Raw genomic sequence first — 57,519 nt, 5'->3', positions numbered from 1 at the left:
CCGCTGGAGCCCTCGCCGCGGCCGGTGCCGCGTTTGGCGCTGAGCCAGACGCAGACCCGCCCGTCCCGCCAACGGGTCCGGTTGTAGGCGACGGCGAGCCGGGTGCCGGACTGCGGGACCTCCTCCTGGTTGACGAAGTACGACTGCGGCGGCGTCGCGTCCAGGCCCTCGCGCAGCAGCGAGGTCCGCGGTTGGACGGGCGGCAGCACGTCGACGACGTTCGGCATCGCCGCACGCTGGAGCTGGATGGTGCGGTTGTCCCCGGGGACGTGCACCGGGATGAACGGGATCCAGTGCTCCGGGACGGAGTTCATCGCCTCGTACGCGATCGGCGCGAGCGGGCCGCCCGGCGCGGTGGGCGGGTGCAGCCGCAGGTGCCGGGCCTGGATCCCGGCGGCGACCTCGCTGCCCCGGCGTCCCTCGCCGGTGGCCCGCGGGACGGTCAGTTCGATGCCCCACACCAGGTTCGCGTTCTCGTCGCGGATCAGCGACACCTCCTCCAGCGCCGGGCCGTCGGCGACCTTCGGCACGCTGGCGGGCAGGAACAGGCCGGTGTCGGCGGCCGCGCCGGGGGCGCTGTCGATCGTGTCGAGGGTGAACATCGACCAGCGCTGCCAGTCGTCGTCGAGCCCGGTGCCCGCCGGGGTGATCCACAGCCGCTCGCCGAACACGTCGGTGACGGCGAGGCCCTGGATCGTCGCCACGGTGCCGACCGGCAGCTCGCACGGGAGTTGGAACCAGTCGTTGCTGTAGACCAGCGCGAACTCCAGGAAGACCAGCCGGGCCAGGTCCGTGCTGTCCGGCGACACCGCGGCGAAGTTGGTGGCGCCGTCCTCCACCGCCCACCAGCGCGGCAGCGGCATGCCCGCGTACCGGAGCGGCGCCGGGAACACCGTGCGGTTGATCGGCGGCAGCGGCGGCTCGGTGCCGCCGACCGGGGCGGCCGGGTCGAGCGAGAAGGCGTGCCAGTCCAGTTCGCCGCCCGGGTACTCCTGCGCGGTGAGGACCTTCTCGCCGCCGCCCGGGGCGGAGCCGGCCACCGAGAAGCGGTGCTCCAGCCGGCGCGGGTCCCAGGCGCCGTCGGCGTCCGGCTGGTCGATCAGGTCGTCGAACCAGGCGACCAGGCGGTCACCGAGCGCGTCGAGCGCGGGGCGGTGCAGGTGCAGCAGGTCGCTGATGCCGTCCGATGCGTGACCGCCGTCCTTGAGGTGGCGGTAGAGCAGGTAGCCGTCCATCCGGCGCCCGGCGACGGCCTGCAGGGTCGACCAGACCTCCGGGTCGGCGACCCGGGGGGCGTCGGCGTCCGTGGCGGGGTCGGGCAGCGCGATCGGGTACAGCCGGACGTACTGGCCGCGGAAGTCGAAGGCCACGCTGCCCAGCACCGGGGAGCGGCCCAGCAGCTTGAGCCACCGCCGGCCGATCGCCAGCCGCAGGTCGAAGGCGATCCGGTCGGCGCCCGCCACGAACGGCACCGGACGCCGTTCGGCCAGCGCCTCCAACGGCCGGTCCGGCGGCAGCGGTTCGGGCGTCCCGCCGGCCGGGCGGAAGCGGCTGGGCCGGGCGACGGCGATCGAGTAGGTCGCGGTGACCGGCGAACCGCCGTCGCTGCCGCGGAACTCGCCGAGCTGCCACTGCCTGGTCAGCAGCCAGAGCGGGTCCCGCACTTCGGCGCGCAGCGCCCGCTCGAAGTCGGTGGTGCGCGGCCGGCCCTCCAGCCGGTTCCACACCCCGACGGCCGGACGGTCCCGGGCGGCGAGCGCCTCGGCCAGGTTGTCGATGCGGGGCTCAGGCATGGGCGGCCTTCCAGCGCTGGTTGGCGATCGCGAGGTCGGTGGAGATCGTGATCGGCTGCCGGGTGGCGGACATGACGGTGGCCGGGAGCAGTTGGGCGTAGGCCGTGCCGTCGAGGTGCTCGGGTTCGACGCCCCGGGACTTGGCCAGGTCGAGGGTCTCCCCGATCGCGGCGATCAGGTCGTCGGTGTTCCAGGTGCCGGTGCGCACCGGCGGCACGACCAGCAGCATCGCCTGCGGCGGTTCGGAGTCCGGTCCGTCGTAGTGCAGCGCGATCCCGGTGGTCTCGCGCTCGGCGGGGATGACCTCCGTCCACTCGTCGAGCAGCAGGCCGACCTGGGTGGGCGGGGGGATCAGCGGGTCCGACGCGTAGTGGGCGGTGAACAGCACCTTGTCCTCGGTGATGGCCGTGCCGGGCTTGAACTCCATGGCCAGCCAGTGGTCGTCCGGCCGGTACGGGAGCTGGATCGGCACCAGCTGCGGTTCGGCGGACTGCAGCAGGTCGCCGAGGATCCCGCCGGGCCCGCGCAGGGCGTCGCTCAGCACGACGGCCTTCTCCCACAGGCGGGGCTTCTCGCGGACCCGGGCGATGCCGTGCGCCCAGTCGTCGACGGGGAAGTCCCGGCCGAACGGCGGCTGGGTGAGGTGCTGGACGAGCTTGCCGCTGTCGGCGCGGGCCTTCGTCCAGTCCGCGGCGAGCTGCGGGTCGGGGGTGAACTCCGGTACGGCGAGGACGTCCTGGCCGAGGAGGGCCTTGAGTGCGTCGGTCGCCGCCCCAACCCGGTCCGGCCCGGTGACGGCCGCGTCGTGGGCGGCGAGGGCCGTGTCCGCGGCGGCGAGCCGGGCGAGGACCTCGGTGCGCAGCGCGGTCGCGCGGTCCAGCAGGTCACGCCCCAGCAGGACGACCCGGTCCTGGAAGGGCCGGAGGCTGAGGTCGGTCGGGTCGAAGTCGGTCAGCGGGAGCTTGGCGGCGACTTCGGCGAGCAGGCCGCTGAGGGTCGTCCGGATGGTCCTGGCCTCGGACCTGAGCGACTGCAGCTTGGCGTTGAAGGCCTGCCGCCGGTTGGCGACGACGGCGCGCATGGTGGCCGGCTGGGCGGGCAGCGGTGCGGTGGGCTTGGTGGCGACCAGGCGTTCCGCCTGTTGGAGCAGCCGGAACCGTTCGGCGGCGGAGGTGGCGGCCGGCAGCGCGTCGTAGCCGGCGAGCAGCGCGTCGGCCCTGGTCAGCGCCCCGGTCATGCGGTCCGCGGCCACGGCCACGGCGGCCAGGACGTCGGTGAAGACGCCGCGGCGCCACATCGCGAGTTCGCCCCAGCCGCTGCGGACCATGCCGAAGCCGGAGGCCGTGGTGACCAGTCCGGCGTATCCGGTGAGCAGGGTGTCGACGGCGGCGAGGATCCGGTCGCGCTGGGGCTGGGCGTCGGCCGGGTAGAGCGGTGCCAGCGTGGCGAGGTAGTTCTCGACGTTCTTGCGCAGGGCGTCCAGGGAGGCGCGGACCGCGGCGGGGCGCTCCCGGGGCAGCGAGACGGCCGTGTCGGCGGCCCGGCCGGCGGGGGCGGGGCCGGAGGCGGGCACCAGGTCGCTGGGGCGCAGCGGTCGGGCGGTGGTCAGCAGTGAGCGCAACGCGGCGATCAGCGGGGAGAGTTCGAAGAAGGTGATCCGGCCGGCGACCCGGTCGGTGTAGCGGATGGTGAGTTCGGCGTCGGGCCGGGGGTTGTCCGTGGCGAGGACGACGCCGACGATGCGGTCGTCGAGGTCGGTCATGGCGCCTTCGCCGACCGGGCGCAGCGCCCAGAGCAGGTCGATCGGCTGCAGGCCGGTGTCGGCCTGGGTCACGGCGCGGCTGCGGGGCTGTCCGGTGAGCGGGTCGGTCCAGGTGACCTGGGCGACGACGGTGACGGGGGCCGGGAGCAGGGCGGGCAGCCAGGCGTTGACGGCGGGTTCGGCCTGGGCGCGGGGGGTGTTGTGGGACAGCGGCGGTGCGCCGGCGTCCGGGGGGAGGCCGGGGGTCAGGCGCAGGCCGAGGCGGTGGGTGAGGGTGGTGCCGCTGCGGGGTGTGGCGACGACGGCGGGTTCGGGGGGCAGGCCTTCCTTGGCGTACGCGTCGAGCGTCGCGGAGGCGCGTTCGGGGTTGCCGAGCAGCGCCTGGTGGGTGCCTTCGGCGACGGCGAGGTCGGCGAGGGCGTCGTGGACGTCCAGCAGTCCCAGGACGGCCCGGTCGACGACGCCCTGCTGGGTGTCGTCGAGCCCGGGCAGGCCGTCCAGGCCGAAGGGGTAGGTGTTCGGGGCGTCGCCGCGGGTCACGCGGCGTACGAGGGCGAGGCCGTCGATGACGTTGTGGGCCTCGATCTGTTCGATCGCGAGGGGTTTCGTCGGGTCCGGCTGGTCGGCCTGGTGCGGGACGGTCTGGGCGATCCGGCCGGCCCGGAGGGGGAACTTCAGGCGCAGGGCGGAGATGACGAAGTCGACCTCGGCCCGTTCGTGGCTGTCGTGCAGGGCGCGCTCCAGCCGGTAGCCGAGCAGGGCGCCCAGGGACTGGCCCTGGCGCATGCCGTCGAGCAGGCCGAGCGCGATCCGGACCCGTTCGGAGCTGAGGTTGACCGCGAAGGACCCGGGGTTCTGCGGTGAGCCGTTGGCGAGGTAGCCGGCGCGCAGGACGGCCGCGGTGCGGGCCTGGGCGGGTGACGGGGCGTGCAGGTGGCCGCCGTTCTTCTCGTCGTGCATCAGCGGCCGGCTGCCGCGGAAGACGTCGGCGAGGGGGCCGGTCGGGGTGACTTCCGTGAGCTGCCGCTCGCGGGGGCGGACGTCCTCCAGCCAGCCGTACGCGCCCAGGTGGAGGCCGCGTGCGGCGGGGGCGGTGCCGTCGGGGCCGTACCGCAGTTCGGCGAGGCGTTCGTTGGCCAGGCCCAGGCGCCAGGCGTCGAGCCGGTAGGTGGCGCAGTCCAGGTGCTCGGCCAGGACGCGTTCCAGTCGGGCGGTGGGCAGGGTGGCCAGCAGGTCGAGGGCGTCGGCCTGTTCGGCGAGGCGGGCGGTGCCGGGGGCGGTGCCGAGGACCCGGGGGATGTGGTCGACGACCAGGCGGTCCGGGTTTCCGGTGATCTCCGGCGCGGGTGAGTAGAGCCGCCGGAACCGGCTCTCGCTCGGGATGCCCTGCCCGGGCTGCGGGATCCTGACGTGGATGAACGCCGGGTCGGCGGCGGCGATCTCGGCGGGGGTGGCGACGCCGGCGGCGATGGCCAGTTCGGTGGCGGCGTCCGCCCAGCCGAGCAGCGGCGCGTGCCGCAGCAGGAGGTGGAGCAGCGCGGAGGGCCGGTCGTCCTCGGGGAAGCCGGCCTCGGTGCGGACGGTCTCCAGGTCGGTGCGCGCGTGGGCGGCGAGCCACTGCAGGTAGTTGGCGCCGTCGGTGGTGTACGGCCGGACCGGGTCGGTCTCGGAGAGCGGGCGGTCGTCGACGGCCGGGGCGAGCAGCGGGTGCTGGGTGTCGAGGAACAGGCGGCGGATCAGGTCCGGGTCCTGGGCGGGGCCGGCGTCGGGGTGGCCGAGGCGGGTCAGCAGGGCGCGGATCGGGTCGGGCATGTGCAGTTGCCGTTCCAGGGCGGTCAGGACGGTCGGGCCGAGCGCGCCGAGGTTCTCCCGGTTGAAGATGTCCTCGACGCTCTGCGCGTACCGCTGGTAGTACTCGGCCGAGGTGGGGTGCAGCGCGAGGATGTCCAGCAGGTGCTGGTGCGCGTCGTCGGCCCGGCCGCCGAGGTGGGCGACCTTCGCGGCGGCGGTCTGCCAGTCGGCGGCGGCGGCCTGGAGCACGGTGTGCAGGCCTCGGCGGTGGGTCGCGGTGGCGGCGGTGTCCGGCCAGGCGAGCCGGGAGAAGGCGGTGGTGGGCAGGATTCCGTACGGCTGTCGGCCGATCCTGACCGCGGGGACGGGGCCGCGGCCGGAGACGTGGCGGAGGTAGAACTGCCGGGTCCGGTCGACAACGGCGCGGCTGAGGATCGGGTGGAGCGTGGTCTGCAGGTGGTAGCCCCAGGTCGCGGGCCACAGGGCGGTGTCGGCGGCACGGGCGTCGCGCTGGTCGGTGCCGTCGGCGTTGGGCATGCCGGCGAGGTCGGCCGGGTCGAGGCCGAGCAGTTCGGCGAACCACTGGCCGTCGGTGCGGGTCGTCCAGTCGGTGCCGGCCTCGGCAGCCCGCAGGCCGGTGGCGGAGCGCAGGCCCGCGTCGGCCTCCTGGGCGCGGTCGAGGCCGGCGGGTGCCTGGGCGGTGTTGTTGGTCGGGGTGCCCTGGGGCAGCAGGCTGAGCCCGGCGGGGCTGCGGAGTTGGCGGGTGAGCTGGGCGGTGAGGTCGGCGGCGGACTGGTCCGGGGTGGACCGCCGGCGCAGGCCGAGCACCACCAGCCGGTCGAGGCCGCCGCGGAGGTCGGCGGTGAGCTGGATGCGGAAGCCCATGCCGACGGTGACGGCCCGGCCGAACTCGGTCAGCCAGCGCAGTTCGTCGGGGACGGTCATCACGCCGGTGGTCTCGTCGACCGTCAGGTGGTCGTCGGAGCCGGGGTCGGGGCTCACCGACAGGCTCGCCGGGACGGGTTCGCCGTCGAGGTCGACGACCTTGCGGCCGCCGGCCCAGCCGAGGACGCGGAAGTGGTCGGGCAGCAGGCCTGCGCGGGCCGCGACCGTCCAGGACTGCGGGGCGATGCCGGAGGCGGGCGGGCGGGGCACGACCAGGAAGGCCACCAGGGCGGCGTCGCCGGTGGCGACCGCGGCCGCCTCGATGCCGGCGGGTCGGCGGGCGCGGATCGCCGCCGCCCTGGTCGGGCCGACGGCGGCGAGCAGCGCGGCGTCGGCCGTGCGCAGCGCGACCCGGTCGCCGTGGGCGCGCCAGACGGCCGTCCAGTAGTCGGCGGTGGGCCCGCGGTCGTCGGCGGGGAGGGCGGTGTCGCTGAGGACGACGAGCACGGTGGCGCCGGCGGGGACGGGCACCGGCCGGTCGGCCGGGTTGGCCGGCCGGTGGTCGCGCAGCAGCCAGCCGGCGCGGCCGGCGGCGATCCGGCCGACCAGTTCGTGCCAGGCGGCCCGGTCGCCGACGGCGGCGCCGCCGGTGCGCCACAGGGCGGTCCAGTAGGCGTCGAGTGCGCCGAGTTCGGCCTCGGTGGGCCGCGGTTCGAAGGAGTCGACCGACCACTCGTCGGGGAAGACGCGGACCAGCAGTTCGGTGGCGGTGAACCTGGTCTCGATCCGCACCGGGCCCAGCAGGACCGGGTAGTCGTCGCTCAGGTCGTTGTCGGCCATACCGGGAGCATCTCCTGTGCGTGGACGGCGACCATGACCGGCGCCTGGAAGAGGATGTAGGCGATGTCGGCGGAGCTCAGCCGGGAGTACCAGAGCGGCAGCGCGTCGTCCTCGGTGCGCTGCTGCTGCTTCTCCTGGTCGTCCTCGGAGCCGTCGAAGGGCGCGAGCGGGACGTGGGTGGCGTCGGTGAACTCGATGAAGCCGAGGTGGTCGGGATCGACGTGCTGCCAGGTGAGGTCGTTCCACACCTCGACCGGCGGCAGGGGGCCCTCGGGTTCGTCGACGCCGAAGCGGGGTTCGCCGGGGCGTTCCTTGAGGACGAAGAACCAGCCGAGGTCGCCGGGGGGCTTGCCGCGGGCCTCGGCCGCGTCGAGGTCGAAGCCGAGCAGGTAGATGTCGGGTTCGACCTTGGCCTCGTAGAGCGGCAGCCGGACCAGATCGGCGGTCGGGTGGTCCTCGTCGGGCAGCGGGGCGGGGACGCGTTCGCCGGTGGTGACCGGGTTGCCGTCGTCGTCGAGCGGCCAGACCGCCCTGTGCGCGTAGACCGCCGTGTTCGGGTACTTCTTCAGCAGCTCGCCGCGGATGACGAGCACCAGGTCCTCCTTCTGCGTGGTGCCCTGCTGTTGCCGGTTGTCGTTCTGGCCGAGCAGGGCGGCGGGGCCCCAGCGGTGGATCGGCCGGATGTCGTACAGCCGCTCGCGGCGCTGCTCGGGGGTCTCGCCGGGCGGTGAGAGGACGGCGCGCGGGTCCCAGAACTGGCGGAACGGGGTGCCGCGCTGGTCGGTCGGGTACTCGCGCCAGAGTATCTCCCGGGCCATCTCGTGGTTGAGGCCGACCAGGAAGGACTCGATGAAGCGGCGGTTGTTGGCGAGCAGGGTGATGGAGTTCGCCGGGATCAGGTTCAGGTTGGGCGCGAACACGTCCACCGAGAGGTCGATCAGCGACTGGTACATCGGCAGGTCGATCACCGGGTAGGCCATCGCCTCGATGAACTCCTCGGCGAACGGCCGCAGTCGGTCGGGCAGGTCGACCGCGCCGAGCAGGCTCCTCGGGACGGTGGTGTCCGAGCGAAGCCGGGACAGCACCGCATCGGTGGTCCCGGCGACGCCGAGCCGCTCCCGGACGGCCGGCTTCCCGACCGCGGCGGACGCGTCCCAGCCCGCGTAGAGCTCGTTCAGCGCGCCCTTGAACCGCTGGGCCTCGGGGCTGTCCCGGTCGCCGCCGGTGGTCGGCGGGACGGGGTCGCCGATCTCCTTGATGACGAAGTCCGGGCTCTTCGGGAGGGAGCCGACCGGGTCGGCGGGGGCCGCCGCCCGGACGCCGACCACGGGGTGCAGCACCTGGTCGAGCTGGCCCGGGGTCACCAGGGCGGCGGGTTTGACCTTGGGTGCGGCGGCGGTGACCGCTGCGGTGGCGGCGTCCATCCGCGGCACCAGTGCCTCGCGCGGCTGGTCCGGCGGGAAGGTGAGCGAGCGCATCAGCCGGGCGCCGGGGCGGGTGAGGCGCCGCATCGGGGCGGACAGCGGTGCCGCGGCGACCCGGCTGGTCGCCACCTGGAAGCCGACGGCCAGCTGCTCCGCCGCGTCGGTCCCGTCGGTCCCGTCCGACGCGTCCGCCCGGTCCGGCCCGGCGGGCCGGCCGGTCGGGGTGGTCGCCGGGGTGGTGACCCGGGGGTGTGCGGGCGCCGTCAGGGTCAGGTACTTGCCGGTGGGCGGCGGCGCCACCGCGCCGGCCGGTGCGGCGGGCGGTTCCAGGTGCCTGACCTGGAGCCGGTGCCCGACCTCGCGGGCGAGCTGGGCCTCGCGGATCCGCGCGTTGGCCTGCAGCACGTCGCCGATCTGGGCCCAGGCGGCGTCCATGAACTCGTCCTGCCGGGCCTGGACGACCCGGGTGCCGAAGTTCGCGGCGACCCGGTAGCGCGGGTCGAGGTTGAGCCGGTGCACCCAGGCGCGGTTGGCGGGCGAGGGCAGCGGGTGGCCGGCGTCGTCGACCAGCAGGCGGGAGGTGAGCGCGTGCCAGCGGCCGTACAACGGCGGGGTGATCACCGGGTCGACCCCGGCGGACAGCGCCTGCGCCTGGTCGCCGGGCAGCGCGGCGTGGGCGGCCGCCGGCGTGCGGTCCCGGTAGGCCTCGGCCAGGTTGACCAGGTTGGCGAGCGCCTGCTGGAAGGGGTGCGGGTAGGGCGCGGCGGGCGCCGGCTTGTCGTACCAGTTGTCCCAGTTCTCCCAGTCGTCGACCGGCTGCTCGGGCAGTTGGAGCGCGCCGCCGAGCCGCAGCACGCCGCCGATCGAGGCCGGGGTGGTGATCGGCGGCAGGCCGGGACCGGCCGGTCGGTGGACGTCCATGTCCCGGCGGCCGACCTCGGGGGCGGGGCGGCGCGGCTGCAGCAGCCGGACGAGGTACTCGAAGTCGCCGGTGGCGCCGGTGGTGAAGGACCACCGGTGGTAGTAGGGCAGTCGGCCCTCGCCCTTGCGGTCGGGGTAGGGCGGGCCCCAGGCGGAGTACAGCGCGCCGGGGGCGAGGGCCGGGTCGAAGCCGAGCCCGGCGAGACGGCCGGTCTCGAAGGCGGGCACCAGGAACGCCTCGTACGTCCGGTCCTGCTGGAGGTGGCGCGGGCAGACCAGCCGGGAGCAGGCGCGGTCCGGGTCGGTGCGCAGCACCTCGGCGAGCGTCTGCAGCACCTGGTCGCCGGGGCCGGAGAGCTCCCGGGCCACCTGGTCGTCCAGCGAGCCGTGGACGTGGACGTGTGCCCAGGCCCCGAGTTGGTCCGCCGGGGGCAGGGCGTTCGGGTCCTTGACGGTGACGAACGGCAGGGGTGCGCCGCCGCTTCCCTCGTCGAACTCCGCGGGGGCGCCGGACGGGTCGCTCTTCGCGGCCAGGACGACGAGCGCCAGCCAGGGGGCGAGGCGGTCGGTGGAGCCGTCGGGCCCGGCCGGGCTGTAGCGCCAGAGGAAGTCCTCGTCGTAGAACTCGATGTGCGCGAGGTAGTTCGGCTCGACGTTGGTGGTGCCGGGTTGCGGCTCCCGCCGGGAGATCGCGCGGGCCTCGACGCCGACGACGTCGCCGGGCCCGTAGAGCTGCACGGGGCGTTCGACGGGCCGGGACAGCGGGGAGCCGTCCAGGGCCTCGCCGCTCAGCAGGAGTTTGACCGGGATGGTGGCGCGCGACGAGCTGCCCGGGTCGCCGGTGATCCGGGTGGAGAGGCCGGAGCGCAGCCAGGGCAGGAAGGAGTAGCCGTTCGCGGTCATGCGCCGCTCCCGTCGAACAGCTCGGTGGCGGCGGTGAGTTCGGTGGCCGTCGGGTCGGCGGCGGCCAGGCCGGAGCGGGTGGCGCCGCCGGTGACGAGCACCTTGGTGTCGGGGAGCACCGCGGCGGCGAAGGCCCAGCGGCCGGTGAGCAGGCCGGCCCGGGTGGTCCAGGTGTCGGAGGCCGCGTCGTAGGCGACGACGCTGCGGTAGCCGGCCTCGTCGGGGTCGCTGCCGGTGCCGCCGATCACCAGGACCTTGCCGGGGCCGAGGGCGACGGCCCGGTGCTGGGCGCGCCCGGCGGGCATGTCCCGTGCGGCGGTCCAGGCGCCGGTGGCGAGGTCGTACGTCTCCGCCGTCCGTCGGCTGAGCGGGTCGAAGGTGCCGTCGTCGCCGGCGCCCGGTGCGCGGCCGCCGGTCACCAGCACGGTGGTGTCGGACAGCGCGGTGGCCTGGTGCAGGGCGCGCGGTCGCAGCAGGTTCCCGGTCGGGGTCCAGGTGGCGCGGTCCGGGTCGTAGAGCTCGCAGAAGGCGAGGGCGGGGTCCCGGTCGGTGCCGACGGCGGCGGTGCCGCCGACGACCAGCACCTTGCCGTCCTTGAGCGCCACGGCGGGGTGCCCGGAGCGGGCGTCGGTCATGTCGCCGACGGTCGTCCAGCGGGTGGCGTCGGTGGTGGCGGCCGGGTCGTACAGTTCGGCGGAGCGCAGCGCCCGGGTGGTCCGGCCGGCCCGGACCGCCGTGCCGCCGGCGACCAGGACCTTGCCGTTCGGCAGCAGGACGGCGCTGTGGCCCCAGCGGGCCTGGTTCATGGTGCCGGCCGGGCTCCAGGTGTCGGCCGTCGGGTCGTAGACCTCGGCCGAGGCCAGGCCCGGTGCGGTGGAGCCGCCGATGCCGCCGGTGACCAGGACCTTGCCGTCGGCCAGGGCGGTGACGGTGTGCAGCCGCCGGGGCGAGGGCTGGGTGGCGGTGGCCTTCCAGGTGTCGTCGGCCGGGTTGTAGACGGCGGCCCGGCCGAGTGCGGCCCCGCCGGCGTCCGCGCCGCCGACGACCAGGACCTTCGTGGTGCCCTTGAGCACGACCGGTCCGTCGTGCTGCCCGTACCAGGCGGTGGCCCCGGTGAGGTCGTGGGCGGTGGTCCACTTCGCCGCGGCCACCACGGTGGGACTGGTCATGGTGTCGAACCTTCCGTCGTCAGGGGACGTACAACTCGGCGGTGGCGGCGAGTTCGACCGGGTCGGGGCCGGGGGCGGCGGCGCCCGCCAGGGCGGTGCCGCCGGCCACCAGGACCCGGCCGTCCGTCAGCTCCACGGCGGCGAAGTCGGACCGGCCGGTGGCCAGGTGCCCGGTGGCCGTCCAGGTGCCGAGGGCGGGGTCGAGGACGGTCACGCTGCGGTGGCCCGCCTCGCCGGCCGGGCCGCCGGTGCCGCCGACGAGCAGGACCAGGCCGGAGCGCAGGGCCAGGCAGCGGTGTGCGCGGCGGCCGCCGGGCATCGGGCCGAGGGCCGTCCAGGTGCCGGTGGCCGGGTCGTAGACCTCGGCGGTGGCGAGGCTGCGCGGGTCGTGGCCGTCGGGGCCGGCCACCGCGTCGCCGCCGGTGACCAGGACGCGGCCGTCGGCCAGCAGGGTGGCCTGGTGGCCCTTGCGGGCGGTCAGCAGGCTGCCGGTCGGGGTCCAGGAGCCCGTCGCCGGGTCGTGGAGTTCGCAGTGGGCGAGGGCGGCGTCCGGGCCGCCGGTCGGCAGCGCGCCGCCGACGACCAGGACCTTGCCGGTCTTCAGCAGGACGGCCCGGTGCCCCGTCCTGGCGTCGGTCATCGACGGGCCGGTGGCGGACCAGGTGCGGGTCACCGGGTCGAGCAGTTCCACGGTGGCCAGCGCCCGGCCGGCGCCGTCGGTGCCGCCGGTGACCAGCAGCCTGCCGTCGGTCAGGGCGGTCGCCGCGTGACCGTGGCGGGCGGTGGCCAGCGCGTTCGCGGTGGGCGTCCAGGTGCCGGGGGCGGGGTCGAAGACCTCCGCCGTGCCGAGGACCCCGCCGTCGGCGGAGCGGCCGCCGGTGACGACCACCCGGCCGTCGCCGAGCCTGGTCGTGCCGTGCCCGCGGCGGGCGGTGGCCGGCGGCGGCGCGGCCGTCCAGGTGGCGGAGACCGGGTCGAACAGGGCGGCGGCGGCCAGTGCGCCGCCGGTGGCGTCCTCTCCCCCGGCCACCAGGACCTTGCCGCTGGTCAGCCGGACGGCCTCGACGCCGCGGGCGGCGGTCGGCGGGCTCCCGGCGGCGGACCAGCTCCCCGGGGTGGCCGGGGTGCCCACCGCCTCCTCCTCCGGGATGACGTGCAGCCGGTCGGCGAGGCTACCGTCGTGGCGGATCCAGTCGGCGAGGGCGTCCTCCGCCGTCGTCCGGCTGCGGAAGGTCGCCGCGGCGAGGCTGCCGGTCGGCGGATGGGCCTGGACGTTGTTGCGGAGGTTCGCGACGACGTAGCGCCGGTCGGTGAGCCGTACGGTCTCGTCGGCGGGGAAGGGCCGGCGCAGCCCGGCCTCCCGTTGGGAGACCGGTGAACGGCTGGTGGCGCTGCCCTGGAGCAGCTGGTTGAACACGGCGGGGCTGACGTCGTGGAAGCGCTTGGGTGCGGCGACGGCGGAGCGGGCCGCCATCGGGACGACCCGCCGGGCGTCGGCGGCGGTCGCGGGCACCCCGCTGTCGATGACGTGCAGTTCGTACCGGGCGCTGCGGCGGACGACGCGCGGTGAGAGCAGGGTGCCGGCGGCCGCGGTCAGCTCCAGGCCGGCGTCCTGGTTCTCGTAGGCCGGCCGGGAGAGCTTGGCCGCGTCGTCGAGGTCCTGGAACTGGGCCATCGCGAACTTGTCGCCGGTGACGGAGACCCGCGTCAGGCCGCTGTCCGGCGCGGGGGCGATGCTGAACCGCCGGCCGTCGCCCGGCCGCTGGGCCCCGATCCGGTCCAGCCGGACGTCCAGCGGGATCGCGCGCTGGCGGACGAAGAGCGTGCCGAGCGGGTGGAGGACCAGCTGGTCGGTGTCGGGCAGCTGCCGCAGGGTGACCAGGGCGTTGGCGCCGCCGGAGGGCAGTCTGGTCTGCCAGCCCTCGGTCTTGGCGAACTCGCCGGCCAGCAGCGGGAGCACGGCCACCGGGGGCAGGGTGGTGTTGTGCTCCTCGCCCCAGGAGATGTCGAAGTCGGCGGAGATCTCGAAGAACAGCAGGGAGATGGAGCCGCGGCCGTGCGCCCGCCAGGGCGAGGGGCCCTCCAGTTCGAAGTTCAGGTCGATGCCGAAGACGCCGACGCCGAAGGCCTTCAGGGTGACCCCGGCGGAGATCGCGATGGTGAACGCGAACGGCGAGAAGCGGAACAGTGCGTCGAAGGAGAGGTGGCCCTCGATGCCGAACCCGCCGAAGCCGAGCCGCAGTTCGGCCGCCGCGCCGAACTGGACGGTGTTGCTGGTGACGGCGAAGTAGCCGGAGACCCGGATCAGTTGGCCCGGCCGGTTGAGGATGTCCACCGAGAGCCGCTTGGGCACCGGGAAGGGCAGCGGCGGCGGCTTGAAGGAGGGGTGGAAGCCGCCGACCGTCAGGACGAATTCCGGTGAGTCGCCCCAGGCGACCAGCAGGCCCATGCCGCCGTCGATGGTCATCATGAGGACGTGCGAGTCGAAGAGTTCGGCGAAGAACCAGAGCCTCGACTTGTCGACCTCCAGCGCGCCCACGAAGTCGACCTGGAGTGCCAGCAGCGGCAGGTCCTCGCTGGGCAGGACGCACTTGAGCACGCCGAGGACGGCGATGTTCCCGGGCGGGATCTCGATGACGACCCCGAGTGAGACGCTGACCAGCGTGGGTGTCCCCCAGCCGATCTTCGCCATCGGCCCGATCAGGAACCGGCCTTCCTCGGGCGGGAAGAAGCGGCGCAGGTCGGAGAGGATCCGGGGGGCGTTGGCGATGACGTCCCGCGGGAACATCACCGACTCGACCGCGCCGGTGCGCACGCCCTCCGCCAGGGCCTGCAGGTTCATCGCGCGGTTGAGCCCGATCAGTCCGCCGACCGCGAGCAGGGTGAACCCGTAGCCCAGTTGGATGCCGGTGGCGCCGAAGTCGGTGGTGATCACGATCAGCAGCGAGAAGCCGTCGCTGCCGTCGGGCATCCGGGTGCTGATCAGACCGATCGCCTTGAGTTCGACCAGTCCGGCGAACTCCAGGTCCAGGGCGCCCGCGTACTCGCCGTGGTCCGGGTCGAAGTACAGGTACCCGCCGCCCTTGACCGGCCCGGCGTCCACCGAGAGGCCCACGCCCTTGGGCGGCTTGAAGCCGAAGGAGAGGTCGACCGGGCCGAGGTTGCCGTCCCCCTTGGGCCGCAGGGCCACGTCGGCGTTGAGCCCGATCTGCTCCACGACGGCCGTGACCGGGCCCAGTCGGGCGCGGAAGGACACGCCGAGGCCGATCGGCAGCCCGTCGGCGTTCGGCGAGGCGGAGATGGTCAGGCCCTGGATCTCCAGCGGGCCGAGCTCCAGGTGCGCCGGGAGCTGGATCTCCAGGTTGGACGTGCCGCGGAAGTAGAAGCCCTGCCGGTAGGAGACGCCGACGGTGAGGTCCGCGCCGAGGGTGAACCCGCCGCTGGGCAGGACGGCGCCGACGAAGCCGTCCGCGCCGGCCGGGGAGAAGACGAACTCCAGCCCTTCCAGGCCGAACTCGGCGAAGAAGTCGACGGCCTCGCCGACCAGCCGGACCCCGCCCGCGCCGGAGATCCGGCGCAGCTGGAGCCTGGTGCCGTCGGCCCTGCCGAACAGCACCCGCGGGGCGTCGGCCGGGCCCGACCGCTCCACCCGGACGTCGATCGCCCCCTTGGCGTGGACCGGCCCGGTGGACGACTCGAAGCCGAGGACCATCTCGATGCCGCGGCCGGGCCGCACCAGCAGCGCGACGCCGCCCTGGAGGTCGAGGTCGCCGCGGATGGTGACGGCGATGTCCGGGCCCAGGTCGAACCGGAAGCCCTGGCGGCCGGTGAAGGAGGGCATGAGCGCGAGCCCGGGCGGGGCGCCGGCGGCGGCGGGCAGCGGCAGCAGGCGGACGGCGGCGGTCATCTCGGCGGTGGGCTGGACGCGTTGGAAGAGGACGGCGGCGAGCGTCTTCGGATCCGGCGCGAGCGGGTCCGGAGCGGAGCCCTGGACGGCCAGCGCCGTCGAGGGCGGGACCGTCCCGGTCTCGACGTCGGCGCCGATGGTCCGCAGCAGGTTGTCGAGCTGGGAGAGCAGCGCCGGGTGGTCGAAGTCGGCGGTGCCCCAGCCGAAGGCGTCCTTCAGCACCTGCGCCGGGTCGGTGAGCGCCCGGGGCAGGTCGCCGAGGTCGAGGCCGAGGTGCATGTACGGCGGGCGGTTGCCGACGGCCGGGGCGTACCCGGCCTTGATCACGCCGAGGCTTCGCAGGGCGAAGCCGAGGTCGGGGTGGTAGCGCTGCAGGTAGCCGACGATCAGGAAGTCGAGGAGCTGGCCGGGGAAGAGGGTGAGGAAGCCGTCCGCGCGCAGGGCGTCGGGGATGGACGAGGGCGGTGCGTCGGTGATCGCGTGGATGCCCTTGATCAGCGCCTGGACGGCACCGAGCGCCCGCTTCACGTCGTCCGGCGAGAAGGAGGCCGACGCGGAGGCGCCGCCGTCGCCGACCGTCCCGTCGACGTTCAGCCCGCCGTCGCCCAGCAGGGTGTGCAGGCTGTCGTAGAGCGTCTCGACGGCGTTGCGCAGGTCGACGAAGGGCTGCGGGACGTCGGTCGCGATCCAGCCCAGGCGGCGCAGCAGCGCGGTGAAGGCGGCGGGGGTGGCCAGCCCGTCGCGCAGCGGCAGCAGCGCCTGCCCGACCTCCGCCAGGATCCGCTCGAAGGTGCCCGGCTCACTCATGCTTCTTCGCCTCCTTCTTGGACTCCGGGTAGAACTTCCTGTCGAGGAGCGCGTGGAAGGTGGGGTCGACCCGGTTGACGATCAGCCAGGCGCAGACGTGGCAGAAGTCCGTCGAGCCCCGGCGCATCTTGCAGCGGCCGGTCGGCCGGTAGTGGGCGCCGGCGAAGGTGGCGCCGCCCTCGAAGATCCCGATCGTCCGGGCGGACTTGCAGGGCGGGCTGAAGTCGGGGATGTCGACGGGGTTGTCGTCCTCCTTGTCGTTCTTCTGGACGTGGTCCGGGTTCTGGTTGAGCGGATCCCGGTGGTCCCGGAGGTACTTGAGCACGTCCGGCTCCACCACCAGGAGCGGCTGGTGCTGGTTGTCCTTCAGCGGGACGAAGGCGATCGAGCCCTTCACGAAGGTCGGGAAGGGCGCCGTCCCGGCCCGGGTGAGGATGATCGCGCCCTCCGCCGGGAGGACCCGGCCGACGATCAGGCCCTCCAGGTAGTGCGCGGCGCCGACGTCCAGCGGGAGTTGCCGGCCGAACGGCGCGATGCCGAAGTTGCGCAGCCGCACCTCGGTGAAGAGCTTCTGGGCCAGCTGCCACTCCGCGATGTTGCGCGAGCCGATGGTGATCTTGATGCCCTGGACCGGGCTGGTCACGTTCACCGAGTCGGTCAGCAGGACCGCGGCGGAGCGGATCCGGGGCAGCTGCAGCCATTTGACCTTGGCCGGGTCGATGTGCCGGTCCGGGTCGTCGCCCGCGCGCAGGAAGCCGAGCACCGACACGTTGTCGCCGAACAGGTCCGCCGACTGCTTCGCGTCCGTGCCGTCGCCGTCGAACTCCTCGTACTCGTCCGACAGGTTGAAGCTGTGGCCGAACTCGTGCGCCACGGTCTGGACGATGTCGTCGAAGTCCACCTCGATGTCGGGCGGTGGGTCCCGGCGCTGCTCGCGCTTGTCCGTCGCGTTGGCGTAGACGTAGGAGAGCTGCGGGAGTCTGTTCATCGTCTGGGCCGTCACCGTGCGGCCGTTGAGGTTCGTCCCGCCGATCAGGCCGTCGTTGACGATCAGGGCGATCAGGCCCCGACTGGGCTGGAAGCGCGAGCCGTCGGGCAGCCACTGGGCGCCGACCGGGGCCGTGGAGCCGGTGGGCTTCAGGCCGCCGACGAAGCGCAGCAGCGTGTTGGCGGGATTGACGTGCGACCCGTCCAGGTAGAGCTCGGGCGGGTGCCGGCGCGGGTCGAGGGTGAGGTTGCGGGTCGGCTCGTTCCGGTAGAACTCCTGCAGCCTGGCGACGAAGGCCGTCACCGCCGCGGAGTGCCTGGCGTCGTCGGGGGGTTTGGGCACCGGGTCCGTGCCCGAGGCCCGGTCGGCCAGCCGGTTGCCCAGGTGGAAGCCGAAGAAGGTGTCCCGGGCGTGCAGGATGCCGACCGACTGGTGCGCCTTCCAGGCCTTGACGAGGTCCTCGGTGATCTTGTGCGGATCGATGTCGAGGTCCTGGTCCTGCCACGTCGCCGGGAGGTTGCTCCGGCTGTCCCCGCGCATGGGCAGCCCGACCCGGCGGACCAGCTCCTCCAGCGTGTAGAGCGTGCCGCCACCGATCCGCTTGGTCGGGATCGGGTAGCCGGAGCCCGTCGCCCGGCCCGCCTCGACCGTCTCCTCGCCCGCCGAGACCCGGAACCCGCAGGTGACGGTGTGCTGTTGGGAGGGGGTGAAGGCCTTGAAGGCGTTGAAACTCGCGCGCAGCATGCCGTACGGCTCGTGCGCGGGCTTCTCGAACATCTCGTGGACGGTGCGGGTGACGATCTCGTCGAACTTCGCACGGTCCTGCTCGCGGAACCCCTCGGCGAGGAACAGCACGTTGTGCTTGTCGCCGAGGGCCGCCGGGTCACCCCCGCCCAGCTCCCACGTCAGCGCGTGCTGCGCGGTGTAGTCCGTCACCCACACGTCGAGCAGTTGCGCGCCGCCCAGGCCCGGGAACAGGCCGGAGAGCACCCACGGCGTGCCCGGCTGGGTGGGCAGCACGCCCCGGACCCGGCCGGTCGGCGACACGACGAGCTGCCGGGTGTCGGCCGGCACCAGCTGGACGTATCCGTGCCCGGTGATGTCGCCGATCAGGTCCGTCCCGGCGCCGGCGTCGTCGCTGAACTTCGCGTACAGCGACGGCTGGGTGTGCGCGACGGTGGCGTCGAGTGCGGTGGTGACCGAGTCGTTGCCGAACCACCAGCCGACGACGGACCGGTGGACCTGGAGCCGGCCGACGAGGTACTGGTTCCCGAAGTGGGCCTGGAAGAGGAAGACCCCGGGAGTCGTGGCCGTGACCCTCCCGGTCGCCTTGTCGAACGTCGGCAACCCCTCGAATCGGTGCTCCTTCGCGTTGAACGGCGCGAAGAAGTCGAACTCGCACTGACCGGAGGGCACCGCGGTGACCACGAAGCCGTTCGTCGCGGGCGTGGCCTCCTTGCGCGTGGCCAGGGTCAGGACGAGCGGCGGTGTGCCGCTCAGGGCCATGTGCAGGTCGCAGTGCGGAAACAGGAGGAGATCGAGGTCGGTCACGGAGGCTTCTCCTGTCTGCCGTCCACGAGTTGGGCCCACCGGAGCCGACACCGGCGCCGATGATCCGTAACCATACTGATGGCCACTGACAAATCCAGAGAATTATCGAGTCAATGCCCTGAACGGGTAATTTTCATTCGATCGATGATCGGACGATATTTTCTTGCGAATAAGGCTCCGGCGAATCGGAGCCGGGTGGATCGAGCTCCGGCGAATCGAGCTCCGGTGCCCCGGGTCCCGGGGTGAGCAGCCGGGTCAGGCGGTCGGCGGAGGCCTCCCAGGTCCACTCGCGGGCGACCCGACGACGACCCTCCCGCCCCATCGCGGCGCCCTCCGGGGTGGTCAGCAGCCGGATCACGGCCCCGGCGACGGCGTGGACGTCCCGGCCGTCGACGACGACGCCGGTACGGCCGTCGAGCACCGCGTCGGGCGCGCCGCCGGAGTCCCCCGCCACGACGGGCAGACCGGCGGCCGCGGCCTCCAGGTAGACGATGCCGAGCCCTTCGGCCTCCAGCCCGGCCCGGCGGGTGCGGCAGGGCATGGCGAACACGTCGGCGGCCGCGTAGTAGGCGGGCGTCTCGGTGTGGCTGCGGCCGCCGGCGAACACCACCGAGCCCTGCGGCAGCCTGGCGGCGAGCCTCCTCAGCCGCTGCTCGTCCCGGCCCTGACCGACGATCAGCAGCACCGCCCCCGGCACGGCACGGCGGATCAGCGGAAGGGCGCGGATCAGCACGTCCTGGCCCTTGCGGGGCACCAGCCGGGCCACGCTCAGCACCACCTCGCGGCCGTGCAGCCCGTACCGGTCACGGACCTCCCGGCCCTGCTCCGCGCGCGGTTCGGGCCCGAAGGCGGCCGGGTCGACCCCGGGCACCAGCCGGGCGAGCCGGGCCCGGGGCCCCAGCGCCGGAGCGATCCGGGCGCGGGTGTACTCGCCGAGGTAGGTGACCGCGTCGACGCCGTCGCCCACCCGCCGCAACAGCCGACGTGCCCCGGGCACCCGGGCCCACCAGATCTCGTGACCGTGGGTGGTGGCGACGATCCGCCGCACACCGGCCCGGCGCAGCGCGGGCGCCATCACGGCGAGCGGGGCCGCCGCGCCGAACCAGACGCGGTCGCAGCCGTGTTCGCGGACCAGCCGCACGGCGCGCTCGGTGACCCTGCGGGTGGGCAGCAGGGTACGGGCGGGGTCCCGGATCACGGGGAACGGCAGGCTCGCGTCGAACGCGGCGTCGCCGGGCTCGGAGGAGGTGTAGACGACCACGTCGTCCCCGGGCACCCGGGTGGCCATGGCGTGCACGAAGGTCTCTATGCCGCCCTGCCGGGGCGGGAAGTCGTTGGTGACGATCAGTGTGGTGCTCATGCGGCGGCCTTTCTCGGGCTCCGGGCGGGCGCCGGAGCGTCGTGCGGTGGAGGAGCAGGGGTCGTCACGATGGAGGGGTGGTCAGGGCGGAGGGACGGTCACGGCGGCCGCGCCGGCGCTGGTGAACGAGGGGGAAACCGCTCGACGGCCGACCGGCCGGGCCCGGCGGGGCGGGGTCGCGGTGAGCGGGGGAACGCCGACGCGTACGGCAACGGCCACGGGAGCGGCGCCGGGCACGTGAACCGCCCGGACCCGGTGTCGGACCGCCGGGCGGCCGGGCGGACCGGCCGGGGCGAGGCGGGCCCAGAGGGCGAGGAGCAGCGGCAGGGCGAAGTAGCCGAACCGCCCGGCGGGGGCGAGGAGGAAGGCGAGGCAGAGGCCGGCGGCCAGCCGGTCGGCGGCGGCGGCGAGGCTCCGGGGCGGGCGGACGACGAGGGAGACGGCGACGGCCGCCCCGCCGCACAGCAGGAGCAGGACGGCCGCGCACCAGCCGGCCGGCCCGAGGTCGGCGAGCATTCGGCCGGGCAGCGGGCTGGCGGCGGGTGTCGGGACGGCGCCGCGTCCGGTCGGGAAGAGGAGCACCTGCTCGACCAGCCGGCCGGGCGCGACCAGCAGTGCGGGCAGGACCAGGGCGAGGGTGCCGCCCGCCCAGACGGCGGCGCAGCGGACGGCGGCCCGTCGCCCCCGGCCGGCCGCCACGAGCGCGACGGCGACCGCGACCGCGGGCAGGGCGGTCCACTTGAGGGAGCAGGCGGCGGCGAGGGCGAGTCCGGCCGCGACCGGCCGGTGGCGGGCGGCGAGGGCGAGCGCGAGGGCGAGGAGTCCGGTGAGCGGGAGGTCGATGCCGCTGACGCAGAGCGGCAGCGCGACGAGCGGGGAGGCGACGAGGACGGCGGTCGCGTACCCGGCGCCGAGGGAGCGGGTGGCGGTTCCCGGGGTCGTGCCGCGCCGCAGCACCGTGTGCGCGGCGGCCAGGCAGGCCACCAGGGCGGCGGCGCACCACAGCCGGGGGTCGCCGACCGGTCGGAGCGCGGCGGAGCCGTCGCCGAACAGCCGGGCGGGCATGCCGAACAGGGCCATGCCGGGCAGGTACGGGTTGTAGTCCGTCACGGCCTGCGGATCGGCCGGGTAGGGCGTGCCGCTGTGCAGCAGGGTCGCGGCGGATCGCTCGATCACCAGGACCTCGCTCTGGGCCCGACCGGTCGCCAGCAGGACGGCGAGCGGCACCAGGACGGCACCGACCAGCGCGCAGCCGACGGGCAGCGCGGACCCGGCGCTCGGCGCGTGGCGCAGCCGGGCGGGCTGTCGGGTGGGCAGCCGGGCGGGCAGTCGGCCGGCGAGCGCCGCCGTCAGGTAGCCGACGGCGGCGCACCAACTCCAGACACGGTGCGGCGCCAGGGCGGAGAGGGAGGCGAGGGCGGCGGCGAAGCCTGCTGCTCCGAGCCAGCCGGCGGTCCCGAGCGCGCGCCGGGCGGCGGGCCCGCCCCGTGCCACACCTCCCGCGCTTCCGGGGCGGATCGTCGTCATCGCTGCTGCAACCAGTCGTTTCGGCACCGCTCCATTCCAGTCGGACGGGGGCGCACGGTCATGACAGGTAGGTCGAGGATCCGTGGTCGGGTTTCCCCGACCACGGCCGGGGGGCGGCGCACTGCCCTGCCCGGCGACGAGCGCACGGCCGGTCGCCGCGCCGGGTCCGACTCCCCTACGGGCAACGGGAGTTGAACCTCGGCCAGGGGCGGGACGCAGTGGACCCTGCGCGGAGGGCGGAGGGGCGGGTTTTCCCTACCGACGGGGACGGCCGTCCGGGCTAGGGTTCTTGATGATCATCGAACGCCCATCGGACGGAAGGCACGGGATGTCCCTCGCGGATGAGGCCGGCACGACGGCCGGACCGGACGACACCGCCCGGCCCGACGGGACGGCGGCGCCCGACGGGCCAACAGCGCCCGACGGGACGGCGGCGCCGGACCTCGCCGTCCGGCGGGCGCTCGGCCGCCGGCCGCCGGCCTTCCTGTTCTCGACCTGGCCGCTGCGGTGCTGGCTGCACCAGCTGGGCGGCGTGCTGTTCGGCCTGGGCGTGCTGCTCGCCCTGGCGGTGCTGGTCTCCGTCGGGATCCTGCTCTCGGTGGCGGGTGTGGGCCTGCTGGTGCTGGCCTGCGTCCCGTTGCTGGGCATCCCGGTCGCCCGGCTGGAGCGGCGTCGGCTGCGGCTGGTGGAGCCGGTTCGGCTCGCCGACCCGCACGCGCCGGTGCCCGAGGACGGGCTGCGGAACGGTCTGCCGCGTCGGCTGCGGCACCGGTTCGCGGAGCGGGCCACCTGGCGGGAGTCGGGGTACGCGGCCCTGCTGGCGATCGTCTTCACCGGAGCCGGGCTGGGCGTGCTGGCGCTGCTGGCGTTCTCCTGCATCCTGGTCGCCAGCCCGGTGGTGGTGTGGGCGCTGGCCCCGGAGACCGTGATGATCATCCCGGGCCGGGCGGTCCCCGGCCCGCTGTCCGCCCTGCCGTTCGGCCTCGTCGGTCTGGCCGGGGTGGCGCTGTCCGGGTACGCGGCGGGCTGGCTGACGGCGGGCCAGGTCTGGACGGCCCGGATGCTGCTGGGGCCGCGCAGGGATCCGGACCACCACCGGGTGATCGAGCTGACGCGCTCCCGGGCGCGGCTCGCGGACGCCTTCGAGGCGGAGCGGCGCCGGATCGAGCGGGACCTGCACGACGGCGCGCAGCAGCAACTGGTGGCGCTCACCATGACCTTGGGGCTGGCCGAGCTGGAGCTGAAGGGCTCCGCCCCGGAGGCGGCCGCGCTGGTCGCCCGGGGTCGGGGCGAGGCGCGCCGGGCCCTGGAGCAGCTGCGCGACCTGGTGCGGGGCATCCACCCCCAGGTGCTGACCGACCACGGGCTGGCCGCCGCGGTGGCGGAGGTGGCGCAGCGTTCACCGATCCCGGTCGAGGCCGCGATCGACCTGCCGCGCCGCCTCCCACCCCTGGTGGAGGCGACGGCGTACTTCACGGTGACGGAGGCGCTGGCCAACGCGGCCAGGCACAGCGGGGCCTCCCGGGTCGGGGTCACCGGCCGGTTGGTGGACGACCGGCTTATCCTGATGATCATCGACGACGGGCGGGGCGGGGCGGATCCCGGCGCCGGTACCGGCCTGTCCGGCCTCGCGGACCGCTTGGCGATCCTGCGGGGACGGCTGACGGTCTCCAGCCCCGTCGGCGGTCCGACCCAGCTCCGGGTGGAGGTCCCGTGCTCCGCATAGTGCTCGCCGAAGACGCCGTCCTGCTCAGGGCGGGCCTGACCGAGATCCTCGACCGCAGCGGCCACCGGGTGGTCGCCGCGGTCGGGGACGCGCAGGCCCTGGCCCGGGCGGTGGAGGAGCACCGGCCGGACGTCGTCATCACCGATGTCCGGATGCCGCCCGGCTTCCGCGACGAGGGCCTCAGGGCGGCCCTCGACCTGCGCGCCCGGCACGAGCGGTTGCCCGTCCTGGTGCTCTCCCAGTACGTGGCGACGGCGTACGCGACACAGCTGCTCGGCGGCGACGGACGGGACAAGGGTGGCCTCGGCTACGTGTTGAAGGACCGGGTCGGCGAGGTCTCCGAGTTCCTGGAGACGCTGCGCCGGGTCGCCGACGGGCAGACCGTCATCGACCCGGAGGTGGTGCGGGTGCTGCTAGCCCAGCAGACGGCGGCGCGGCCGTTGAGCCGGCTCACTCCGCGCGAGCGCGAGGTGCTCGGGCTGATGGCCGAGGGTTTCACCAACCAGTCGATCGGGACCCGGTTGGGCGTCACCGAGGCGTCGGTGGTCAAGCACGCCGGCAACATCTTCATGAAGCTGGACCTCGATCCGGCGGAGGGCAACCGCCGGGTCCTGGCGGTGCTGGCGCACCTGCGGGGCGGCGCGGGCTGATCCGACGGCCCGCAGCGGCCGCACCGGCCGCACGGGGCCGACCGTGGCGGCCGAAGTAGCCGGAGTGGCCAGAGCGGCCGAACTGGCCGAAGTGGCCGGAGCGACGGAAGTGGCCGGGGCCGCCGGAGACCCCCGTCCCCCGGCCGCCCCGGCGCATCCGCCCGCCGCGTCAGGCGAGTTCGCGCAGGCGGCGGATCGGGCCGGCCATGAGGATCGCCGGGCTGGCCAGGCTGGCGACGGCCAGCAGGAGCAGAGCGGTGCGGGGGCCCCAGGCGGTGGAGGCGGCACCGGCGGCGAGGGCGCCGACGGGGATGGCTCCCCAGGAGACGAAGCGGACGGTGGCCATCACCCTGGGGAGCAGGTCGGGCGGGGTCTGGGTCTGACGGTGGGTGCGGGTGACGATGCTGGTGACCACGACGCCCGCCGAGAAGCCGGCGTTGCCGACGGCGAAGACCAGCGTCGCCCAGCCGGAGCCGGCGGCCGGGAGGAGGAAGGCGAACAGCGCGGCGAACAGCGCCGCCCACCGCAGTGCGCCGCCGCTGCCGATCCGGGCGACCAGCCGGGGCGTGACGGCGGCGCCGAGCAGGCTGCCCAGCCCACCGGTGGCCATCAGGGCGCCCACTGCGGCGACCGGCGCGTCGAGGGTGCGGACCAGGAACACCGGAGTGAGGGTCATCAGGCCGCCGCAGACGAAGTTGACGGCGGTGGCGTCGGCGGCGCACGGCCCGATCACCGGGTGCCGGGTGACGTAGCGCCAGCCCTCGCGGATCTGCTCGCGCATGCCCGCGCCGGGGGTCCGTCCGGTCGGCTGTTCCGCGCGGGGCAGGCTGCCCAGCAGCACGGCCGAGACCAGGTAGCTGACCGTGTCCAGCACCATCGAGGCGGCGCCGCCGAGGAGTTGGACCAGCACGCCGCCGAGCGAGGGGCCGGCCAGCTCGGTCGCGGCGGAGGTGCCGGAGAGCAGGCTGTTGCGGGCGGTCAGCTGTTCCTTGGCGACGATCGAGGGCAGGAAGGTGGAGTTGCCGACGTCGAAGACCACGCTGGCGAGGCCGATGACCAGTGCCACCGCCACGAGCTGCGGCAGGCCGAGCACCCCGAAGGCTGCCGACAGCGGCACCGAGGCCACGGCCGCGGCGCGGACCAGGTCCATCGCGACCTGGGTGCCGCGCAGCGGCAGCCGGTGGACCAGGACGCCGGCCGGCAGTCCGACCAGCAGCCAGGCGACGTAGGCCGCTCCGGTGATCAGGCCGACCTGCAGCGCCGTGGCGTGCAGGGTGACGACGGCGATCAGCGGCAGGGCCACCCGGGTGACCTCGTCCCCGAAACGGCTGACGGTCGAGGCGCTCCAGTAGCGCCAGAACACCCCCGCCCCGCCCCCGCGTTCCGCCCCGCGCCGGCTGCCCTCCTCCGGCCCGTGCCCGCTCCCCCGTTCCGTCCCGCGTCCCGTCGCAACCGCTGTGCGCGTCGCCACGTCCACCCCTTCCCGTCCGCCGCTCCCGCCGCGACCGCCCCCGTGCGCCGCTCCGGCAGGGCCGACCCGGCGGGTGCGCCGGCGAGCAGTCCGGCGAGTGAGTCTCATTTTGGAACTCACTATAATCGATACTCATGCGGCACACCGAAGCGGCTGACCCCGACTGCGCGATCTCCCAGGCCCTGACCGTGGTCGGCGACACCTGGACCCTGCTGCTGATCAGGGACATCGCCGGCGGCACCCACCACTTCGACGGCCTGCGCACCGCGCTCGGGATCAGCCGCCGGGTGCTCACCGAACGGCTCAAGGCGCTCGTCGAGGACGGAATCCTGGAGAAGCGGCTCTACCACCCGCACCCGCCGCGCTACGAGTACCACCTGACGGCGACCGGCCGCGGCCTGCTGCCCGTCCTGGTCGCCCTGCAGGACTGGGGCGGGCGCTACGTCCTGGGCGACGGATCACTCTCGGCCACCAGCTCCGCCGACTCCGCCGAGACCCGCCGCGTCCACGCCCTGGCCGGCCACCGGCTGCCGCCACTGGAACTCGCCTCCGCCGCCGGCGAGCCCGTCGACCCGGTCGCGGCCGGCTCCGCCTGGACGGTGCTCTACTGCTACCCCGGCGCCTACCCGCCCGGCGGCCACGACTACCCGCCCGGCTGGGGCACCATCCCCGGCGCCGCCGGCTGCACCCTGGAGTCCAGCACCTACCGCGACCGGATGGCCGAGTTCACCGCCCGCGACGCCCGCGTCTACGGCGTCAGCACCCAACGCCCCGACCAACTGGCCGCGTTCGCCGAGCACGCGCGCATCCCGTTCCCGCTGCTCTCCGACGCCGAGCTGCAGTTGGCCGCCACACTGCGCCTGCCCACCTTCCGGGCCGCCGGCGTGGACCGGCTCAAGCGGCTCACCCTCGTCCTCGACGCCACCCGCACCGTACGGGGCGTCCTCTACCCCGTCGTCGACCCGGCCGGCTCCGTCGAGGACGCCCTCACCCTCCTCGACCGGCTCGCCGGCGAGTAGCGGCCCGGCCGACGGGCGGACAGCAGGTCAGGGGACCGGCAGGTCAGTAGGCCAAGGGGACAGCAGGCCGGTGGATCAGCCACGTCAGGAGGTCAACAGGTCCTCCAGGCCGTCGCCCCAGTCGATCCGGGTGTGCTCCGAGCCCGCCGGCACGAGCTCGGCCGTGGCACCCACGAACCGGTCGACCTCCGCGGCGGAGGTCGCGAGCAGGGCGACGCCCTCGCTCCCGGCGAGCGCGATGAGAAGGCGGGTGTCGTCGAACGGCGCGACGTGGACGTCGCCCTCGCCCACGGGTGCGTGGATGCCGGCGGTCAGCAGGTCGCGCGAGATCGTCCACACCGTGCCCGCCTGGAAGGCGCTGAAGTCCAGGTCTATCGCGTAAGGGTCGTCGGGCCGGTAGGACCAGTCGACGTCCAGGTCCCGGCTGTGTTCGTCGCCGGTCATCAGCCGCATGCCGATCCGGGCGGTGAGACGTTCCATCGAGCGGGTCCCCTTCCTCGGGCGTTCGTCGCGGCGCCCCGGGCGCCGCCGTACCGTGCCGTGCGTTCCGTGCCCTGCCGTGCGTTCCTTGCCGTGCCGTGCCGTGCTGTGCCCTGCGTTCCGTGCCGCGCCCGGCGTTCCGCGCGCGCGTCCCCGTACGTCCGCTCCCGCGTGACGTCGTGACGAGTCTCCCGTCCCGGCGGGCCGTTGCGCGAACCCGCCCGCATGTCGGTCCACGGGAAGCATCCTGACGGAGGCTCAGTCGACCGGCGGCCCGGCGCTCGCCTCGACGTGGCGCTTGAAGTCGGCCAGGTCGTCGATGACCCGCCGGTCGACGAAACCGAGCGCGCCGGCCAGGTGCTCCCAGAGCCCGTGCGGCTCGACCTCCAGCTGGAGCATCACCCGGGTGGTCCGGTCGTCCACCTGGTGGAAGGTGACCACGCCCGAGTGCTTCACCGACCCGTCCCCGCCGTCCCAGGCCACCCGCTCGCCCTCGACCACCTCCGTGGTCACTGCCTCGAACCCGCGCCGACCGGCCGCCGTACTCACCACCCAGCTGCTGCTACCCGGGGCGTCCCGGTCGACGCTCACCACGCCGCGCATGAAGTGCGGGAACTCCTCGCACCGGATCCACTGCTCGTACACCGTGGCCAGCGGGGCCAGCACCTCGACCGACTCCTCGATCCGTCCCATCGCTCCTCCTCGTCCTCCCCGGCCCCGCCACGCCCGGCGGCGGCCCGTGGTGACCGCGTGCCCCGATCCCCGCCGGGCATGCACACGTCCTCGCAGCCCCCGCGGAGACCGGAATCCGGAGGTGTGAGAGAGTCGGCGGCCGAACACGAGGAGGAGCCGATGAACGGGAACGGGTCCGGGGGCGGCGACGGCCCCGCCGGCGGCGGCCGGGTCCTGGTGGTGGACGACGACGCGGCGATCCGGCGCACCCTGGAACGCGGCCTGCGACTGAGCGGGTTCACCGTCGCGCTGGCCGAGGACGGCGAGACGGCGCTCGCCCGTCTGCTGCCCGCCGCCCCGGACACCCCGCCGCCCGCCGCGACGGACGTCCTGGTGCTCGACGTCTCGATGCCCGGCCTCAGCGGCGCCGAGGTCTGCCGGACCCTGCGCGCCCGGGGCGACGACCTCCCGGTCCTGATGCTCTCGGCGCTGGACGAACCCGCCGACCGGGTGGCCGGCCTGCAGGCCGGGGCGGACGACTACCTGGTGAAGCCCTTCGCCCTGGAGGAGCTGGTGCTCCGGCTGCGCGCCCTGCTGCGCCGCCGCCCGCCGCTGCCCACCGACCGCGTGCTGGCCGGGCCGCTGGCGATCGACCCGGCCACCCGGGAGGCCCGCCTCGACGGACGCGAACTCCGCCTCACCCGGCGGGAGTTCGAGCTGCTCACCCAGCTCGCCCGGAACCAGGGCATCGTGCTCTCCCGCGAGCTGCTGCTGGAACGGGTCTGGGGGTACGACTTCGAGGTGCGCAGTGACGCCGTGGACACCTTCGTCAGCTACCTGCGGCGCAAGCTGGAGGCCGACGGGCGGCCCCGGCTGATCCACACCGTCCGGGGCGTCGGCTTCGTGCTGCGCCTGCCCGGCGCGAACGGGTAGCGGCCGCCGTGAAGCTCTCCACCCGGATCGCCCTGTGGGCCGCCGCCGTGGTGCCGCTGCTGGTGGTGCTGGCCGGACTCCTCCTGCTGCCGCTGGTCGGCCGGGACCTGCGCCACCAGCAGGACGCCCGGCTGGCCGACCGGGCCGCCGCCGTCCTGCCGAGCGTGCGCGCGCTGGTCGCCGCCGACACCCGCGGCCGGCCCAAGGTCGAACAGAACCAGCAGCGCAAGGTCGTGGACGCCGCCCTGGACTCGGGCGTGCGGGTCACCGCGCAGGACGGCACCGTGCTGCTGTCGGTCGGCCCGCAGCCCGCCGACGACCGGGCCTTCCCCGGCACACCGGGCGGGCCGGCCACCGTCCACGACCACGGCGCGGCCTGGCGGGTGCTGACCGTCCACGTCTCCGGCGGCGGGGCGAACGGCGGCAGCGGCACCCTCTGGGTCAGCGAACCCGGCAGCCTGGCCGGCAACCAGACGGCGACGGTCCGCCGACGGGTCCTGCTCGTGGCGGCGGTCGCCGCGCCGCTCTCCGCGCTGATCGGCTTCGCCCTCGCCGAGCGCGCCACCGCACCGCTGCGCCGGCTCAGCCGCCGCGCGACGGAGCTCGACCCGGCGGCGCCCCGGACGCCCGGAACCGAGGACGGCGCGGGCGGCGCGGGCGGCGCCCCCTTCACCGCAGAGCGCAGCGGCACCGCCGAGGTGGACGAACTCGCCGCCGCCCTCGCCCTGTTGCTCTCCCGCTACGACGAACAGGCCCTGCGCACCGCCCAGGCACTGGAGACCGCGCGCTCCTTCTCGGCCGCCGCCTCGCACGAGCTGCGGACCCCGCTGATGAGCCTGGGCACCAACCTGGACGTCCTGGCCGCCCACCAGGACCTCCCGCCCGGCGAACGGGCGGAGATCGTCGCCGAGTTGCGCGACGACCACGCCCGACTGCTGGACCTGCTCACCGCACTCGGCACGCTCGCGCGCGGCGACCTCGTCGAGGTCGACTCCTTCGGCCCGGTCGACCTCGCCGACCTCACCGACGCGGCCGCCGCCGACGCCCGGCGACGGCGCCCGGAAGCCGACATCACCGTCGAACTCCCCTCGGAGCTCAGGGTGTTCGGATGGGAACCCGGCCTGCGGATCATGCTCGTCAATCTGCTGGTCAACGCCGCCGTGCACGGTCGCGGCGGGCCGCAGCGGACCGAGCCGGCCCGGGTGACGGTCCGGCTGGTCCCGGCCGGCCGGGTCGCCCTGCTCACCGTCGACGACACCGGGCCCGGCATCCCGCCGGCCGAGCGCGAGGCGGTCTTCCACCGCTTCCACCGCCGGCGGGACAGTCCGGGCTCGGGGCTCGGGCTCACCCTGGTCGCGCAGCAGGCCGCACTGCACCGGGGCACCGTGCGGATCGGCGAGCCGCCCGGCGGGACGGGGTGCCGGATGGAGGTCCGCCTGCCCCTGCCGGACACCGACACACCGACGCTGCGGCTCCCGGTACGGCGGGACTGGATCGCGGGCGAGGAGCGCTGAGGCCCTCCTCCACCCCGGCCCCCGTTCCACAGGGAATCCACAAGAAGCCGTCCTACGCTCCCGGCGACCGGGCCGGACCGGGCCCGCACCCACCGGCCCGGTCTCCGAGACCGTCCACGGCAGAAAGGGACGCCCATGTCCGCCATCCGTACGTCCGTCATGCCCGTCCGCCGCAGGGTCACCGGCCGCCGGGCCGCCGCCCTCGGCGCGCTCGCCCTCGCCGGCTCGCTGCTCGCCGCCGCACCCGCCCAGGCGGACGGGGCGGGCGGCTCGCCCACCGCCGCCGCGTCCGCCGCCTCCACGCCCACCGGTGACGGCGCGAAGGCCATCTGCAAGCGGCTGCCGAAGACCGAGCAGCACGTCACCAAGGCGCTCACCCGGCTGAACGGCGACGCCACCGTGCCCGGTTCGGTCGCCCGTCTGCAGCAGCGGGCCGACAACGCCAAGGCCGCCGGGCACACCGAGATCCAGACCCTCCTCAACGACCGCCTCACCGCCCGCAAGGGCCTGGTCACCACCCTGCAGACCCGGCAGAAGGACCTCACCGCCGTCGCCACCTGGTGCGGCGCGCACGACCAGGGCGCGTCCAAGTGACCCGCCGCCCGTCCGCCCTCCTCGCCGCCCTCGCCCTCGCCGGGGTCGCCCTGCTCACGGCCTGCGGACCGTCCGGGCATCCGGCCCCCGGCGCCGCCGACAGCGCCCAGGTCCAGGACATGCAGCACAAGCTCGACGCCGCCGAGAGCGCGGCCGCGCAGGCCGACAACGACTCGGCCACCGACGACAACTGACGCCCGACGAGCCTGACCAGCCTGACGACCGACGGTGCCTGACGGCCGACGGCACCCGTTGGCGCCTGGCGACACCCGTTGCACCGGACACCGCTCGCCGACCCGCTCGGCGGGCGGTGTCCGGCTGCCCGCCGGAGCCCGCCCGGCTCGACCGCGCCGAACGGCGCCCCGCCCGGCCTCAGGCCGTCACGGCGGGCTGTTCGGCGTCGCCGAAGCGGGCCAGGGTCAGCGCACCGGCCACCGCGGCCAGGAAACCCAGGACGGCGACCGGAGTCAGGTCGTGCCGGGTGTGGTCGCCGAGGACGAGCACCCCCACCACCGCCGGGCCCACCGTCTCTCCCAGCACCATCGCGGCCGTCGCGGCCGTCACCGACCCGTGCTGCATCGCCCAGGTCAGCGCGGCGAACCCGCCGATCCCCGCCACCGCGACCGCGTACGCCGAGGGTTCGGCCAGCAACTGCGGCAGCCTCGGCTCCGGCAGCACCCGCACCGCCACCCCGACCACCCCGAACTGCAGGCCCGCCACCAGCCCCAGCAGCGGGGCGCGACGGGCACCGCCGTACCGCACCACCACCCAGCCCGCGCCGACCAGGGCCACCGAGACGAGCAGCACCCCCAGCCGCAGCGCGTCGTCGCCGGTGCCGTGGCCGTCCCGCCCGGCGGTGAGTGCCAGCAGCAACAGCCCCGTACAGACCGCCGCCACCCCGGCCCACTCGCTGCGTCGCAGCCGCACCCGCAGCACGCGGGCCGCCCCGACGGCCGTCACCGCGAGCGCGGAGGCCAGCGCCGCCTCGACCACGTAGAGCGGCAGCCGCTCCAGGGCGACGAGTTCGGCGGCGAAGCCGCACATGTCCATCCCCACGCCCACCAGGAACGGCCACTGCCGCAGCGCCCCGGCCAGTGCCGCGGCCTCACCCGCCCCCGAATCCGCCCCGCCGGCGCGCCGGGCGCCGACCGCCTGCAGCACGGTGGCCGAGCCGGTGAGCAGCGCGGCCACGAGGGCGGAGAGCAGGCCGATGAGCATGGCCCGACGGTACGACCCCGACCGCCCGCACCCCCGCCTGGCACGCCGTCGCCCGGACACCCGCCCCGCAGGACCACACCCGCGAGCCGGACCACCCCTGGCCCCCGGCTCAGGTGTTGCGACGGGCCGACTCGTGTTCCTGGGCCAGGCGGCGCAGGGCGAGGAGGGCGGGTTCGAGCAGGACGGTGCGCAGCAGGGCGCTCTCGGCCTGCTCGACCGGGTCGGCGTGCGGGTCGAGCTGGTCGAGGTCGAGGACGGCGGTGCGCTCGGCGAGGGCGGCGTAGCCGAGGAGGGCGTCGTGGGAGATCTCCTCGCCGAGGGAACGGAGGGCTTCGAGGGTCTCGCCGAGGACCGCGCGGAAGGGGGCGTGTTCGGAGACCTCCCAGCCGAGTTCGTCGATGAGGGCGTCGACCTCGGCGGCACCGGGTGCGGGGGCCGGTTCGGCGTCCTCGTCGACGGGGCGGGCGCCGACGACCAGTCCGAGGATCTGGTGGCGTTCTCCGGCGTGGGCGGCCACTGCACCGAGAACGTCCTTGGTGGCGCTGACGCTGAGCCCTCGGACGCCGATCAGCGCGCGGACGAGTCGCAGGCGGCGCAGGTGGGTCTCGTCGTACTCGGCCTGGGTGGCGGCGGTGGCCCGGCCGGGCTGCAGCAGCCCCTCGCGCAGGTAGTACTTGATCGTCGCGGTCGGGACCCCGCTGCGGCGGCTCAGTTCGGAGATGCGCACGGCTGCACCACCCGTCTTCCTCTTCGGATCCGTTCCGGATCGGCCTGGCATTTGGATACCAGCACTGTCTAACATAGATAGTGCCGCTACCCAATGTGGCGCCGTCCCGACGCCGTCCTCGACGAGGAGAGTCAGCCATGCCCACGCTGCCCTGGATCACCCCGAACCCGGCCGTCCCCGGCACCTCCGCGGTCGTCATGGCCTCCCGCTTCGAGGTGCGGTCGCTCGCCGACGTCCCGCGCTTCTTCGTCCGGTCACTGGCCGTCTGGCGGCAGCTGCGCCGCGCCCCCGGCGCCCTCGGCGCCTCCCTGATCGCCCGACCGCTGCGGCGGACCTTCTACACGCTGTCCGTCTGGGAGGGCCGCGAGGCCCTGAACGCCTTCGCGGCCGCCGAGCCGCACCGCTCCGTCATGAGGGGCCTGCGCGGCACCATGAAGGAGTCCACCTTCACCTTCTGGCCGACCCCCGTCGAACGGCTCCCGATCGCCTGGGCCGACGCGCACGCCCGGATCGACGCCGAACGCGCCGAGGCTGCCGACCGGACGGCCTGACCACCCCGGAACGGACCACGCCCGGCCACCGCGCCGAAGCGCGGCGCCGGGCGGCGCCGGGCGGGGCCGAACGGGGCAGGTCAGCGCCGCAGGTCGGCGAGCAGCAGGTTGGGGTCGGTGCGGGTGAAGTAGGCCGCGCTGGGGACGTAGACCGTGCCGCCGCGCACGGCCACCGAGGTCGGGTTGGACAGGCCGTCGCCGGCGGTGAGGACCGTGTGGTGGCTGCCGTCCGCCGCGACGTACACCGCCTCGTCGGCCGCGTTCATGGCCGCGATCAGGGCGTCGCCGCGCCCGGTGAAGGCGAAGTCGTCGATGCCCGCGAGCCCGCTCGCGCGGACCTCGGCCGGCCGGGCCGCGCCCCCGTCGCCGATGGGGATGCGCAGCACGTCGCCGGAGTCCGTGTTGCCGACCCAGACGGCGCCGCGGTGCACCTTGAGGCCGTTGGCGCCGAACGCGGTCACCGGCTTGAGCAGGGCGTCGTCGGACCAGGTCGTGGCGGTGCCACCGTCCGCCGGGACGGCGTAGACGACGCCGAGCACCGAGTCGGCGGTGTAGAGACGGCGCTCGTGCGCGTCGAGGGCGAGGCCGTTGGGGAAGCCGGTCGCGGGCAGCGCGGCGATCCGCTCGGGGGTGCCGCCGGGGCAGAGCCGCCAGATCCCCTGGAGGTCGTCGGTGCCGGTGGCGTAGCCGAAGTAGAGGGTGCCGTCGTGGGCCCGGGCGATGCCGGTGACGATCGCGGCGCCGATGATCGGGGTGGCGGGGTTCGCGGGGGCGGGCAGGGTGGCGAGGACGGTGAGGTGGCCGTCGGTGTCGACCCGGCCGATCTGCCGGGCGAACGACAGGGTGAGGTCGGCGGAGCCGTCCGGTTCGAGGGCGATGTTCTCGGGCTGCTGCCCCTGGGCGAGGTCGAAGTGGGCGATGATCCGGGGGTCGGACAGCGGGGGCGCGACGGCGACGGCCGGGGTCACGGCCAGCAGGGCGAGGGCCGCGCAGGCCGCGGAGACGAGGCCGGCGGCCCGGCCCGTACGGGGTGTGCGACGGGCCGGTCCGAACAGGTGGGGCATGGTCTCTCCTTGATCGACGGGGTCGGCGACGGTCGCCTGCCCGCCAGCAGAACACTCCTGACTGCGCCTCACGCGTGACCGGCTGCCGCGCCCGCGGCAACATCCCCCGGTCGGTCGTCCCGCCCGCGCGGCCGGGCGCGCCCCGGCGTCCGGAGCCCGCCCCGAAATGTGACGTGGCCCTGTCTAGTTCGTTCCCGTCCCGGTGTGATGGGATGTGCGCTCACGGGGTGATGACCGCTGGTGGGGGTGGTGTGTGTGAGGCGCAACGGACGGCCGTCGGGACTCGACGGGGACGCGGCCAACCTGGTCGCCGTCGGACTGGTCCGGCTGGGCGCGCAGGAGTGGCTGGGCTCGGCGGGCGGGGCGCCGGCCTGGGTGGGCGGTCTGCGGGCGGCCTCGTTCGCGGACGCCTGGCTGGCGTTCGGCGACCCGGCGGCGACCGGGCTGCGGGTGCCGGCGGCGGCGGTGCTGCGGGCGCTCGCCGGACGGGCGGCGAAACTGGTCGTCGAGTCCTGCGCGGGGGACGAGTCGGCGGCCCTGGAGTGGCTGGGGCAGCGGTCGGCGGAGGCCCGCGAACAGGCGCAGCGGGACGACGTGGCGCACCCGGCCGAGCCCTGCGCGCTGACCCTGGTGTGGCACGGCGTCCAGGCGCTGGCCGCCGGGGACGGGCCGGATGTGCCGGACGTACCGGACGTACCGGACGAGCCGGACGGAGCGCCCCATGGCCGGTGCATCGAGGAGCCCGTCGAGCAACGCGTCGAGCAGCGGCGGATCGAGGAGCGGATCGAGGCGTACGTGCGGGAGCGGCACCGCCGTCAGGACACCCTCGCGCTGGTGCTGGGCTGCACCCGGATCGCCGCGGCCGCGCTGGTCGAGCTGTGCGAGGGCGATCCGGGGCGGGTGTGCGGGTGGCTGGAGCAGGACGCGGCGCGCGCCATGCCGCGCGGCGGGCCCGTCCCGCTGTGGGTGCCCGGGCGGCCCTGGCAGCCGGCGGGCTGACGCGGGTGGCCGGCGGTGCGGCGGGCCAGCCGGCGGTGCGGCGGGCCGGCGTCGGGTGTCGGGCGTCGGCTCCGCCTGCGGCCGGGGCACCGGCCCGAAGCGGTCGGCGCCCCGGCCTCAGCCGGAGCCCAGGAGGCGGGCGGCCTCGGTCATGGCCGGCCCCAGGGGGAGGTCGAGGCGGAGCGCGGCCAGGTCGTCGCCGCGGGTGGGGCCCTGGTTGACGATGGCGACGGGCAGGTGCGCCCGGGCGGCACGGCGGACGAAGCGCAGGCCCGACAGGACCGCCAGCGAGGAGCCGAGGACCACCAACGAGCGCGCGGTGTCGACCAGTTCGTAGCAGTGGTCGACCCGGGCGGCGGGCACGTTCTCGCCGAAGAAGACCACGTCCGGTTTGAGCACGCCGCCGCAGTCCGCGCAGGGCGCGACACGGAAGCCCGCCACCAGCTCCGGAGGCAGCTGCGCGTCGCCGTCCGGGCGCAGCACCGCACCGGGGCGGCGGAAGCCCCGGTTCAGCTCGTCGAGGCGGCGGTCGAGGTCGGCCCGGGAGCTGGTGCGTCGGCAGTCGAGGCAGACCACCCGGTCGAGCCCGCCGTGCAGTTCCACGGCCTCACGGGTGCCGGCCGCGTGGTGGAGCCCGTCGACATTCTGGGTGATGACCGCCGCGACGTGCCCCGAGCGGCGCAGCCGTTCCACCGCGCGGTGGCCGGCGTTCGGCCGGGCCCGGGCGAAGGCCGGCCAGCCGGTGTGGCTGCGGGCCCAGTAGCGGCGCCGGGCGGCCTCGCTGCCGGTGAACTCCTGGTAGGTCATCGGGGTGCCGCTACGGCGGCGGCCGGTGGCACCACGGTAGTCGGGGATGCCGGACTCGGTGGACAGACCGGCCCCGCTGAGCACCACCGCGCCGCGCCGGTCCAGCAACCGGACGAGGCCCGCGAGGTCGGCGGGATCTGCGGGGCGTGCGAGGCCCGCCGGGTTCTCCGGCGCCTCCCGCGCGGTGGCTTCCGACGCGTCCATACCGCCGAGGGTAACCCCGGCGGGGGCCGTCGCCGGCGGTCGGCTAGGCGTCCGCCGAGGCGAAGGCGACGATCCGGGCCAGCGGCGGCCGCCAGCCCTCCGTGCTGTCCACCACCAGCCGGGGGACGTCGAGCGCGATCGGCGCCCAGGACTCGATCGGTCGCTCCCCCGCCTCGATGCGGCGCAGGAGCGCGGCGTCCGCGTGCGCGGCCCGCGAGGGCAGCTCGGCGGCCCGACGCTCGATGCGGCGACGGGCGAGCCCGGGGTCGACGGCGCAGCGGACGACGCGGATGGCGGCCAGGTCCGCGAGCGGTTCCAGGCCCGGACGCCACAGGCGGTCCTGGTAGGCGGCCTCCGCCACCAGGCTCGTCCCCGTCGCGAGCAGTCCGCCGATCGTGCGGAAGAACGCGTCCAGCGTCCTGCGGTCCAGGTCCGGGGCCGGGCCGGGGACCCGGTCGGGGTCCGGGGCCAGGTCCGGGTCTCCAGCCGGATCGGCGCCGTCGGCGAGCATCCGCTCCTTGAGCTCGTCCCGGCAGACCGCCGGCCAGCCGAGCGCATCGGCCAGGGCGTGCGCCAACGTGGTCTTGCCCGCCCCGGGCGGGCCGCTGACGACGACCAGCGTCGGGCGTCGGGCCGGACCACCGGTCGCCGGGCCACGGCGGGTCGCACCGGCGGGCGCCGGGCCACCGGAGGTGGTGCCACCTGACGTCATGCCACGGGATTCTCCCCCGGCCCACCGGCCGTCCGCCACCACCCCTGTCGGTGGCGGACGGCTGTCGGTGGCGGTCGCCCCGCGGTGGGTGGGCCGGAGCGCGGTGCAGCCGCGAAGGGCGGGTGTTCGCCGTCCACCCGGGAGGTGCCGCCGGTCCAGTTGACCGTCTCCCAGGTGTGGCCACCCGACGTCGAGGTGTACGGGGAGGGACCGCCGCCGGACGAAACCGTGTTGCCGTTGTGCAACTGGCCGACGGCCGTGGGCCGGTGCCCGGGCCGGTGCGGGCCTTCAGGGCGGCGGACGGTCCGGGTGGAGCTCCGGGGCGGGGTGGACTTCCAGGGCCCGGTGGAGCTCCGGGGCCCGGCCGCGACGGCGAGCCGGGCGAGCCGGAGGTGCCGGGCGAGCCGGAGACACCCGAGGTCGGCTCCGGTACTCACCCCCAGCCCGGCACCGGCGGCAGCGGCCAGGGCGGCGGCGTCGGCAGCCGGCCGCCGTGCGGCTGCGGAGCCGGCCCGCGACCGGCGAGCCAGGCGAGCAGGAGGTGCCCAGGGCCCCGGACCGTGGGGCCGGTGGCGGCCACGGTCCAGGCGCGGCCGAGGTCGGTGGCCTCCAGCCGGGCGACCGGGAAGTCCCGCGCGGCCAGGGTGGCGGCGGTCGTGTCGAGCGCCCAGGCGACGTAACCGGCGGGCCAGTCGGCCGGGGTCCGGCCGAGGTCGAGGTCGACGTGGTGGGTTTCGAGTTCGCGCCGGGCGCGGTGGAGGGTGAACCAGGCGGGGTGCCGCCACCCCGCGAGGGCCGACACCAGCGCGGTCCAGCGGTCGACGGGCACGGCCGCCGCCTCGTCGAACAGCCCGTCCAGGCTGCACCGGAGGTCCGCGAGGAGCTCGGCCGCACCGCGCTCGGCCCCCGTACGCAGTGCGCGGTCCAGCGCGGCCGCGTCCGCCCGCGGCCCGGGTTCGACGCCGGTCCGGGCCGTCGCCAGCAGCCGGCGGTACGCGTCGGCGCTGCGCGCGAGATGGGTGATGACGTGGGCCCGGCTCCAGCCGGCCAGCGCGGACGGTTCGCGCGCCTGCCGGTCGGTCAGACCGTCCAGGCCGGCGACGAGCCGCTCGGCGGAGCCGCGGACATCGGCGAGCAGGGCCGCGAGTTCGACGCGGGAGGGGTCGGCGGTGAGGGGCACGGCCCGTACTCTACGGGCGGGCACCACCCCCGCCGCGGCGCACCGAGCCGCACCGCGCCGGCCACACCGAGCCGCACCGCACCACACCGGCCACGCCGATGGTCACGGCGCTACGGGCGGCGCGCCCAGGCGGAGATCATCGGGGCGGTGGCCAGGTCGAGCCGGCCGGAGGCGACGTTCGCCAGGTGGCGGTCGATCTCCTCGTCCGTGGCCAGGCCCTCCCCCACCAGCAGCCGGCGGATCTGCCGGACCGTCGCGTCCTCCAGGACGGCGCAGGCCGGTGAGGTGATCGGGAAGTACGCGTCGGCCTGTACGTCGACCAGGCCGGCCTCGCGCAGCACCCGGGGCAGCGTCCGCCCGTACGCGAGGTCGGCGCCCCGGCCGGCCATCAGGGTGCGGAAGCCGGATCGGAGCCGGTTGGCCAGGCGCTCGTCGGGGCCCGACTCGTCGGGGCAGAGCAGCGGCTGCAGGGCGGGGTCGGCGTCCTCCAGGAGCAGCCGGCCGCCGTGGCGCAGGGCCTGGACCATCCGGCGCAGGGCTTCGGCGCGGTCGGCCACGTGCACCAGGACCAGCCGGGCGTGCACGAGGTCGAACCCGCCGGGCGGCGGCGGGTCGGCGGCGACGTCGTGGGTCAGCACCTCGATGACGCCGCCCGCCGCGGGGGCGGTCCAGGAGACGTCGATGTCGGTCGCGACCACCGCGCCGGTCGGGCCGACGCGTTCGGCGAGTCCGAGCGGGACGGAGGGGCCGCCGGCCCCGACCTCCCAGCAGCGCATGCCGGGGCCGATCCCGATCGCGTCGACGTGCCGGAAGGTCACCGGGTCGAAGATTTCGGCGAGCGCGCCGAAGCGGACGCCCGCCTGTGACTGCCGGTTGTCCAGCAGGTATCCCCGGTCCCCGTCGTGGTCGTGCTCAGCCATGCCGGCATTGTCGCAGGCCGGGAGCCGGCCGGGAGCCGGCCGGGAGCCGGCCGGGAGCAGGCGAGAGCCGGCCGAGAGCAGGCCGAGAGCGAACCGGGAGCCGGCCGGCCGGCCGCGCCCTTGTTGACGAATCGTCAGCAAGTTCCGTCCATCGCCTTGACGGCGCACGGTCACGGCCCTAGAACCAGTCGTAGAACGTCGTGAGCCCCGGTCCCCCACCGCCCGGGAGCCGCGAAAGGTCGCCTTCCCGCCCCTCACCGAGGAAGAGGCTCCGCCCATGCGTTTCAGCCGTCGCCTTGCCGTCCCCGCCGCCGCCGTCGCGGCCCTCGCCGCCACCACCGCGCTCGCCGTGGTCGTCGCACCCGCGTCCGCGGCGCCCGCGCCCGTCGCCGCCGTCCCGGTGCTCACCGCCGGCAGCGCGGGCGGCTCCGCCGTCGCACCCGGCGACGCGCTCGCCGCGCCGCTCGCCGGGGGCACCGTCGCCACCTTCTACTCGACCGCCACCAGCACCACCGGTGTCACCTGTGCCGTCTCACAGCTGGCCGGGAAGGTGCTGACCAACCCGACGGCTCCCGGCTCGGCCACCGGATCGCTGACCGGGCTGACCTTCGGCTCGTGCACCAGCAACGTCACCGGCGTCACCTCGGTGCGCAGCCTGACCGTCGGCAACCTCCCGTACGGCATCACCGTCTCGGACGGCCCGGGGCTCCCGGTCACTCTCGGCGGCTCGGCCGGGGCGATCCAGGCCACCGCCGTGCTCAACAGCTGGTTCGGCACCATCACGTGCACCTACCAGCTCAGCGGCGCCTTCTCGGGCAACGCCGACAACTCCGCGCACAGCCTGGCGTTCCGCAGCGAGCACTTCGCCAAGAGCGGCGGCTCGGCGCTCTGCCCCGCCGACGGGTACTTCTCCGCGACGTACGGTCCGGTCACCGACACCACCCAGGCGGGCGGCCCTGCGGTGTACGTCAACTGACCTCCCGGCAGGGGTCGTGCGGCGCCCGAGGGCCGGTGGCCGCGGGCGCCGCCCGGATTCCCCGGGGGGCACACGCCGACGTTCGGGGGCGTCAGGTCCCGTTCGCAGCGCGGGTTCCACCGTCCGCGGGTGCCCCGTCCCGGATCGCCGGTGCGACGAGCATCACGCGTACCGTCCTTCGCTCCCCTCCCACCCCGGAACCGGGCCTCGCGACGCACACGTACCGGATTCCGCTTCCCCTTCCGTGCCGGTCGCGCATCCGTGAGCCCCTGCGCAGCCCCTTGGCCCGCGGTGCCGGAGACGGTACCGTCCCTGCGACAACTGAAGACGGCAGAGCGCGGAAGCCCGGTGAGACTCCGGCACGGTCGCGCCACTGTGAAGCCGCAGCCCCGGCCCCCAGCCCCGGCCCGGCGAGTCAGACCCGCCCTGCCGTCCGTGCTCCACCGAACGGGACGCGTGTTCCCAGAAGGAGGTCGGCCATGGCTCACCCCATCGCCCCCGCCGCCACCGCTCCGGCGGTCACCCCCATCTCCGTCAAGGCCATCCTGCCCTGGGCCGTCTTCTTCGGCATCCTGCTCTTGGCCCTGATCTACTTCGTCGGCGCCGAGCAGGGCGCCACCTCCCTCATCTCCGGCGAAGACGTCCACGAGTGGGTCCACGACGGCCGCCACCTGCTCGGCTTCCCCTGCCACTGACCAGCAAAAACAGGGGAAACAGACCAGTGAACTCCGTGAACGTCAGATCCCTGCTCGTCCGCGGCATGCTCGCCGGCCTCGCCGCCGGCCTGCTCGCCCTCATCGTCGCCTACCTGCTCGGCGAACCCCGTGTGGACGCAGCCATCGCCTACGAGGACGCCCACGCCGCCCCCGGCGCACCCGAGATGGAGATCGTCAGCCGCTCCGTGCAGTCCACCGCGGGCCTGGCCACCGGCGTCCTCCTCTACGGCGTCGCCCTCGGCGGCATTGCCGCCCTCGCCTACTGCTTCGCCCTCGGCCGCATCGGCCGCTTCTCCCCGCGCGCCACCGCAGCCCTGCTGTCCGGCGCCGCACTCGTCGCCGTCTACCTGGTGCCGTTCCTCAAGTACCCGGCCAACCCGCCGTCGGTGGGCGACCCGGAGACCATCGGCAAACGCACCACGCTGTACTTCCTGATGATGGCGCTCAGCGTGCTGCTGGCCGTCGCCGCCGTGATCGTCGGCAAGCGCATCGCACCACGCCTGGGCACCTGGTACGCCACCGTCGTCGCCGTCCTCGGCTTCACCGTCGCCATCGGCCTCGCCTACGCCTTCCTGCCCGCCGTCAACGAGGTCCCCGAGGACTTCTCGGCCACCCTCCTCTGGCAGTTCCGCCTCGCCGCACTCGCCATCCAGCTCACCCTCTGGACCTCCTTCGGACTGCTCTTCGGCCACCTCGCCGAACGACTCCTCAACCCCAAACCGGCCACCGCGACCGCAGCCACCACCGCCGTCGCAACGCCGGAGACCAGCCCGGAAACCGCCGCCTCCGCCCACTGAGTCACACACCGTCCCACCGTCACCACACCGGAGGCCGGTCGGAGCGACACCACGTCGCCCCGACCGGCCTCCGGCGTTCAGGGCCCGGCCGGTCCCTCCCGGTGTCGCCACCGCACCCGGTCCTCGGCGGCGACCGACCGCGGCGGCCGTGCCGGAGCCCGGTAGCCGCCGGAGGAGAGCACCAGCATCTCGTCGTTCCCCGGCCGGAACTCGTACGCCACCCGCTCCACCCGGCTCGGCACCCCGAGGGCCGCCAGCTCCCGCCGCAGCGCCGCCAATCGCGGGTAGCGCACTCCGGTGTCGTACACCACCAACGGGAACAGCCGGACCTCCCGGCGCGCCACCCGCGCGAGTTCCAGCAGGGCCGCCCGGTGGAACTCCTCGTCCAGCCGGTTGCCGTACGCGAACAGCAGGTGCGAGCTGAGTACCAGGTCGAACGCGTCGTCCCCGAAGGGGAGTTCGGGCAGTGAGCCGGCAACGTAGCGGTCCGGGCGGGCGCCGATGTCGGCCCGGAACTCCCGGGCGTTGGCGATCCACTGGGCGACCAGGTCGTCCACGTCGGCGTACCACGACCACACACAGCCGGCCGTCTCCTCGGCCAGCAGGTCCCGCTTGAAGCCGGTCTCCCGCTCCACCAGCAGGCCCAACTCCTCGCGGTGGTGGGCGTACTGGCGGTCCACCGCGACGGCGTCGACGCCCCGCCGGCCGGCGCCGGCGACGAAGCTCGCCGCGCCGGCCGGGCAGTCCAGGATGCGCTGCTCCAGGTCGTGGTCGGTGAGCGCGAACATCGCCCGGTACTCGTCGAAGGACCGCGCGCTGACCAGCACGGCTCACCCCCTCCCGACGAACGGCATGGTGGCCGGCAGCACGACCAGGGACTGGATGGTGGTGTCCGGCGGCTGGGAGGCCATCAGGACCAGCGCCTCGGTGAAGCGGTCCACCGGGATGGTCGCCTCGACGGCCGTCGTCCCGTCGGCCTGCAGCGCGGCCGGCTGCGGCCCGCCGTCGACGGGGCTGACGTTGCCGACGTCGATCTGACCGCAGGAGATGCCGTACGGGCGGCCGTCCAGGGCGAGCACCTTCGTGAGGCCGAGGACGGCGTGCTTGGCGGCCGTGTACGCGATGGAGTTGGGACGCGGCACGTGGGCCGAGGGCGCGCCGTTGTTGATGATCCGCCCGCCCTGCGGGGACTGGGTGCTCATCACCCGGAAGGCCTCGCGCGCACAGAGGAAACCGCCGGTGACGATGGTGTCCAGCACCCGGTTCCAGTCCTCGAACGGGGTCTCGGTGATCGGCCGACGCGGGGCGGCGGCGCCCGCGTTGTTGAACAGCAGGTCCAGCCGGCCGTACCGGTCCCGGACGGTGTCGAAGAGCCGGGCGACCTCCGCGGGGCTACGGATGTCGGTCGGGACGGGCAGCACCCGGGCGGCGGCCTCGCCGGCCAGGGCGGCGGTCTCCTCCAGGGCGTCCTTGCGCCGCCCGGCCACCGCGACGGTCCAGCCGGCCTCCAGCAGGGCCAGCGCCGAGGCCCGGCCGAGCCCGCTGCCGCCGCCGGTGACGATCGCCACCCGGCCGTGCGGTGCGGTCAACGCGCCCATTCCTCCCCCTCGTTCACCCAGATCCTCAGCATCCTCCGGGCGTACCGGCCGGGTTCGTCGACGAACGGCGAACGCCCGTGCAGCACACGGCTGTTGCGGATGATCAGCAGGTCACCGGCGGCCATCGGCAGGCCGAAGGCGATCTCCGGCCGGTACAGCACCTCGTCCAGCACGCCCAGCGCCTCCCACTGACGGTCCGTCAACTCCGGCCCGCCGCGGTCCGGGGAGGAGCGGACGGTGCGGGTCTGGTAGTAGCAGCCGACCGTCCCCTCCTTCCGGTGGTAGAGGATCGGGGTGACCACCAGCTGCGGGCCCGCCCGGCCGGTCCGGTCGAAGGTCCAGTCCTCGCAGAGCGTGGCCAGCGCGTCCGGGCGCTCCCGCTCGATCAGGTCGTGGACGTGCCGTGCGCTCGCCAGCTTGGTCAACCCGCCGCCGTCGAAGGCGGGACGCAGGCAGAGCAGGATGAGGAGGTCACAGGTGTCGCAGTGGAAGCCGAGTTCGGTGTTGCCGTCGCCGTCCTGGTCGCGCAGCACCGAGGTGAGGTCGCCGCGCCCGTTCTGCGGGACGATCCGGCCGTAGTCCCGCAGCAGGAAGGAGAGCACCCCGGTGATCTCCTTCTCCGGGCGTGCCGGGTCCACCAGGCCGCTGACGTGGGTCACGCCGACGGAGGCGACGGCGTCCCGGACGAAGTCCCGCAGCCGGGCGCGCACCGGCTCCGCCGCACCCCACCGCCCGGCCCGCGCGTCGGCCCACAGCAGCCGCCGCTCCTCCTCGCCCAGCGGGAGCGACCAGAGCTCCCGCCGGGCCTCCAACTCCAGGCTGCTCCAGCCGATTTCCGTCACCGCGTCCATGGTTCCCCTTCCTGTCGGCGTCCGGCCACGACGGCCTTCGCCCAGAGCTCCAGCGCCTCGTCGATCTGCCCGGCCGTGACCACCAGCGCGGGGATCATCCGGACCACGTTGAGGTGGATCCCGCAGAGCAACAGCAGCAACCCGTGCTCGGCGGCGGCCTGTTGGGCGCGCCGGGCGGCCTCCGGGTCCGGCGCGCCGTCCGGGTGGCAGAACTCGCTCGCGGCCATCAGCCCGAGCCCCCGGACGTCGGCGATCCCGGGCGCCTCGGCGGCGACCCTCCGCAGCCCGGCCAGCAGTCGCGCGCCCTGCGCGGCCGCGTTCTCGACCAGCCGTTCCTCGTGCAGCACGTCCAGGGTCGCCAGGGCGGCCGCGCAGGCCACCGGGTTCCCGCCGTACGTGCCGCCCTGCGAGCCCGGCCAGGCACGGCCCATCAGCGCGGCGGGCGCCGCGATCGCGGACAGCGGGAAGCCGCTGGCCAGGCCCTTGGCGGTGACCAGCACATCGGGGCGGACGCCCACCTCGTACCCGTGGGCCCAGAACCGGCCGGTGCGGCCGAAGCCGGTCTGCACCTCGTCCACCACCAGCAGGATGCCGTGCCGGTCGGCGCGCTCGCGCAGCCCCGCGAGGAAGCCGGGCGGGGCGGGGACGTAGCCGCCCTCGCCGAGCACCGGCTCGACGAACATCGCCGCCGTCTCGGCGGGCGCGGACACGGTGGCCAACACCTCGTCCAGTCCGCGCAGCGCGTACCGCACCGCCTCCTCCTCGGACAGGCCGAGGCGGAAGGCCGCCGGGAAGGGCGCCACCGCGACCCCGGGCACCAGCGGGCCGATGCCCGCCCGGAACCGGGTGCCGGCCGTGGTGAGCGAGGCCGCGCCCATCGTGCGGCCGTGGAAGGACCCCTCGAAGACGATGACGTTCTGCCGTCCGGTGGCGTGCCGGGCGAGCCGCAGCGCCGCCTCCACCGCCTCGGTGCCGGCCGTGGCGTAGAACAGCGAGTCCAGGCCGGGCGGCAGCACCTCGCCGAGCCGCTCGGTGAGGGTCAGCAGCCGGTCGTGCAGCACGGTGGTGTACTGGCCGTGGATCAGCCGGCCGGCCTGCTCGCGGACGGCCTCCACCACCCTCGGGTGGCAGTGGCCGGTGCTGGTCACCCCCACGCCGGAGGTGAAGTCGAGGTACCGGCGGCCCTCGGCGTCGTAGAGGTGGAGGCCCTCGCCGCGCACGGCGACGACCGGGGTGGCCTGCTTGAGCACCGGGGAGAGCTGGGACACGGGGCCTGCCTTCACGGGTGAGTCCTGCCTTCGGAAGCTTCGGTACCTCGGGGGCTTCGGGGATCTCGGGGACTTCGCGGGCTTCGGGGCCCTTCGGGGGCGGGTCGGGCCGAGTCGGCGGGTCGGGACGGGTCGGCGGGTCGGGACAGGTCGGCGGGCGGCAGGAAACCGGCCTCGGCGGCCCAGGCCAGCGCGGCCGCCCACCACTGCGGGGTCGGGGCGGTGAAGCGCACGCCCAGCCGGTCCAGCACGGCCGCGGTGTACCCGCTGTCCACCCGGACGTTGCGCTCCTCCTGCTGTGCCCAGGCCGCGGCCAGCCGGGCGGCCGTCGGGTGCCGCCGCTCGGCCTCGGCGATCGCGGCCGCGAAGGTCTCCTCGTCGGTGAGCCGCACCCGGCGGCCCTGCCCGGCGAGCCAGCCGACGAGTTCGTCGTGCGGGACCTCGTACGGCGATTCGACGTGGTAGGCGCCCGGCGCGGCGTGCGGGTCGAGGGCGATCGCGGCGATCCCGGCGGCCACCGTGTCCACGTGCGAGAACGCGAACGCGGTGTCCGGCCGGCTGGGGGCGGCGCCCGCCAGCAGGTAGCCGCGGATCAGCTGGTAGATCCGGTTGTCGCCGGTGTTGGCCTGGAACGCGCCGGTCCGGCTGTGCGCCGCGATGTGGCCGCTGCGGTGCAGGTAGGCGGCGTGCCCGCCGGCGGCCCAGGCCCGGACGGCCTGCTCCGCGCGGTACTTGGTCCGCTCGTACGGGGTGCGGAAGTGCTGCCCGATCCCGAGGTCCGCCTCACTGAAGCGACGCGGCGGGCCGTCCACGCCGCCGGAGACGGCGAGCGTGGAGACGTGGTGGACACCGGCGGCCGGGGCGTGCTCCCCGACCCAGTCGAGCAGGCGGCGCACCGCCGTGTGGTTGGTGCGCTCCAGCTCGTCCGGCGAGGCCACCAGCCGGACGTCCGCCGCCGCGTGCACGACGATCCGTGCGTCCCTGGCCCGCTCCAGCCCGGCCGGGGAGAGGCCGAGGCCCTCCCGGTCGACGTCCCCGGCGACGGCGTGGACCGCACGGAACGCGCCGTGGCCCAGCCGGTCCAGGGCCCCGGCGTCGTCGGCGGCCCGCACCAGGCAGGTGACGTCGGCGCCGCGGCGGAGGAAGGCGTCCAGCAGGTGCCGCCCGAGGTAGCCGGTGGCGCCGGTGAGCAGCACCCGGGCGGGTTCGCGCACCGTCGCCCGGGCGGTCGGCGGGACACCCGGGTGCAGCAGCTGGCCGGAGGTGGAGAGCGGGGCGCGGACGGGCCGCGCTCGCACCGTCCCGGCCCGCGTCGTCCCGACGCCCGCCTCGGTGGCCACGGCCTCGGCGAACGCGCCGGTGATCCGCTCGGCGGCGTGGTGCGACAGCGCCGGCCACCCGTACACCAGGTCGGTGACCAGCCGCTGCTCCACGATCCGCGCGGTGAGCCGCAGTTCGTACAGCGGGTCGCCCCCGGCGCAGCGGGCCGTACCGGCCTGCTCCTCGGCGACCGTCCAGTCCAGGGCGGGCTCCTCGGGCAGCCGGAAGGTCCCGAGGAAGTTGAACCCGGCGGCGGGCCGCTCCCCCGGCGCATCCCCCCGCGCATCCCCCGGCGCGTCCCCGGGCGCGTCCATCGGTCGGACGGGCGCCTCGCGCAGCCGCCGCGCCACCGTCTGCGGATCCGCCCCGGCCGGCAGCTCGACGTGCTTGACGGCGGTGAACCAGCCGACGGTGTCCAGGAACTCACCCGGATCGCCGGCGGCGTCCCGGCCGTGGGTCTCGACCTCGACGGCGAACCCGGGACGGCCGCTCCAGCCGGTGACGGCTCCGGCGAAGGCGGCGAGCAGCATGGCCTCCAGCCCGGCCCCGCCGCCGTACCGGCCGACCAGCCGGGCGGTGGCGTCCGCGTCGAGCGCCCAACTGAGCGCGCCGGGCCGGGTCACGGGCGGCGCAGGAGCCCCGACGGCGGGCGCGACGGGCGCGGTCCGAACTCCGGCAGCCGCAGCCCCGGGCTCGGCCGGCGCCGCCGGGGCGGCCGCCGCCCAGGCGTAGAAGTCCGCCGTCGGCGGCAGCTCGGCCGGCTTCTGGTCCAGCACCGCCCGGTACGCGTGCGCGAGGTCGTCGAGCAGGATCCGCCAGGACAGCCCGTCGACCACCAGGTGGTGCGCGATCAGCGCGAGCCGGTCGTCCGTCCCGGGCGGGCCCGAGAACAGGTGGACGCGCAGCAGCCGGCCGGCCAACGGGTCGAGGCTGCGGTGGAGTTCGGTGCAGACCCCGGCGATCGTGTCGGCGATCGGGCCGGCCGCGCGCGGGATCCGGGAGTAGGAGACCGGGTCGAGTTCGGGCACCGGCCGGGGTGCGCCGCAACCGCCCGGGGAGACCGGCCGGCGCAGCGCCGGGTGGCGTTCCAGGACGGCCGCGACGGCCGCCGTGAGCGCCACCGGGTCCACGGCGGTGCGACAGCGCAGCAGCACGGACTGGTTCCAGTGCCGCACGTCCTGCAGGGTCCGCTGCCGGTACAACCAGCGCTGCGCCGGGGCGAGTCGAACGACATCGGCGTCGGCGTCGGTGCCGATGCCGCTACCGCTACCGCTACCGGCGTCGGCACCGGCGAGCGGACCCGGGAGGGACGGTGCGGCCGGGACGGCGGCGGCCGCCAGGCCCTCCGCCGTCGGGTGCCGGTAGTAGTCCTCGTAGGCGACCCGCAGGCCCGAGCGCCGCAGGAACGCGACGGTGCGCATGGCGAGGATGGAGTCCCCGCCGAGGCCCAGCACGTCGGCCCGCGGACCGACCGCGGGCAGTCCGAGCGCGCCGGCCCAGAACCGGGCGATCTCCCCGGCCAGGCCGTGCCGGCCGGCCGATGTGTCACCCGGGGACTGCGCCCGGGCCTCGACCAGTTCGGCCACCAGCTCGCCCAGCCGTCGGCGGTCGAGCTTGCCGTTCGGCCCCACCGGGAAGTCCGGCAGCACCAGGAGCGGCTGGGGCACCGAGTAGCCCGGCAGGCGGTCCCGCAGGTACGCGTCGAGGCCGTCGACCGCCTCGATACCGCCCGACAGCCGTACCGCGCCGAGCAGTTGACTGCCGACGGCGGTCTCCCGGAGCAGCGCCGCCGAGCGGACGACGCCCGGGTAGCCGTCCATGGCGCGCTCGACCTCGGCGAGGTCCACCCGGTAGCCGCGCACCTTCACCTGGCGGTCCACCCGGCCCAGGAAGACCAGGTTCCCGTCCGCCCGCCGCCGGCACAGGTCACCGGTGCGGTACATCAGCCGGCCGTCGCGGTGGACGAAGCCGCGGGCCGTCTCGACCGGGCGCCCGAAGTACCCGGCGGTGACGCCGCGCCCGCCGATCAGCAGTTCCCCCGCCGTGCCGTCGGGCACCGCCCGCCCGGCGCCGTCCACCACGGTGAGCAGCACCTCGCCGATCGGGGTGCCGATCGGTACGGTCGGCTCCTCCGCGGGGAGTTGGCGGGCGTCGGTGGCGAGCAGGCAGGTGGCGCCGACGGTGGTCTCGGTCGGCCCGTAGTGGTTGGCCAGCCGGGCGGTGGTGCCGCCGTCGAGCAGGGCGGCGGCGAGCGGCCGGGGCAGCGGCTCGCCGCCGAGCAGCACGGTTTGCAGCGGCGGCGCGTCCGCCGGGCGGCCCTCCAGCAGGGCGGTCAGGTGCGAGGGGGTGGTCTTCAGCACGGTCACCCCGGCGCGCCGCAGCGAGGCCCAGAAGGCGTCCGGGTCGCGCACCTCGCGGTCCGGGACGACGTGCACCGAGCCGCCGGTGGCGAGGGCGAGCAGCCAGGCGGTGTGGCCGAGGTCCGCGGCCAGCGTGGTGACGTGCGCGGTGCACGGCGCGTCGGCCTCGGTGAGGGCGAGCCGTCCGGCCAGCGCCTGCGCGTAGTGCACGGCGTTGGCGTGGGTGACGGCGACGGCCTTGGGCTCGCCGCTCGACCCGGAGGTGAAGGACAGGTAGGCGACGTCCTCGGGCAGCACCTCGTCCCTGGTCTCCCCGTCCCCCTGGCCGTCCCGGCCGTCCCGGCTCTCCCGGTCATCCCGGTCCTCCCGCCCGTCCCGGGGTCGGGGTACCGGCCGCTCGGGCAGCGCCTCGACGTCCAGCACCTCCCCGCCGAGCCCGCCCTCCGTGGCGAGGACCCGGGCCACCCGTACGGCGGCGAGCCGCCGGGCGAGGTCGGCCGGCGACCAGTCCGGGTCGGCCAGCACGGCCGCCGCGCCCGAGCGCAGCACCCCGTGCAGCAGCACCAGCATCCGGGCGTCCCGGGGCCCGACCAGGGCGACCCGGTCCCCGCGCCCGGTGCCGGCGGCGGCCAGCCGGGCGGCGATCCGGCCGGCCGCCGCGTCCAGCGTGCGGTAGTCGACGCTGCGCACGCCATCGCTCAGCGCCGGCCGGCCTGGGTGGGCCCGGGCGAGGCGGGCGAGCAGCGCGGGCAGGGAGCGGGCGGCGCAGGCGGACGGTGCGGAGCGGGCGTGCTGCGTCGCGGGGCTCACGCCGACTCGTCCCCCGCCCGGCCCGCCCGGGCCCCCCGGGCCGGCAGCCGCCCGCCCGGCAGCCCGGCGTCGCCCACCAGGTACCCGTCCAGCACCGCCCGGGCGGGCAGCCGACCGGCCAACTCCCAGGCCAGCATGCGGTGCAGGCCGTCGAGGTGGATCAGTCCGGCCCGGGCGGACAGCTCCCCGTAGTCGGAGTGGTCGACCGGCGCGCTACTGAGGAACAGCGGCGTGAACGGGGCCCGCCGCAGCAGCTTCAGCTTGGCCGCGCAGACCGGGTTGGCGGCCGTCCAGGCGGCCCCGCCGGAGCGGACCCGGGCGGCCGCCTCCCCCACCGTCAGCCCGGTGCGCGGTACCAGTTCGAGCTCCCCGCCCTCACTGAGGTGCCAGGGCAGCACGACGCCCAGGACGTCCGCCCGTGACAGCCGGACGCGCCACCAGCCGCCGGGCATGCGGTCGGCGCGTTCGAGGTTCTCCTCCCCGTACACGTTGCTGTTCGCCTCGTGGGCCCGCTCCACCGGGTGGTCCCGCAGGTAGGCGTCGTGGACCTCGGAGTAGGCGACGGCGGTGACGATCTTCACGGCAGGGCTCCTCAGACGGTTCCGGTGTACTCGGTGAAGTGCCGTTCCGCGAACAGCTCGGGCCACTGGCCGTCGGCCAGGTCCAGTTCTCGGGCGCGGGCGAGCATCTGCCGCCAGTACGGCTTCACCGGGCGCCAGCGCGCGCCCACCTGGCAGTAGGAGGCGTCGATGAAGTACCGGTTCCGGCCCGGCCCGTCGGGCGCCGGCCTGCGGGTGTGGAACAGCGCCGAGTTGAGCAGCACGGTCGAGCCGGGCGGCAGCCGGTCGATGACCACCTCGCCGGGCAGTTCCGCGGTGCCGCGGTGGGCGAAGGCGGACCTGTCGGCGGTGCCGCGGTGCGAGCCGGGCAGCACGGCCAGGCTGCCGACCTTCTCGTCCAGGCCGCCGAGGTAGTGCAGCGCGTGGACCATCAGCAGCGACGGGTCGGCGCGGTCGTTGGGCTCGCAGTCGTGGTGCCAGGGCTTGCCGGGGATGTCCGGGGCCTGGCGGTCGCTGTGCAGGTGGTGGAAGACGAAGGACGGCCCGAGCAGGCGGGTCAGGGCGCCCAACAACGGCGGGTGGGTGAGGAGTTCGCCGTGCGCCGGCAACTCCAGTTCCAGCAGCGGGGGCGGGCCGTTCCGGGCGGGGTCCGCGCAGGCCGCGATGGAGCGGGCCCGCAGCCCCTCGTCCACCCACCGGTCCACCTCGGGGACGAGTCGTTCGCGCAGTGCTTCCGGCAGCAGGCCGGGCAGGACCAGGTACCCGGACTCCAGGAACTGCCGGCGGTTCGCGGTGTCGAGGGCCTCACGCCCTCCCTGGGACAGCGTCACCGGGCCGACCCCCTCCTTCCGTTCGACGGGACGAGCAACGGGACGTGGCACGAGTCAGGCGGCACGCGGGGTGATCCGGACCTGCGGCGCCGGCGGAACGCCCGTCACGGCCGTCACGGCCGTCACAGTCGTCACGGTCGCCACAGTCGCCCTGGCCGCCACGGCCGTCACGGCGGCCGCGGTCGTCACGGCGGCCACGACCGAATCGCGATCACCACGAAGAGACACGGGCCGATCACACAAGGTAGTCCGCCCCAGGAGTATGAACCGGTCTTCGCGTCCACGACAAGACCAAAGCCAACTCGTGGACACCTTCCCGCCACCGTGCCGTTCAGCTCCGGCCACCAGTCGATTCCTCCCCCACGGAGCACTCCGGGCCGCTCCGGCCCCGGTGATTCGCCGCCACCACGGCGAATGCGGCAGAGTGAGCCCATGAGCGAGCGGAGCGAGCCAATCGAACGGTGCGCGTTGCGCGACGCGGCCGCCGAGGGCAGCGAGGCGGGTGCGTTCGTGGGCACCCGGCGTCACGAGCCGGCGGGACGGACGGCCCCGTCGGCCCGGCGGCGCCCGGTCCAGCAGCGCAGCCAGGAGCGGTACGGCCGCATCCTGGACGCCTGCGCCGGGCTGCTGGACGAGGTCGGGGCGACCGCGCTCACCACCAAGGAGGTCGCCCACCGCGCGCAAGTGCCGATCGGCACCCTCTACCAGTTCTTCGCCGGCAAGGAGGACCTGCTGGCCGCGCTCGCCGGCCGCAACCTCGACCGCTACCTCCAGCGCCTCGACGCCCGGCTGACCGCCGCGGCCCCGGTCGATCCGGCGGTCTTCACCGATCTCGCGGTGGAGGAGTTCGTGGCGATGAAGCGCACGGTGCCCGGTTTCGGCCAGGTCGACTTCGGCCTGGCCGGGCCCGTCGTCCCCGCCGGGGTCCGCGACGACCGGCACCTGCTGGACACGGGCGTGGACAACAACACCGCCGTCGCCCTGCGCCTGCAGGCACTCGGCGGCGAACTCTTCCGGGCCGGCGACCCGGCGGCCACCACACTGACCCTGCGGGTCGCCCTGGAGGCGGCCGACGCGGTGCTCAAACTGGCCTTCCGCGGGGACCCGGACGGTGATCCCACACTGATCGCCGAGTGCAAGCGGTTGGTCCGCGGCTACCTCGTGCAACAGCTGCCCGCCCGCTGACGCCCGGCCCGGGGTTCCCCCGCGTCCCGTCCGCCCGAGGCGTTGCGAGCCCGCCGCCCCCGCAGCACAGTGGATAGCGGAACGGCCGCGGAGGCGGCCTCCACGACCCGAGGAGCAGACCATGCACGCAGCGGTAGGTGACCAGCTCCACATCCACAGCAGGTCGGTGGGCATGGTGGACCAGAAGGGCGAGATCATCGAGGTGCGCGGCGCCGACGGCCAGCCGCCGTACATGGTCCGCTTCGAGGACGGCCACGAGGGTCTGATCTACCCCGGCCCCGACTGCAACATCGAAACGCGTCAGGCGGGACGCTGACCGACGCCCCTGCCACCCCGCGCCCCGACCGCGCGAGGTGGTGAGGAGCGGTGTCCGCCCCCACCACCCCGCTGCCCGGGGCACTCGCCGGGCTCGCGCCACTGCTGGACCACTACGGGTACCTCGCGGTGGCGCTGCTCGTGCTGCTCGACAACTGCGGCATCCCGGTGCCCGGGCAGACCATCCTGGTCCTCGCCTCGGTGTACGCCGGTGCCGGGCACCTGGACTTCGCCGCCGTCCTGGTGATCGCAGCGGTCGCCGCCACCCTCGGCAACAGCCTCGGTTACCTGATCGGCCGCACCGGCGGCCGCGCCTTCGTCCACCGGTGGGGCCGCTACGTCCTGCTCACCCCGGCCCGGATGGAGCGCGCGGACGGCTTCTTCGAACGCAACGGCGGCAAGGTCGTCACGGTCGCCCGCTTCGTGGACGTGCTGCGCCAGACCAACGGCATCATCGCCGGGACCACCGGGATGCCCTGGCGCCGGTTCCTGCCGTTCAACATCCTCGGCGCGGTGCTGTGGACGGCCGTCTGGGGCACCTTCGGCTACCTGGCCGGCGCCAACATCGGCGCGGTGTACCGGACGGCGATCCGCTACCAGCTCTGGTTCGCGATCGGCCTCGGGGTGCTGGTCGCCGCCCTCCTGCTGCGGCAGGTGCTGCGCTACCGGCGCCGGCGCCGCGAGGGCGCCGACGCCGAGGGCGCGGCCGGCACGGGGACGCCGGACGGCACCGAGGCCACGGCCGACACCGGAACCGCAGCGGGCTCCGGTACCGCGACCGACTCCGCGACCGACTCCGCGGCCGGTATCACGACCGACTCCACGACCGACTCCGGGACCGACTCCGCGGCCGGCCCCGGACCCGAGTCCGACGAACCGTCCGACTAGCTCAGCGGGAACACCTCGAACGGCACCGCGAAGCGCGTCCCCAGCCGGCTGCCCGCGCCCCGGCCGAAGCCCTCCAGGAACTCCCGGGCGTCCGCCATCTGCCCGCCGAGCCCGGCCAGGTACGCCTTGTGCTCCTCCAGCGAGGCCACGCCCAGGTCGAAGGTGTCGGTGGTGTCCACCGCGTGCTTCGCCTCCGGCGAGGCCGCCGCCCAGATCTGCCGCACGCCGTTCCACGGCTCGTGGCCCTCCGCCACCAGTTCGCGGAACACCCAGCGGTTCCCGGCGTCCCGGACGCCGTCCAGGGTCGCCCGGCCGACCGCGATGTGGTCGGCCTGGTTGAGGAACACCCCGCCGTAGGTCTCCCGGAAGTTGCTGGTGATCACGACGTCCGGGCGGTGCCGGCGCACCGCGCGGGCGATGTCCCGGCGCAGCGGCAGCCCGTACTCCACCACGCCGTCCGGGTGGCCGAGGAACTCGACGGTGTCCACGCCGACCACGCGCGCCGAGGCGAGCTGCTCGGCCTCCCGCAGCGGCCCGCACTCGGCGGGGTCCAGCGAGTCGATGCCCGCCTCGCCGCTGGTGACCATCACGTAGACGACCTTCTTGCCCTGCGAGGTCCAGCGGGCGACGGCCGCGGCGCCGCCGTACTCCATGTCGTCGGGGTGGGCGACGATCGCCAGCGCCGTCTGCCAGTCCTCGTCCACGTGCTCGAAGGGCGCGGGGGCCTGCTCGGTCATGCTGCTCTTCCCTCTCGGTCCGGCTCACGGTCGTACGGTCGTACCGCCGGTGACTCTAGAAGACTTCCGCCCCTCACACACCGTCAGACACCTGATCGACCGCTGCGCTTGCCCCTGACGCAGGCGTCAGGGGTTAGCGTCCGGGCGCCCCATCGACGGGCTTCCCCTTCTCACGAGGAGCGCTGCCGTGCCCCTGCCCACCACCACCCGAGTCGTCCGACTGACCACCCGGCCGCGCGGGCTGCCCGCCCCCGAGGACTTCACCGTGGCCGAGGAGCCGCTGCCGGAGCCCGGGCCCGGGCAGGTGCTGGTCCGCAACCGGGCTTTCCTGGTCTTCCCCGCGCTGCGCACGGTGATCAGCGGCGCCGGCACCGGCCTGCTGGTGCCCCACGTCGAGCCCGGGGACGCGCTGTTCGGGCCCGCCCTCGGGGAGGTGCTCGCCGCGCCGGAGCACGGGCCGCTGCGCCCGGGCGACCTGGTGACCCACCTGCACGGGTGGCGGGACCACGCGGTGGCGGACGCCGCCGGCTTCACCCCGGTCCCGCCGGACTTCCCGGACCCGCTCGCCCTGGTCTCCGCCGCCTCGGCCGGCTACGGCGGACTGACCCGCTGCGCCGAGGTGCACCCGGGCGACGTGGTGCTGGTGACCGGTGCGGCGGGCGCGGTCGGCTCCCTGGCCGGGCAGGTCGCCCGACTGCTCGGCGCCGCGCGGGTGATCGGCACCACCCGCTCACCCGCCAAGGCGGAGCGGCTGACCGCCGAACTCGGCTACGACGCCGTGCTGGTGACCGGCGAGCGGCCGTTCGCCGAGCTCCTGGCCGAGGCGGCACCGGACGGGCTCGACGTCGTCCTGGACCTGGTCGGCGGTGAGCAGCTGACCGCCGCGGTGGACGCGGCCCGGCGGGGCGCCCGGTTCGCCGTGGTCGGCGCGGTGTCCGGGCAGCTCGACCCGGGGCTCTCCGGCGGCAACTCGCCCGCGGTGGTCGACAGCTTCCGGATCGTCACCCTCGGCCTCAGCGTGCGCGGCTTCACCCTGCTCGACCACCCGGGCCTGGAGGCCGAGTGGCGCGAACGCCTCGGTGCCTGGTTGCGCAGCGGGGAACTCACCTTTCCGTGGACACCGGTCGCGGGCATCGATCGGGCCCCGCAGGCGTTGTCCCGGGTGTTCACCGGGGACACCTTCGGGGCGACCATCGTGGAGCTCTGACGACGGGAGGGGCGGGTATGCGGATCGGGGACGCGGCGGCAGCGGCGGGCACCACCCCCAGGGCACTGCGCTTCTACGAACAGCGCGGGCTGCTGCGCCCGCCCGCCCGGTCCGCCTCCGGCCAGCGGGAGTACGGCCCGGCCGAGGTCGCCCGGGTCCGGGTGATCCGCCGGCTCCTCGCCGTGGGGCTGACGGTGGACGACCTGGCCAGTCGTCCGCACCGGCTGGACCTGCTCGCCGAGGACCCGCCGCGCCGCTGCACGGCCGACCCGGGCCCGGAGACCTACGCCCCCGTCGTCCGCGCCCGCCTGGCCACCCTCGACGCAGAGATCGCCCGCCTCACCGACCTCCGCACCAAGCTCGCCCACCACATCGCCACCAACGGCGCGGACGTCCCGTCCGCCTGAGCGAGCGGGCTCTCGGGTGGACGGGGGCGGAGCGCGGATCGGGCTCGCCCGGCACGTTGCGCGGGGGAGGGCGCGAGGTGCCGGGCGAGGGCTGGGGGTGGGGGTGGGGGTGGGTCAGGTGGTGGCGGGTGCTTCCCGGGTGGGGGTGTCCCGGGCGCCGGTGGACGGCCAGGTGATGCGGGTGGCGCAGAGGGAGACGAGGGCGGCGGAGGTGGCGACGGCGGCCATGCCCCAGACGAGGCTGGTGGCGCCGGCGACGAAGCCGATCACGGCGGGGCCGGCGAGCAGGCCGGTGGTGCCCATGGCGGCGACCAGGGAGAGCGCGTCGGCGCCGCGGCGGGCGGCGGCGACGTAGACGCAGGGGGTGACCGCCGCGACGCCGAGGCCGACGCAGGCGAAGCCGAGGAGGGTCGGCAGCACGCCGCCGACCAGCAGGGCGAGGGCGAGGCCGAGGCCGGCCAGCAGGCTGCCGGTGCGGACGATGCGGCCGTCGCCGAAGCGGGTCCGCCAGCCGTCGGCGAAGATCCGGGCGCACACCATCATCACCGAGACGACGGCGATGCCCAGCGGGGCGAGGCCGGCGCCCGCGTGCACGACGTCCTTGAGGTAGAGCGCCGACCAGTCGTTCATGGCGCCCTCGGTGACGGTGCCGAACACCATCGCGAGGCCCATCCAGAGCGTCGCGACGGCCGGCAGGACGAAGCCGCGGCGGTCCTTCTTCTCCTCCTCGGCGGCGGTCTGCTGCGGCTCGTCGGCCAGCAGGCCCGGCCGGGCGGCGGCGACCACGGCCGCGAGCAGTGCGGCGGCCAGCCCGAAGTGCACGGCCAGGGTGCCGGTGAAGGCGTTGACGGCGGAGGCCAGCAGCGCGGCGAGGAGGGAGCCGGCGCTGAACGTGGCGTGCAGCCGGGACATGGTGGCCCGTTCGAACCGGGCCTCCAGGGCGGCGCCCTGGGCGTTCATGGCGACGTTCAGGCAGCCGACCGCGACACCGTCGCAGAACAGCACCAGCAGCGTGACGGGGTAGTCGGGCACCACCGACAGGGCGAGCAGGATCACGCCGAGGGCGAGCGCCGACAGCACCGAGAGCAGGCGGGAGCCGAGCCGCCGCATCAGCACCGCCACCAGGGGGAAGGACACCGCCGCACCGATCCCGCAGGTCATCAGCAGCAGGCCGATCCGGGCCTCGCCCAGGCCGAGCTCGGCCTTGAGCGCGGGCACCCGGGAGACCCAGGTCGCGTACTGGAATCCGAGGACGAAGAACAGTGCGCCGATGGCCAGTTGGGAGCGGCGGTAGTCGTCGCGAACGGGGGACATGCGTATCAGCCCACTTCGGCTCTGGGGCGGGGCCCGGGGATCGGGTCGGTGGAGTGCGGCAGCGGCAGCGCCCGGACCGGGACCGGGCGGGAATCCGTGACCCGAAGCGGATCCTGACGAGTTGTCAGGCTCATCGTCATGTAGACGGCCTCGTCGCCGTAGCTTGCGGGCAGGTCGGTCTCGGGCCGGGCGCGGTAGCCCAGTGGGGTCCACAGCACGTGCGAGCCGCGGACGGCGACCAGTGAGAGGGTCCGGTAGCCGGCCGCCCTGGCGGTGGCCTCCAGGTGGCGCAGCATGCGGTGGGCGTGGCC

General features: G+C 75.2%; 45 protein-coding genes (1 of these 45 only partly in view). 17 read left to right on the top strand and 28 right to left on the bottom strand.

Annotation, left to right across the window (positions count from 1 at the left end):
* From ABT048_RS35960 to ABT048_RS35925, 8 genes are all read right to left on the bottom strand, one after another.
* Nucleotides 1-1,793 carry the 5' portion of a hypothetical protein gene (locus tag ABT048_RS35960; protein ID WP_350525819.1) on the bottom strand. Its footprint begins 46 nt before the window's first position, so 1,793 of the gene's 1,839 nt are visible here — the first part of the coding sequence; the start codon lies at nt 1,791-1,793; its stop codon lies beyond the left edge, outside the window.
* The gene (locus ABT048_RS35955; protein WP_350525818.1) at nt 1,786-7,071 is read right to left on the bottom strand and encodes a hypothetical protein; all 5,286 of its coding nucleotides are present in this window, start codon (nt 7,069-7,071) and stop codon (nt 1,786-1,788) included. The genes ABT048_RS35960 and ABT048_RS35955 overlap by 8 nt, the downstream gene beginning before the upstream one ends.
* Nucleotides 7,053-10,319, bottom strand: a complete 3,267-nt coding sequence (locus ABT048_RS35950) for a hypothetical protein (protein ID WP_350525817.1) — start codon at nt 10,317-10,319, stop codon at nt 7,053-7,055. Before ABT048_RS35950 ends, ABT048_RS35955 begins: the two co-directional genes overlap by 19 nt.
* On the bottom strand, nt 10,316-11,488 hold the full coding sequence (locus ABT048_RS35945) for a Kelch repeat-containing protein (protein ID WP_350525816.1): 1,173 nt from the start codon (nt 11,486-11,488) through the stop codon (nt 10,316-10,318). The genes ABT048_RS35950 and ABT048_RS35945 overlap by 4 nt, the downstream gene beginning before the upstream one ends.
* A gap of 19 nt (nt 11,489-11,507) precedes the next feature.
* Entirely contained in the window at nt 11,508-16,202 is a 4,695-nt protein-coding gene (locus ABT048_RS35940; protein WP_350525815.1) for a DUF6603 domain-containing protein, read from the bottom strand.
* Nucleotides 16,195-18,741 (bottom strand): M64 family metallopeptidase, encoded by a 2,547-nt coding sequence (locus ABT048_RS35935; RefSeq protein WP_350525814.1) that lies wholly within the window; start codon nt 18,739-18,741, stop codon nt 16,195-16,197. The genes ABT048_RS35940 and ABT048_RS35935 overlap by 8 nt, the downstream gene beginning before the upstream one ends.
* A 133-nt stretch (nt 18,742-18,874) precedes the next feature.
* On the bottom strand, nt 18,875-20,101 hold the full coding sequence (locus tag ABT048_RS35930) for a glycosyltransferase family 4 protein (RefSeq protein ID WP_350525813.1): 1,227 nt from the start codon (nt 20,099-20,101) through the stop codon (nt 18,875-18,877).
* 81 nt (nt 20,102-20,182) lie between these two features.
* Nucleotides 20,183-21,628, bottom strand: a complete 1,446-nt coding sequence (locus ABT048_RS35925; RefSeq protein WP_350525812.1) for a glycosyltransferase 87 family protein — start codon at nt 21,626-21,628, stop codon at nt 20,183-20,185.
* A gap of 328 nt (nt 21,629-21,956) precedes the next feature.
* Here ABT048_RS35925 and ABT048_RS35920 point away from each other — a divergent pair, with 328 nt between their 5' ends.
* Nucleotides 21,957-23,354, top strand: a complete 1,398-nt coding sequence (locus tag ABT048_RS35920) for a sensor histidine kinase (protein WP_350525811.1) — start codon at nt 21,957-21,959, stop codon at nt 23,352-23,354.
* Nucleotides 23,342-24,004: a response regulator gene (locus ABT048_RS35915; RefSeq protein WP_350525810.1), complete on the top strand. Its 663-nt coding sequence runs from the start codon at nt 23,342-23,344 to the stop codon at nt 24,002-24,004. The genes ABT048_RS35920 and ABT048_RS35915 overlap by 13 nt, the downstream gene beginning before the upstream one ends.
* A gap of 169 nt (nt 24,005-24,173) precedes the next feature.
* On the opposite strand, the gene ABT048_RS35910 is transcribed toward ABT048_RS35915, so the two are convergent.
* Nucleotides 24,174-25,475: an MFS transporter gene (locus ABT048_RS35910; RefSeq protein WP_350525809.1), complete on the bottom strand. Its 1,302-nt coding sequence runs from the start codon at nt 25,473-25,475 to the stop codon at nt 24,174-24,176.
* Nucleotides 25,476-25,609: 134 nt separating this feature from the next.
* Here ABT048_RS35910 and ABT048_RS35905 point away from each other — a divergent pair, with 134 nt between their 5' ends.
* Entirely contained in the window at nt 25,610-26,494 is an 885-nt protein-coding gene (locus ABT048_RS35905; protein ID WP_350525808.1) for a winged helix-turn-helix transcriptional regulator, read from the top strand.
* An 84-nt stretch (nt 26,495-26,578) separates the two neighbouring features.
* On the opposite strand, the gene ABT048_RS35900 is transcribed toward ABT048_RS35905, so the two are convergent.
* The gene (locus tag ABT048_RS35900; protein ID WP_350525807.1) at nt 26,579-26,974 is read right to left on the bottom strand and encodes an SsgA family sporulation/cell division regulator; all 396 of its coding nucleotides are present in this window, start codon (nt 26,972-26,974) and stop codon (nt 26,579-26,581) included.
* Nucleotides 26,975-27,232: 258 nt separating this feature from the next.
* On the bottom strand, nt 27,233-27,667 hold the full coding sequence (locus tag ABT048_RS35895; protein ID WP_350525806.1) for an SRPBCC family protein: 435 nt from the start codon (nt 27,665-27,667) through the stop codon (nt 27,233-27,235).
* Between the two features lie 159 nt (nt 27,668-27,826).
* Here ABT048_RS35895 and ABT048_RS35890 point away from each other — a divergent pair, with 159 nt between their 5' ends.
* The 4 genes from ABT048_RS35890 (at nt 27,827) to ABT048_RS35875 (ending at nt 30,881) form a co-directional block, all read left to right on the top strand.
* A complete protein-coding gene (locus tag ABT048_RS35890; RefSeq protein WP_350525805.1) occupies nt 27,827-28,579 on the top strand; it encodes a response regulator transcription factor in 753 nt (250 codons plus the stop codon).
* Between the two features lie 8 nt (nt 28,580-28,587).
* Nucleotides 28,588-30,093 (top strand): sensor histidine kinase, encoded by a 1,506-nt coding sequence (locus ABT048_RS35885; RefSeq protein ID WP_350525804.1) that lies wholly within the window; start codon nt 28,588-28,590, stop codon nt 30,091-30,093.
* Between the two features lie 135 nt (nt 30,094-30,228).
* Nucleotides 30,229-30,687, top strand: a complete 459-nt coding sequence (locus tag ABT048_RS35880) for a hypothetical protein (RefSeq protein ID WP_350525803.1) — start codon at nt 30,229-30,231, stop codon at nt 30,685-30,687.
* On the top strand, nt 30,684-30,881 hold the full coding sequence (locus ABT048_RS35875) for a hypothetical protein (protein WP_350525802.1): 198 nt from the start codon (nt 30,684-30,686) through the stop codon (nt 30,879-30,881). Before ABT048_RS35880 ends, ABT048_RS35875 begins: the two co-directional genes overlap by 4 nt.
* Before the next feature lie 178 nt (nt 30,882-31,059).
* Here ABT048_RS35875 and ABT048_RS35870 read toward each other — a convergent pair whose 3' ends face one another.
* Together ABT048_RS35870 and ABT048_RS35865 are read right to left on the bottom strand one after the other, a co-directional pair.
* Entirely contained in the window at nt 31,060-31,905 is an 846-nt protein-coding gene (locus ABT048_RS35870) for a hypothetical protein (protein WP_350525801.1), read from the bottom strand.
* A 109-nt stretch (nt 31,906-32,014) separates the two neighbouring features.
* Nucleotides 32,015-32,632, bottom strand: a complete 618-nt coding sequence (locus ABT048_RS35865) for a MerR family transcriptional regulator (RefSeq protein ID WP_350525800.1) — start codon at nt 32,630-32,632, stop codon at nt 32,015-32,017.
* Between the two features lie 137 nt (nt 32,633-32,769).
* On the opposite strand from ABT048_RS35865, the gene ABT048_RS35860 reads away from it, so the two are divergent.
* Nucleotides 32,770-33,183, top strand: coding sequence for a DUF3291 domain-containing protein (locus ABT048_RS35860; RefSeq protein WP_350525799.1), 414 nt, complete (start codon nt 32,770-32,772; stop codon nt 33,181-33,183).
* 80 nt (nt 33,184-33,263) lie between these two features.
* Here the strand turns inward: ABT048_RS35860 and ABT048_RS35855 are convergent, their stop codons facing one another.
* The gene (locus ABT048_RS35855; protein ID WP_350525798.1) at nt 33,264-34,247 is read right to left on the bottom strand and encodes an SMP-30/gluconolactonase/LRE family protein; all 984 of its coding nucleotides are present in this window, start codon (nt 34,245-34,247) and stop codon (nt 33,264-33,266) included.
* A gap of 255 nt (nt 34,248-34,502) precedes the next feature.
* Here ABT048_RS35855 and ABT048_RS35850 point away from each other — a divergent pair, with 255 nt between their 5' ends.
* Complete coding sequence (locus ABT048_RS35850; RefSeq protein WP_350525797.1) at nt 34,503-35,246, top strand: hypothetical protein; 744 nt, start codon at nt 34,503-34,505, stop codon at nt 35,244-35,246.
* Between the two features lie 117 nt (nt 35,247-35,363).
* Here the strand turns inward: ABT048_RS35850 and ABT048_RS35845 are convergent, their stop codons facing one another.
* The 4 genes from ABT048_RS35845 to ABT048_RS35830 all read right to left on the bottom strand — a co-directional run bounded on the left by ABT048_RS35845 (nt 35,364) and on the right by ABT048_RS35830 (nt 39,069).
* A complete protein-coding gene (locus ABT048_RS35845; RefSeq protein WP_350525796.1) occupies nt 35,364-36,257 on the bottom strand; it encodes an NAD-dependent protein deacetylase in 894 nt (297 codons plus the stop codon).
* Nucleotides 36,258-36,300: 43 nt separating this feature from the next.
* On the bottom strand, nt 36,301-36,969 hold the full coding sequence (locus tag ABT048_RS35840; RefSeq protein WP_350525795.1) for a P-loop nucleotide/nucleoside kinase family protein: 669 nt from the start codon (nt 36,967-36,969) through the stop codon (nt 36,301-36,303).
* A 433-nt stretch (nt 36,970-37,402) separates the two neighbouring features.
* The gene (locus ABT048_RS35835) at nt 37,403-38,149 is read right to left on the bottom strand and encodes a maleylpyruvate isomerase family mycothiol-dependent enzyme (RefSeq protein ID WP_350525794.1); all 747 of its coding nucleotides are present in this window, start codon (nt 38,147-38,149) and stop codon (nt 37,403-37,405) included.
* A gap of 110 nt (nt 38,150-38,259) precedes the next feature.
* Nucleotides 38,260-39,069 carry a class I SAM-dependent methyltransferase gene (locus ABT048_RS35830; RefSeq protein WP_350525793.1) on the bottom strand — a complete coding sequence of 270 codons (810 nt, stop codon included), beginning with the start codon at nt 39,067-39,069 and terminating at the stop codon, nt 38,260-38,262.
* Between the two features lie 277 nt (nt 39,070-39,346).
* Between ABT048_RS35830 and ABT048_RS35825 the strand changes: the two genes are divergently transcribed.
* From ABT048_RS35825 to ABT048_RS35815, 3 genes are all read left to right on the top strand, one after another.
* The gene (locus ABT048_RS35825) at nt 39,347-40,045 is read left to right on the top strand and encodes a Tat pathway signal sequence domain protein (RefSeq protein WP_350525792.1); all 699 of its coding nucleotides are present in this window, start codon (nt 39,347-39,349) and stop codon (nt 40,043-40,045) included.
* A gap of 479 nt (nt 40,046-40,524) precedes the next feature.
* Nucleotides 40,525-40,740: a CbtB domain-containing protein gene (locus tag ABT048_RS35820; protein ID WP_350525791.1), complete on the top strand. Its 216-nt coding sequence runs from the start codon at nt 40,525-40,527 to the stop codon at nt 40,738-40,740.
* Nucleotides 40,741-40,766: 26 nt separating this feature from the next.
* Entirely contained in the window at nt 40,767-41,558 is a 792-nt protein-coding gene (locus ABT048_RS35815) for a CbtA family protein (RefSeq protein ID WP_350525790.1), read from the top strand.
* Nucleotides 41,559-41,635: 77 nt separating this feature from the next.
* Here ABT048_RS35815 and ABT048_RS35810 read toward each other — a convergent pair whose 3' ends face one another.
* From ABT048_RS35810 to ABT048_RS35780, 7 genes are read right to left on the bottom strand one after another with little or no spacing between them, the layout of a single operon-like run.
* Nucleotides 41,636-42,385 (bottom strand): class I SAM-dependent methyltransferase, encoded by a 750-nt coding sequence (locus tag ABT048_RS35810; RefSeq protein WP_350525789.1) that lies wholly within the window; start codon nt 42,383-42,385, stop codon nt 41,636-41,638.
* Nucleotides 42,386-42,388: 3 nt separating this feature from the next.
* Nucleotides 42,389-43,156 carry an SDR family oxidoreductase gene (locus ABT048_RS35805; protein WP_350525788.1) on the bottom strand — a complete coding sequence of 256 codons (768 nt, stop codon included), beginning with the start codon at nt 43,154-43,156 and terminating at the stop codon, nt 42,389-42,391.
* A complete protein-coding gene (locus ABT048_RS35800) occupies nt 43,144-44,007 on the bottom strand; it encodes a TauD/TfdA family dioxygenase (protein ID WP_350525787.1) in 864 nt (287 codons plus the stop codon). Before ABT048_RS35800 ends, ABT048_RS35805 begins: the two co-directional genes overlap by 13 nt.
* Entirely contained in the window at nt 43,995-45,275 is a 1,281-nt protein-coding gene (locus tag ABT048_RS35795; protein ID WP_350525823.1) for an aspartate aminotransferase family protein, read from the bottom strand. The genes ABT048_RS35800 and ABT048_RS35795 overlap by 13 nt, the downstream gene beginning before the upstream one ends.
* 11 nt (nt 45,276-45,286) lie before the next feature.
* A complete protein-coding gene (locus ABT048_RS35790; RefSeq protein ID WP_350525786.1) occupies nt 45,287-49,765 on the bottom strand; it encodes a non-ribosomal peptide synthetase in 4,479 nt (1,492 codons plus the stop codon).
* Entirely contained in the window at nt 49,762-50,346 is a 585-nt protein-coding gene (locus ABT048_RS35785) for a DUF6309 family protein (protein WP_350525785.1), read from the bottom strand. Before ABT048_RS35785 ends, ABT048_RS35790 begins: the two co-directional genes overlap by 4 nt.
* Before the next feature lie 11 nt (nt 50,347-50,357).
* Nucleotides 50,358-51,155, bottom strand: coding sequence for a phytanoyl-CoA dioxygenase family protein (locus ABT048_RS35780; RefSeq protein ID WP_350525784.1), 798 nt, complete (start codon nt 51,153-51,155; stop codon nt 50,358-50,360).
* Nucleotides 51,156-51,587: 432 nt separating this feature from the next.
* On the opposite strand from ABT048_RS35780, the gene ABT048_RS35775 reads away from it, so the two are divergent.
* From ABT048_RS35775 to ABT048_RS35765, 3 genes are all read left to right on the top strand, one after another.
* The gene (locus ABT048_RS35775) at nt 51,588-52,340 is read left to right on the top strand and encodes a TetR family transcriptional regulator (protein ID WP_350525783.1); all 753 of its coding nucleotides are present in this window, start codon (nt 51,588-51,590) and stop codon (nt 52,338-52,340) included.
* Nucleotides 52,341-52,461: 121 nt separating this feature from the next.
* Nucleotides 52,462-52,656: a DUF1918 domain-containing protein gene (locus ABT048_RS35770; RefSeq protein WP_350525782.1), complete on the top strand. Its 195-nt coding sequence runs from the start codon at nt 52,462-52,464 to the stop codon at nt 52,654-52,656.
* 50 nt (nt 52,657-52,706) lie between these two features.
* Complete coding sequence (locus ABT048_RS35765) at nt 52,707-53,543, top strand: DedA family protein (RefSeq protein ID WP_350525781.1); 837 nt, start codon at nt 52,707-52,709, stop codon at nt 53,541-53,543.
* Here ABT048_RS35765 and ABT048_RS35760 read toward each other — a convergent pair.
* Complete coding sequence (locus ABT048_RS35760) at nt 53,540-54,280, bottom strand: PIG-L deacetylase family protein (RefSeq protein WP_350525780.1); 741 nt, start codon at nt 54,278-54,280, stop codon at nt 53,540-53,542. The genes ABT048_RS35765 and ABT048_RS35760 overlap by 4 nt on opposite strands.
* Nucleotides 54,281-54,473: 193 nt before the next feature.
* On the opposite strand from ABT048_RS35760, the gene ABT048_RS35755 reads away from it, so the two are divergent.
* Complete coding sequence (locus tag ABT048_RS35755; protein ID WP_350525822.1) at nt 54,474-55,487, top strand: MDR family NADP-dependent oxidoreductase; 1,014 nt, start codon at nt 54,474-54,476, stop codon at nt 55,485-55,487.
* A 17-nt stretch (nt 55,488-55,504) separates the two neighbouring features.
* Nucleotides 55,505-55,894: a MerR family transcriptional regulator gene (locus tag ABT048_RS35750; protein ID WP_350525779.1), complete on the top strand. Its 390-nt coding sequence runs from the start codon at nt 55,505-55,507 to the stop codon at nt 55,892-55,894.
* A 114-nt stretch (nt 55,895-56,008) separates the two neighbouring features.
* On the opposite strand, the gene ABT048_RS35745 is transcribed toward ABT048_RS35750, so the two are convergent.
* Complete coding sequence (locus ABT048_RS35745) at nt 56,009-57,208, bottom strand: MFS transporter (RefSeq protein ID WP_350525778.1); 1,200 nt, start codon at nt 57,206-57,208, stop codon at nt 56,009-56,011.
* Between the two features lie 5 nt (nt 57,209-57,213).
* Nucleotides 57,214-57,519, bottom strand: a 306-nt coding sequence (locus ABT048_RS35740) for a GNAT family N-acetyltransferase (RefSeq protein ID WP_502894114.1), incomplete at its 5' end; no start/stop codon positions are given.

Origin of the sequence: Kitasatospora sp. NPDC096140 (genome assembly GCF_040303045.1) — a bacterium.
In the GTDB taxonomy this organism is placed as follows: Bacteria; Actinomycetota; Actinomycetes; order Streptomycetales; family Streptomycetaceae; genus Kitasatospora.
The sequence above is the reverse complement of the archived record's forward strand: the minus strand, read 5'-3'. Positions and strand labels throughout refer to the sequence as shown.

Excerpts from the sequence above, each read along its gene's own strand:
- ABT048_RS35955 (WP_350525818.1), bottom strand. The coding sequence starts at position 7,071 with ATGGCCGACAACGACCTGAGCGACGACTACCCGGTCCTGCTGGGCCCG.
- ABT048_RS35950 (WP_350525817.1), bottom strand. The coding sequence starts at position 10,319 with ATGACCGCGAACGGCTACTCCTTCCTGCCCTGGCTGCGCTCCGGCCTC.
- ABT048_RS35945 (WP_350525816.1), bottom strand. The coding sequence starts at position 11,488 with ATGACCAGTCCCACCGTGGTGGCCGCGGCGAAGTGGACCACCGCCCAC.
- ABT048_RS35940 (WP_350525815.1), bottom strand. The coding sequence starts at position 16,202 with ATGAGTGAGCCGGGCACCTTCGAGCGGATCCTGGCGGAGGTCGGGCAG.
- ABT048_RS35930 (WP_350525813.1), bottom strand. The coding sequence starts at position 20,101 with ATGAGCACCACACTGATCGTCACCAACGACTTCCCGCCCCGGCAGGGC.
- ABT048_RS35925 (WP_350525812.1), bottom strand. The coding sequence starts at position 21,628 with ATGACGACGATCCGCCCCGGAAGCGCGGGAGGTGTGGCACGGGGCGGG.
- ABT048_RS35920 (WP_350525811.1), top strand. The coding sequence starts at position 21,957 with ATGTCCCTCGCGGATGAGGCCGGCACGACGGCCGGACCGGACGACACC.
- ABT048_RS35905 (WP_350525808.1), top strand. The coding sequence starts at position 25,610 with ATGCGGCACACCGAAGCGGCTGACCCCGACTGCGCGATCTCCCAGGCC.
- ABT048_RS35900 (WP_350525807.1), bottom strand. The coding sequence starts at position 26,974 with ATGGAACGTCTCACCGCCCGGATCGGCATGCGGCTGATGACCGGCGAC.
- ABT048_RS35895 (WP_350525806.1), bottom strand. The coding sequence starts at position 27,667 with ATGGGACGGATCGAGGAGTCGGTCGAGGTGCTGGCCCCGCTGGCCACG.
- ABT048_RS35890 (WP_350525805.1), top strand. The coding sequence starts at position 27,827 with ATGAACGGGAACGGGTCCGGGGGCGGCGACGGCCCCGCCGGCGGCGGC.
- ABT048_RS35880 (WP_350525803.1), top strand. The coding sequence starts at position 30,229 with ATGTCCGCCATCCGTACGTCCGTCATGCCCGTCCGCCGCAGGGTCACC.
- ABT048_RS35870 (WP_350525801.1), bottom strand. The coding sequence starts at position 31,905 with ATGCTCATCGGCCTGCTCTCCGCCCTCGTGGCCGCGCTGCTCACCGGC.
- ABT048_RS35860 (WP_350525799.1), top strand. The coding sequence starts at position 32,770 with ATGCCCACGCTGCCCTGGATCACCCCGAACCCGGCCGTCCCCGGCACC.
- ABT048_RS35855 (WP_350525798.1), bottom strand. The coding sequence starts at position 34,247 with ATGCCCCACCTGTTCGGACCGGCCCGTCGCACACCCCGTACGGGCCGG.
- ABT048_RS35845 (WP_350525796.1), bottom strand. The coding sequence starts at position 36,257 with ATGGACGCGTCGGAAGCCACCGCGCGGGAGGCGCCGGAGAACCCGGCG.
- ABT048_RS35840 (WP_350525795.1), bottom strand. The coding sequence starts at position 36,969 with ATGACGTCAGGTGGCACCACCTCCGGTGGCCCGGCGCCCGCCGGTGCG.
- ABT048_RS35830 (WP_350525793.1), bottom strand. The coding sequence starts at position 39,069 with ATGGCTGAGCACGACCACGACGGGGACCGGGGATACCTGCTGGACAAC.
- ABT048_RS35825 (WP_350525792.1), top strand. The coding sequence starts at position 39,347 with ATGCGTTTCAGCCGTCGCCTTGCCGTCCCCGCCGCCGCCGTCGCGGCC.
- ABT048_RS35820 (WP_350525791.1), top strand. The coding sequence starts at position 40,525 with ATGGCTCACCCCATCGCCCCCGCCGCCACCGCTCCGGCGGTCACCCCC.
- ABT048_RS35805 (WP_350525788.1), bottom strand. The coding sequence starts at position 43,156 with ATGGGCGCGTTGACCGCACCGCACGGCCGGGTGGCGATCGTCACCGGC.
- ABT048_RS35800 (WP_350525787.1), bottom strand. The coding sequence starts at position 44,007 with ATGGACGCGGTGACGGAAATCGGCTGGAGCAGCCTGGAGTTGGAGGCC.
- ABT048_RS35775 (WP_350525783.1), top strand. The coding sequence starts at position 51,588 with ATGAGCGAGCGGAGCGAGCCAATCGAACGGTGCGCGTTGCGCGACGCG.
- ABT048_RS35770 (WP_350525782.1), top strand. The coding sequence starts at position 52,462 with ATGCACGCAGCGGTAGGTGACCAGCTCCACATCCACAGCAGGTCGGTG.
- ABT048_RS35760 (WP_350525780.1), bottom strand. The coding sequence starts at position 54,280 with ATGACCGAGCAGGCCCCCGCGCCCTTCGAGCACGTGGACGAGGACTGG.
- ABT048_RS35750 (WP_350525779.1), top strand. The coding sequence starts at position 55,505 with ATGCGGATCGGGGACGCGGCGGCAGCGGCGGGCACCACCCCCAGGGCA.
- ABT048_RS35745 (WP_350525778.1), bottom strand. The coding sequence starts at position 57,208 with ATGTCCCCCGTTCGCGACGACTACCGCCGCTCCCAACTGGCCATCGGC.